Source organism: Comamonas endophytica (assembly GCF_023634805.2).
In the GTDB taxonomy this organism is placed as follows: Bacteria; Pseudomonadota; Gammaproteobacteria; order Burkholderiales; family Burkholderiaceae_C; genus Comamonas; species Comamonas endophytica.
The window spans coordinates 1,256,336-1,313,545 of record NZ_CP106881.1 but is presented as its reverse complement, the minus strand read 5'-3'; the positions used below and the strand labels follow the sequence as shown (position 1 = coordinate 1,313,545).

General features: G+C 66.2%; 49 protein-coding genes (2 of these 49 only partly in view). 30 read left to right on the top strand and 19 right to left on the bottom strand.

Going from position 1 to position 57,210, the window contains the following annotated elements; genetic code table 11:
* Positions 1–324 carry the 5' portion of a 2-polyprenyl-3-methyl-6-methoxy-1,4-benzoquinone monooxygenase gene (gene coq7, locus M9799_RS05835; protein WP_231043382.1) on the bottom strand. 294 nt of this gene lie to the left of the window's left edge, so only the first 324 of its 618 coding nucleotides appear in the window; its start codon is at positions 322–324; its stop codon lies off the left edge, out of view.
* Between the two features lie 302 nt (positions 325–626).
* On the opposite strand from coq7, the gene M9799_RS05830 reads away from it, so the two are divergent.
* Together M9799_RS05830 and M9799_RS05825 are read left to right on the top strand one after the other, a co-directional pair.
* Complete coding sequence (locus tag M9799_RS05830) at positions 627–1,697, top strand: porin (RefSeq protein WP_231043383.1); 1,071 nt, start codon at positions 627–629, stop codon at positions 1,695–1,697.
* 220 nt (positions 1,698–1,917) lie between these two features.
* Entirely contained in the window at positions 1,918–3,030 is a 1,113-nt protein-coding gene (locus M9799_RS05825; RefSeq protein ID WP_231043384.1) for a porin, read from the top strand.
* A gap of 118 nt (positions 3,031–3,148) precedes the next feature.
* Here M9799_RS05825 and M9799_RS05820 read toward each other — a convergent pair whose 3' ends face one another.
* Positions 3,149–3,994 (bottom strand): MurR/RpiR family transcriptional regulator, encoded by an 846-nt coding sequence (locus tag M9799_RS05820; protein WP_231043385.1) that lies wholly within the window; start codon positions 3,992–3,994, stop codon positions 3,149–3,151.
* Positions 3,995–4,231: 237 nt separating this feature from the next.
* Here M9799_RS05820 and tal point away from each other — a divergent pair, with 237 nt between their 5' ends.
* Positions 4,232–5,185, top strand: a complete 954-nt coding sequence (gene tal, locus M9799_RS05815; protein ID WP_231043386.1) for a transaldolase — start codon at positions 4,232–4,234, stop codon at positions 5,183–5,185.
* The gene (gene pgi, locus M9799_RS05810) at positions 5,185–6,795 is read left to right on the top strand and encodes a glucose-6-phosphate isomerase (protein WP_231043387.1); all 1,611 of its coding nucleotides are present in this window, start codon (positions 5,185–5,187) and stop codon (positions 6,793–6,795) included. Before tal ends, pgi begins: the two co-directional genes overlap by 1 nt.
* Before the next feature lie 105 nt (positions 6,796–6,900).
* On the opposite strand, the gene groL is transcribed toward pgi, so the two are convergent.
* The 4 genes from groL to M9799_RS05790 form a co-directional block, all read right to left on the bottom strand.
* Positions 6,901–8,556 (bottom strand): chaperonin GroEL, encoded by a 1,656-nt coding sequence (groL, locus tag M9799_RS05805; RefSeq protein WP_175505123.1) that lies wholly within the window; start codon positions 8,554–8,556, stop codon positions 6,901–6,903.
* Positions 8,557–8,603: 47 nt separating this feature from the next.
* Positions 8,604–8,894 carry a co-chaperone GroES gene (locus M9799_RS05800; protein WP_231043388.1) on the bottom strand — a complete coding sequence of 97 codons (291 nt, stop codon included), beginning with the start codon at positions 8,892–8,894 and terminating at the stop codon, positions 8,604–8,606.
* A gap of 212 nt (positions 8,895–9,106) precedes the next feature.
* Entirely contained in the window at positions 9,107–11,545 is a 2,439-nt protein-coding gene (locus M9799_RS05795; RefSeq protein WP_263725607.1) for a DUF3772 domain-containing protein, read from the bottom strand.
* Between the two features lie 70 nt (positions 11,546–11,615).
* Complete coding sequence (locus tag M9799_RS05790; protein WP_231043390.1) at positions 11,616–12,044, bottom strand: YbaN family protein; 429 nt, start codon at positions 12,042–12,044, stop codon at positions 11,616–11,618.
* A gap of 316 nt (positions 12,045–12,360) precedes the next feature.
* Here M9799_RS05790 and M9799_RS05785 point away from each other — a divergent pair, with 316 nt between their 5' ends.
* On the top strand, positions 12,361–14,544 hold the full coding sequence (locus M9799_RS05785) for a TonB-dependent receptor (protein ID WP_231043391.1): 2,184 nt from the start codon (positions 12,361–12,363) through the stop codon (positions 14,542–14,544).
* An 11-nt stretch (positions 14,545–14,555) separates the two neighbouring features.
* Positions 14,556–15,818: a PepSY-associated TM helix domain-containing protein gene (locus M9799_RS05780; RefSeq protein ID WP_231043392.1), complete on the top strand. Its 1,263-nt coding sequence runs from the start codon at positions 14,556–14,558 to the stop codon at positions 15,816–15,818.
* 118 nt (positions 15,819–15,936) lie between these two features.
* Here the strand turns inward: M9799_RS05780 and M9799_RS05775 are convergent, their stop codons facing one another.
* Positions 15,937–16,836, bottom strand: coding sequence for a LysR substrate-binding domain-containing protein (locus M9799_RS05775; protein WP_231043609.1), 900 nt, complete (start codon positions 16,834–16,836; stop codon positions 15,937–15,939).
* A 171-nt stretch (positions 16,837–17,007) separates the two neighbouring features.
* On the opposite strand from M9799_RS05775, the gene M9799_RS05770 reads away from it, so the two are divergent.
* Genes M9799_RS05770 through hglS form a run of 3 tightly spaced genes read left to right on the top strand, consistent with a single transcriptional unit; the run spans position 17,008 to position 20,827 of the window.
* On the top strand, positions 17,008–18,000 hold the full coding sequence (locus M9799_RS05770; RefSeq protein ID WP_231043393.1) for a Bug family tripartite tricarboxylate transporter substrate binding protein: 993 nt from the start codon (positions 17,008–17,010) through the stop codon (positions 17,998–18,000).
* Positions 17,997–19,421, top strand: coding sequence for an FAD-binding oxidoreductase (locus tag M9799_RS05765; protein ID WP_231043394.1), 1,425 nt, complete (start codon positions 17,997–17,999; stop codon positions 19,419–19,421). Before M9799_RS05770 ends, M9799_RS05765 begins: the two co-directional genes overlap by 4 nt.
* Positions 19,422–19,444: 23 nt before the next feature.
* A complete protein-coding gene (hglS, locus tag M9799_RS05760; protein WP_231043395.1) occupies positions 19,445–20,827 on the top strand; it encodes a 2-oxoadipate dioxygenase/decarboxylase HglS in 1,383 nt (460 codons plus the stop codon).
* A gap of 100 nt (positions 20,828–20,927) precedes the next feature.
* Here the strand turns inward: hglS and M9799_RS05755 are convergent, their stop codons facing one another.
* From M9799_RS05755 to metK, 8 genes are all read right to left on the bottom strand, one after another.
* Positions 20,928–21,119: a hypothetical protein gene (locus M9799_RS05755; protein WP_231043396.1), complete on the bottom strand. Its 192-nt coding sequence runs from the start codon at positions 21,117–21,119 to the stop codon at positions 20,928–20,930.
* 169 nt (positions 21,120–21,288) lie between these two features.
* The gene (locus tag M9799_RS05750) at positions 21,289–21,777 is read right to left on the bottom strand and encodes a GNAT family N-acetyltransferase (protein ID WP_231043397.1); all 489 of its coding nucleotides are present in this window, start codon (positions 21,775–21,777) and stop codon (positions 21,289–21,291) included.
* A gap of 57 nt (positions 21,778–21,834) precedes the next feature.
* A complete protein-coding gene (locus M9799_RS05745; RefSeq protein ID WP_231043398.1) occupies positions 21,835–22,908 on the bottom strand; it encodes a bifunctional nicotinamide-nucleotide adenylyltransferase/Nudix hydroxylase in 1,074 nt (357 codons plus the stop codon).
* Positions 22,909–22,974: 66 nt separating this feature from the next.
* Positions 22,975–24,675, bottom strand: a complete 1,701-nt coding sequence (locus M9799_RS05740) for an NAD+ synthase (protein WP_231043399.1) — start codon at positions 24,673–24,675, stop codon at positions 22,975–22,977.
* A gap of 13 nt (positions 24,676–24,688) precedes the next feature.
* Positions 24,689–25,894: a nicotinate phosphoribosyltransferase gene (gene pncB, locus M9799_RS05735; RefSeq protein WP_231043400.1), complete on the bottom strand. Its 1,206-nt coding sequence runs from the start codon at positions 25,892–25,894 to the stop codon at positions 24,689–24,691.
* Positions 25,895–25,901: 7 nt separating this feature from the next.
* Positions 25,902–26,735, bottom strand: a complete 834-nt coding sequence (locus M9799_RS05730) for a cysteine hydrolase family protein (protein ID WP_231043401.1) — start codon at positions 26,733–26,735, stop codon at positions 25,902–25,904.
* Between the two features lie 104 nt (positions 26,736–26,839).
* Positions 26,840–27,025, bottom strand: a complete 186-nt coding sequence (locus M9799_RS05725) for a DUF1328 domain-containing protein (protein ID WP_231043402.1) — start codon at positions 27,023–27,025, stop codon at positions 26,840–26,842.
* A 186-nt stretch (positions 27,026–27,211) separates the two neighbouring features.
* Complete coding sequence (metK, locus tag M9799_RS05720) at positions 27,212–28,396, bottom strand: methionine adenosyltransferase (RefSeq protein WP_231043403.1); 1,185 nt, start codon at positions 28,394–28,396, stop codon at positions 27,212–27,214.
* A gap of 127 nt (positions 28,397–28,523) precedes the next feature.
* Between metK and M9799_RS05715 the strand changes: the two genes are divergently transcribed.
* Both M9799_RS05715 and M9799_RS05710 read left to right on the top strand, forming a co-directional pair.
* The gene (locus M9799_RS05715; protein WP_231043404.1) at positions 28,524–29,378 is read left to right on the top strand and encodes a lysophospholipid acyltransferase family protein; all 855 of its coding nucleotides are present in this window, start codon (positions 28,524–28,526) and stop codon (positions 29,376–29,378) included.
* Positions 29,375–30,244, top strand: coding sequence for a lysophospholipid acyltransferase family protein (locus M9799_RS05710; protein WP_231043405.1), 870 nt, complete (start codon positions 29,375–29,377; stop codon positions 30,242–30,244). Before M9799_RS05715 ends, M9799_RS05710 begins: the two co-directional genes overlap by 4 nt.
* 241 nt (positions 30,245–30,485) lie before the next feature.
* Here M9799_RS05710 and M9799_RS05705 read toward each other — a convergent pair whose 3' ends face one another.
* Positions 30,486–31,418, bottom strand: coding sequence for an alpha/beta fold hydrolase (locus M9799_RS05705; protein WP_231043406.1), 933 nt, complete (start codon positions 31,416–31,418; stop codon positions 30,486–30,488).
* A gap of 52 nt (positions 31,419–31,470) precedes the next feature.
* Entirely contained in the window at positions 31,471–32,208 is a 738-nt protein-coding gene (gene yihA / locus M9799_RS05700; RefSeq protein ID WP_231043407.1) for a ribosome biogenesis GTP-binding protein YihA/YsxC, read from the bottom strand.
* A 72-nt stretch (positions 32,209–32,280) separates the two neighbouring features.
* Here yihA and M9799_RS05695 point away from each other — a divergent pair, with 72 nt between their 5' ends.
* The 5 genes from M9799_RS05695 to M9799_RS05675 all read left to right on the top strand — a co-directional run bounded on the left by M9799_RS05695 (position 32,281) and on the right by M9799_RS05675 (position 38,574).
* Positions 32,281–32,922 (top strand): c-type cytochrome, encoded by a 642-nt coding sequence (locus M9799_RS05695; protein WP_231043408.1) that lies wholly within the window; start codon positions 32,281–32,283, stop codon positions 32,920–32,922.
* A gap of 113 nt (positions 32,923–33,035) precedes the next feature.
* Positions 33,036–35,201: a cytochrome c biogenesis protein ResB gene (locus M9799_RS05690; protein WP_231043409.1), complete on the top strand. Its 2,166-nt coding sequence runs from the start codon at positions 33,036–33,038 to the stop codon at positions 35,199–35,201.
* A complete protein-coding gene (ccsB, locus tag M9799_RS05685) occupies positions 35,198–36,544 on the top strand; it encodes a c-type cytochrome biogenesis protein CcsB (protein WP_231043410.1) in 1,347 nt (448 codons plus the stop codon). The genes M9799_RS05690 and ccsB overlap by 4 nt, the downstream gene beginning before the upstream one ends.
* A gap of 393 nt (positions 36,545–36,937) precedes the next feature.
* Positions 36,938–37,933 (top strand): protein-methionine-sulfoxide reductase catalytic subunit MsrP, encoded by a 996-nt coding sequence (msrP, locus tag M9799_RS05680; protein WP_231043411.1) that lies wholly within the window; start codon positions 36,938–36,940, stop codon positions 37,931–37,933.
* Positions 37,934–37,944: 11 nt separating this feature from the next.
* The gene (locus tag M9799_RS05675; RefSeq protein ID WP_231043610.1) at positions 37,945–38,574 is read left to right on the top strand and encodes a protein-methionine-sulfoxide reductase heme-binding subunit MsrQ; all 630 of its coding nucleotides are present in this window, start codon (positions 37,945–37,947) and stop codon (positions 38,572–38,574) included.
* Between the two features lie 21 nt (positions 38,575–38,595).
* Here M9799_RS05675 and lptM read toward each other — a convergent pair whose 3' ends face one another.
* Positions 38,596–38,799: an LPS translocon maturation chaperone LptM gene (lptM, locus tag M9799_RS05670; protein WP_231043412.1), complete on the bottom strand. Its 204-nt coding sequence runs from the start codon at positions 38,797–38,799 to the stop codon at positions 38,596–38,598.
* A 12-nt stretch (positions 38,800–38,811) separates the two neighbouring features.
* On the opposite strand from lptM, the gene cyaY reads away from it, so the two are divergent.
* Positions 38,812–39,147, top strand: a complete 336-nt coding sequence (gene cyaY, locus M9799_RS05665; RefSeq protein WP_231043413.1) for an iron donor protein CyaY — start codon at positions 38,812–38,814, stop codon at positions 39,145–39,147.
* A 182-nt stretch (positions 39,148–39,329) separates the two neighbouring features.
* Here cyaY and M9799_RS05660 read toward each other — a convergent pair whose 3' ends face one another.
* Complete coding sequence (locus M9799_RS05660; RefSeq protein ID WP_231043414.1) at positions 39,330–41,735, bottom strand: penicillin-binding protein 1A; 2,406 nt, start codon at positions 41,733–41,735, stop codon at positions 39,330–39,332.
* Positions 41,736–42,010: 275 nt separating this feature from the next.
* Here M9799_RS05660 and M9799_RS05655 point away from each other — a divergent pair, with 275 nt between their 5' ends.
* The 13 genes from M9799_RS05655 to M9799_RS05595 all read left to right on the top strand — a co-directional run.
* Complete coding sequence (locus M9799_RS05655) at positions 42,011–43,090, top strand: pilus assembly protein PilM (RefSeq protein ID WP_231043415.1); 1,080 nt, start codon at positions 42,011–42,013, stop codon at positions 43,088–43,090.
* Complete coding sequence (locus M9799_RS05650) at positions 43,087–43,713, top strand: PilN domain-containing protein (RefSeq protein WP_231043416.1); 627 nt, start codon at positions 43,087–43,089, stop codon at positions 43,711–43,713. Before M9799_RS05655 ends, M9799_RS05650 begins: the two co-directional genes overlap by 4 nt.
* Positions 43,714–43,719: 6 nt before the next feature.
* Positions 43,720–44,394 (top strand): type IV pilus inner membrane component PilO, encoded by a 675-nt coding sequence (locus M9799_RS05645; protein ID WP_231043611.1) that lies wholly within the window; start codon positions 43,720–43,722, stop codon positions 44,392–44,394.
* A complete protein-coding gene (locus tag M9799_RS05640) occupies positions 44,391–44,939 on the top strand; it encodes a pilus assembly protein PilP (protein ID WP_231043417.1) in 549 nt (182 codons plus the stop codon). Before M9799_RS05645 ends, M9799_RS05640 begins: the two co-directional genes overlap by 4 nt.
* Positions 44,936–47,074: a type IV pilus secretin PilQ gene (locus M9799_RS05635; protein WP_231043418.1), complete on the top strand. Its 2,139-nt coding sequence runs from the start codon at positions 44,936–44,938 to the stop codon at positions 47,072–47,074. Before M9799_RS05640 ends, M9799_RS05635 begins: the two co-directional genes overlap by 4 nt.
* Positions 47,075–47,095: 21 nt before the next feature.
* Entirely contained in the window at positions 47,096–48,649 is a 1,554-nt protein-coding gene (locus M9799_RS05630) for an Ig-like domain-containing protein (RefSeq protein ID WP_231043419.1), read from the top strand.
* Between the two features lie 104 nt (positions 48,650–48,753).
* A complete protein-coding gene (locus M9799_RS05625; RefSeq protein ID WP_231043420.1) occupies positions 48,754–49,311 on the top strand; it encodes a shikimate kinase in 558 nt (185 codons plus the stop codon).
* Between the two features lie 113 nt (positions 49,312–49,424).
* Positions 49,425–50,543 (top strand): 3-dehydroquinate synthase, encoded by a 1,119-nt coding sequence (aroB, locus tag M9799_RS05620; RefSeq protein ID WP_231043421.1) that lies wholly within the window; start codon positions 49,425–49,427, stop codon positions 50,541–50,543.
* Between the two features lie 150 nt (positions 50,544–50,693).
* Positions 50,694–51,887, top strand: coding sequence for a deoxyguanosinetriphosphate triphosphohydrolase (locus M9799_RS05615; protein ID WP_422688970.1), 1,194 nt, complete (start codon positions 50,694–50,696; stop codon positions 51,885–51,887).
* 141 nt (positions 51,888–52,028) lie between these two features.
* Positions 52,029–52,646 (top strand): DUF1415 domain-containing protein, encoded by a 618-nt coding sequence (locus tag M9799_RS05610; protein ID WP_231043422.1) that lies wholly within the window; start codon positions 52,029–52,031, stop codon positions 52,644–52,646.
* Positions 52,646–53,533 (top strand): class I SAM-dependent methyltransferase, encoded by an 888-nt coding sequence (locus M9799_RS05605; RefSeq protein ID WP_231043423.1) that lies wholly within the window; start codon positions 52,646–52,648, stop codon positions 53,531–53,533. The genes M9799_RS05610 and M9799_RS05605 overlap by 1 nt, the downstream gene beginning before the upstream one ends.
* A 222-nt stretch (positions 53,534–53,755) precedes the next feature.
* Positions 53,756–54,457 (top strand): transposase, encoded by a 702-nt coding sequence (locus M9799_RS05600; protein ID WP_231043424.1) that lies wholly within the window; start codon positions 53,756–53,758, stop codon positions 54,455–54,457.
* A 193-nt stretch (positions 54,458–54,650) separates the two neighbouring features.
* Positions 54,651–57,210 carry the 5' portion of a glutamate synthase-related protein gene (locus tag M9799_RS05595; protein WP_231043425.1) on the top strand. It continues 2,171 nt past the right edge of the window, so the window shows 2,560 of its 4,731 coding nt (coding positions 1–2,560); its start codon is at positions 54,651–54,653; its stop codon lies off the right edge, out of view.

Here is a 57,210-nt window from a genome sequence, read left to right as displayed (position 1 = left end):
CAGCGGGTTGAGCAGGCTCGGCCGCTGGCCCAGCGCGTCGAGGCGCGCGCGCGACCAGGCCAGGTGATCGGTTTCCTCGCGCGCCGCGTCCAGCAGGTGCGCGCGCAGTTGCGCGTCGCGCGTGACCATGGCCTGGGCGCTGTACAGCGCCTGGGCACAGACCTCGCCCACATGGTTGACGCGCATCAGCGCGCCCGACAGGCGCTGCTCGGCTTCACTCAGCTCGGCCTCGCGCAACCCCTGCGCGGGCGAGGGCTGCGACGCCGCGGGGCGGGCAAACAGGGTGCGGAGCGCAGCGTCCGCTGCCGTCAGGATCTTGTCCATGGATATCAAGCTGCAAGGCGACAAAGCGCGGGCGGGTCCAGGGCGGGGCCCCCCGCATGAGGAGGACCGGCTGCCAGTCCTTGGGAACGATTGTGCCGCGCATTGAAGCTTTGTTGCAACCGAGCAACGAATTCCTGGATTCCAGCAGCTTATGGGTGAATTGCTTTGCGCATCGGGCGGTGGTCTGTTGCAATAGCAAAAGCTTCCCCACCAGGAGGTTGGCGCGGGTAACCGGCGAACCAGGGTTGAGACCCTGCTTTCTACGCACCGACGCCCTCTGTTAAACCTTGGAGTAATTCGCAATGAAAAAATCCCTGATTGCCCTGGCCGTGTTGGCTGCTTCCGGCGCCGCCATGGCCCAGTCGTCCGTGACCCTGTTCGGTATCGTTGACGTCGGCGTTGGCTACGTGAACAACGCTACGCCCGCTGGCGGCAACAAGTGGGGCCTCGGCACCAGCGGCAATGCAACCAGCCGCATCGGTTTCCGCGGCGTGGAAGACCTCGGCGGTGGCCTGAAGGCTGGTTTCTGGCTCGAAGGCGAAGTGTTCGGCGACGACGGCAATGCCGGCGGCCTGAACTTCAAGCGTCGTTCGACCGTGGGCCTGGAAGGCAACTTCGGTGAAGTGCGCCTGGGTCGTGACCAAGTTGCTGGCTACAACAAGACCAGCTCCTATGACCTGTTCGGCCAAACCGGTATCGGCCAGTTCTCCGCATGGCGCAACTGGGACGGCATTGGCTTCCCTGGCTCCGCTTCCGGCGACGAAAACGGCATCCGCGCCAACAACCTGATCAGCTACTACACCCCCAACTTCAGCGGCTTCAAGGCTGGCATCAGCTACGGCTTCGACGAAGTGAACGGTGAGTCCAACGCCGGCCGTTACGCTGGTGGTAACGTCTCCTATGACAACGGCCCCATCAGCGTGGCCCTGTCGTATGACCGCCTGGAAACCAACCACGCCGCTCGCGGCCTGGGCGACCGTGACAACGTGACCCTGGGTGCTTCGTACAACTTCGGCGTGGCCAAGATCATCGGTATCGCCCAGCGTACCGAGTACTCGTACGACAGCGGCGCTTTCGGCGATCGCCGTTACAACAACTACGCCCTGGGCGTGGCTGCTCCCGTCGGCGGCGCTGGCGAAGTCAAGCTGCAATACGCACGCTACGACCAGAAGGCTACTGGCGGCGAAGCCGACCAGCTGTCGCTGGGCTACGTGCACAACCTGTCGAAGCGCACTGCCGTGTACGGTACCGTTGCTTACCTGAAGAACAAGGACGGCTCGTCGCTGGGTCTGGCTTCCAAGGGCATCAACACCACCGGTGCTGTGAACCAAAAGCAAACCGGCGTGCAAGTCGGCGTGCGCCACTCCTTCTAATGACAGGCTGAGTCCGCTCAGCTTTTCTTAGAAAACGAAAAAGCCAGTCTTCGGACTGGCTTTTTTTATGGGTATTTTCCTGCTGCGGGATAGCACTATCTAGGGAAAATCCGGCAGGGAAAACCTGTGTTGTGATGCTGCACAAGTATCTTTTCGTAATAAAAGTGGCTGCCTAAAATGGATTTTCCCAGACACCTTTATTCATGAGAGAGACAGCAGCATGCAAAAATCATTTGTGAAAAATGCCCTCGCACTGGCTGTTATTGCGGCCACTGCCGGCGCAGCATTCGCCCAGGAAAACAGCAGCGTGCAGATGTATGGCATTGTCGATGCTGCAGTGCGCCACACGAATAATGAAGGCACAAGCGGAAATTCGTCGCAGACGAGAATGATCGGCGGCGGCATGTCGCAAAGCCGCTGGGGCATCAACGTGAATGAAGACCTGGGCGGCGGTCTCAAGGCCATTGCCAATCTGGAACACCGTTTCCTGGCCGATTCGGGCACGAGTGCTGCGACCAATTATTTCCAGCAGTCCTGGCTGGGTCTGCAGGGCGGACTGGGGCGCCTGACCATGGGCCGCCAGTACAACATCCTGTTCGATCTGGTGACCTCGACCTATTCCTCCTTCCCCTATTCGCCGTATATGGAAGCGTACAAGCCGGAAATCGGTCTGGCGCTGGGTGCGCGCACGAACAATATGCTCAAATACACGGCCGAGTTCGGCCCTGTACGTGGCGCATTGCAATATTCGTTCAGCGAGAAGGATGTGGTTCCCAATCCCACCAACGCCCGGACGGCGGGCGGTTATCTGCGTTACTCGCAAAATGGCTTCTCGGCCGGCCTGGGTTACCAGAACTACCAGCTGCCGCAGGGCGCGAAACTCGAGGCCTGGACCCTGGGAGGGTCCTATCGCCTGAATGCGCTGTATTTCAACCTGGGCTACGGCCAGAACCAGCTCAAGGGCACACCCGGCCCCATCGATGGGGCGGTCGTCGCCAGCTTCTGGAGCGGCGACACCAACGGCGGCTTCTCGCGCGGCGCGGCCGACAAGCGCCAGCTGGCAAAGGTCGGTTTCGGCTACCAGGTCACGCCGCAGATCAATGCCGGCCTGCATTACTTCCATGCCAAGCAATCCGGCAGCCCCGTGGGCGCCGACAACGGCAAGGCCCACTTCCTGGTCGGTGTGGTCGATTACGCCTTCTCCAAGCGCACCGATGCCTATTTCGGCGTGGATTACACCAAGATCAAGGGCGGCTCGGCAATTGTCCTTGACCCCGTCAGCCGCGCGCGTGACCGCACCGGTGTCACCGTGGGCCTGCGCCATCGGTTTTAATTGCTAATCCCCGTAAGGGGGTTGAGCAGATGTAACCTAAATAGGGATTCGCGCGGGAAATCGCTCCTGTTTCTTCTCAGGAACACGGAGCGGCCCGGGCGAAAGCCGCCTGCCGAACTCAGGTATAGCGCTTGGCGTGCAGGCTGTCCTTCATTTGCTGCAAGACCGGCTGCAGCGGGTCGCCGATGCGCAGCGCGACGCAGGTCGCCAGCACATCGATGATCAGCAGGTGCATCAGCCGCGACACCATGGGGCTGTAGCGGTCGTAGCCTTCCGGATGGTCGGCGGCCAGCAGGATGTCGCAGGCATGCGCCAGCGGCGAGCCGCTGGCGGTGATGGCGATGGTGGTGGCACCGCGCTGGCGCGCGATGCCCGCAGCATCCATCAGATCGCGCGTGCGGCCGGAATTCGAGATGATCAGCGCGCAGTCGCCCGGGCCCAGCAGGGTGGCGCTCATGACCTGGATATGCCCGTCGCTGCTGGCCAGGCTGGTCACGCCCAGGCGGAAGAACTTGTGCTGCGCATCCTGCGCGACGATGCCTGAATTGCCCGCACCCCAGAACTCGATGCGCCGGCCCTGCTGCCAGCTGCCGATGACCGCCAGCGCCGCGCGTTCGAGATCCGGAACGCGGGCGGCGTTGCGGTACTCCAGGAATGCGGCAACGGCGTTGTCGACCACCTTGACCAGCACATCGCCGGTCTTGTCGTCGCTGTCGACGCTGCGGTGGATGAACGGCACGCCCTCGTTGGCATTGCTTGCCAGTTTGACCTTGAAGTCGGCAAGCCCGTCATACCCCATGCTGCGGCAAAAGCGCACCACCGTGGGCTTGCTGACATGGGCGCGTTCCGCCAGCAGCCGCACGGGCAACTGGGCGAAGGCCTGGGGGTCGGCCAGAACGAGGCGCGCCACGCGCTGTTCGGCCGGGGCCAGCGAGGGCAGGGAAGCGGTGATGCGATCTAGCATGGAAATCCTGGGCGGTGGCAAGGAGCGCCGCAGCGCACCCGGCTGCGCAAGTGCAGGACGCCGGGTGCGTCAATGTAACCGCAGTGGCCGGCCGCGGCCGCACCAGCCGCGCCCCGGAGCGCGGCAATGTACTGCTTTGGCCTACAAGCGCAAGTGCGGGCGCGGCAACGCCTGCTTGTAAGATGACAAGCCCCCAGCATTTCGCGGGGCGAGTGCTTTTCAAGAATGGGATGGGTCATGAGTCAGCTTGACGCGCTTCGACAGTTCACCACCGTGGTGGCGGACACCGGCGATTTTCGCCAGATTGCACAGTATTTGCCGCAAGACGCGACAACCAACCCGTCATTGATCCTCAAGGCCGTGCAGATGCCTGAATATGCCCCGCTGCTCAGGGCCAGCGTGGCCCAGTACCGCGGCCGGCCGCTGGACGAGATCATGGACCGCCTGCTGGTGCGCTTCGGTTGCGAGATCCTCGCGCTGGTGCCGGGGCGGGTCTCCACCGAGGTCGACGCGCGCCTGTCGTTCGACACCGAGGCCACCGTGGCCCGGGCCGAGCGCATCATCGAGCTGTACCAGGCCGAAGGCGTGCATGTGGACCGGGTGCTGATCAAGATCGCCTCGACCTGGGAGGGCATCGAGGCCGCGCGCCGGCTCGAGCAGCGCGGCATCCATACCAACCTGACGCTGCTGTTCTCGCTGTGCCAGGCGGTGGTCTGCGGCCAGGCCAGGGTGCAGCTGGTCTCGCCCTTCGTGGGACGCATCTACGACTGGTACAAGAAACAGGCCGGCGCCTCCTGGGACGAGGCGGCCATGGCCGGCGCCAACGACCCCGGCGTGCGCTCGGTGCGCGCGATCTATGCGCATTACAAGCATTTCGGCATTGCCACCGAAGTCATGGGCGCGAGCTTTCGCAATCTGGGCCAGATCACGGCGCTGGCGGGCTGCGATCTGCTGACGATCGCTCCCGAGCTGCTGGCCCAGCTGGCGGCCAGCGACGCGCTGCTCGAGCGCGCGCTGACGCCCGAGGCCGCGCAGGCGCAGGAGCTGCCTGCGCTGCATTACGATGAGGCGGGCTTTCGCTTCGCGCTCAATGCCGATGCCATGGCCACGGAAAAGCTGGCCGAGGGCATCCGCGCCTTCGTTGCCGATGCATTGAAACTCGAGGCTCTGATGCAGCAGGCGGTAGCCTGATGAGCGATCTTTGCCATGAAACCGCAGCCTGGCGGACGCTGGAGCGCCATTACCGGGAGGAGATGGCGGACTTCGACATTGCCGAAAGCTTTGCCGTCGACCCGGGCCGCCTGGACGCGCTGAGCCAGCAGGCGCCGCATCTGTTTGCCGACCTGTCCAAGAACAGCATCACCCCCCGCACGGAAGAACTGCTGGCCGCGCTGGCGCAGGAATGCGACGTGACCGGGCGGCGCGACAAGATGTTTGCCGGCGAACCCATCAATACCTCCGAAAAGCGTGCCGTGATGCACTGGCTGCTGCGCATGCCGCGCGACGGCGGCCTGCTGCGCGAGCATGCCGTGTTCACCGCCATGACGCCGACGGTGCGCGCCGCGCTGGACGCGGTCCACAGCACGCTTGACACGATGCTGGAGCTGGCCGAGCAGGTACGTGCGCGTCCGGAGATCACCGACATCGTCAACATCGGCATCGGCGGCTCGCATCTGGGGCCCGAGGTCGTGGTCAATGCGCTCGCGGACTGGTGCACGCCGGACAAGTGCTTCCATTTCGTCTCGAACGTCGACGGCCACGAACTGGGCCATGTGCTGTCGCGCGTGCGCCCCGAGAGCACATTGTTCCTGGTGGCCTCGAAGTCGTTCACGACGGCCGAGACCATGCTCAATGCGCATTCGGCGCGCAGCTGGTTCCTGGAGCAGGGCGGCTCGCTGGACAAGGGCGCGGAGTGCACCATTGCCGACCATTTCGTGGCCCTGACCACCAACGTGGAAGCGGCGGCGGCGTTCGGCGTCGAGCGCACGCTGGATTTCTGGGATTGGGTCGGCGGGCGCTATTCGCTGTGGTCGGCCATCGGACTGCCCATTGCCATTGCCGTGGGCGCGCAGCATTTCCGCACGCTGCTGGCCGGCGCGCACGCGATGGACGCGCACTTCGTCACCGCGCCCATGGAGCGCAACCTGCCGGTGCGCCTGGGCCTGCTGGACATCTGGTACCGCAATTTCCATGGCTATGGCAGCCGCTGCATCGCGCCCTACAGCCACGGCCTGCGGCGGCTCACCGCCTACCTGCAGCAGCTGGAGATGGAAAGCAACGGCAAGCAGGTCGATTCCAACGGCCGCCCGTTGACATCGGCGACTTCGGCCGTGGTCTGGGGCGAGCCCGGCACCAACGGCCAGCATGCCTTCTTCCAGATGCTGCACCAGGGCCGGGACGTGATTCCCGTCGAGTTCATCGCCATGCGCAACGGCAGCAAATACCTGGGCGGGCACCAGCACAGCCTGCTGATCAACGCCGTGGCCCAGGCCCAGGCGCTGATGACCGGGCGGCGCGACGAATGCAGCGAGAAATTCTGCCCGGGCAACCGCCCCAGCACCTTCTTGCTGCTCAAGCAGCTCGATCCGGCCTCGCTGGGCGCGCTGATCGCGCTGTACGAGCACCGGGTGTTCGTCACCGGCGCGGTCTGGGGCATCAACAGCTTCGACCAGTGGGGCGTGGAGCTGGGCAAGCACCTGGCGCGCGACCTGGCCGAGCGCCAGGCGAGCGGTGACTGGAAGGATGTGGATGCGTCGACCGCAGGGCTGATGCGGCGGCTGATTGCTGCCGACCTGCCTTGACGGCGGCTTTCGCCAGCCAGTAAAAAACCCGCAGGTCTTTCGAACTGCGGGTTTTTTGTTGGCTGGAGCTGGCAGGCCCTGAGGCCTGCCGGACAGCGGGGCAAATTACATGCCCATGCCGCCCATGCCACCCATGCCGCCCATGCCACCGCCCATGCCGCCCATGTCGGGAGCTGCGTCGGCCTTGGGAGCGTCGGCGATCATGCACTCGGTCGTCAGCAGCAGGGCTGCGACGGAAGCCGCGTTCTGCAGGGCCGTGCGCGTGACCTTCGTGGGATCCAGGATACCCATTTCAATCATGTCGCCGTAGGTGTCGTTGGCGGCGTTGAAGCCGAAGTTGCCTTGGCCCTTGAGCACGGCATCGACCACGACCGAGGGTTCGCCACCGGCGTTGGACACGATCTCGCGCAGGGGCGCTTCGACAGCCTTCAGGATCAGCTTGATGCCGGCGTCCTGGTCGGCGTTGTCGCCGGTCAGTTGGCCCACGGCCTGCTTGGCGCGCAGCAGCGCCACGCCACCACCGGCCACGATGCCTTCTTCCACAGCTGCACGGGTGGCGTGCAGTGCGTCTTCCACGCGGGCCTTCTTTTCCTTCATTTCGACTTCGGTGGCAGCGCCGACCTTGATCACGGCCACGCCGCCGGCCAGCTTGGCCACGCGCTCTTGCAGCTTTTCGCGGTCGTAGTCGGAGGTGGCTTCCTCGATCTGGATGCGGATCTGCTTCACGCGGGCTTCGATTTCAGCAGCCTGGCCAGCACCGTCGATGATGATGGTGTTTTCCTTGCCGATCTCGACGCGCTGGGCCTGGCCCAGGTCTTCCAGCGTGACCTTGTCCAGCGTCAGGCCGACTTCCTCGGCGATGACCTTGCCGCCCGTCAGGATGGCGATGTCTTCCAGCATGGCCTTGCGGCGGTCGCCGAAGCCAGGCGCCTTGACGGCCACGACCTTCAGGATGCCGCGGATGGTGTTCACCACCAGCGTCGCCAGGGCTTCGCCTTCGACGTCTTCGGCAATGATCAGCAGCGGGCGGCCGGCCTTGGCGACTTGCTCCAGCGTGGGCAGCAGGTCACGGATGTTGCTGATCTTCTTGTCGAACAGCAGCACGAAGGGGTTGTCCAGGATGGCGGACTGCTTTTCCTGGTTGTTGATGAAGTAGGGCGACAGGTAGCCGCGGTCGAACTGCATGCCTTCGACGACTTCGAGTTCGTTGTCCAGGCTCTTGCCTTCTTCGACGGTGATGACGCCTTCCTTGCCGACCTTGTCCATCGCGTTGGCAATGATCTGGCCCACGGACTCGTCGGAGTTGGCCGAGATCGAACCGACCTGGGCGATTTCCTTGGAAGTGGTGGTGGCCTTGGACTGGCTCTTGAGCTGCTCGACCAGCACGGCCACAGCCTTGTCGATACCGCGCTTCAGGTCCATGGGGTTCAGGCCGGCGGCAACGTACTTCGAGCCTTCGCGCACGATGGCCTGGGCCAGCACGGTCGCGGTGGTCGTGCCGTCACCGGCGATGTCGTTGGTCTTGGAAGCCACTTCCTTCACGAGCTGGGCGCCCATGTTCTGCAGCTTGTCCTTGAGTTCGACTTCCTTGGCCACGGACACGCCGTCCTTGGTCACGGTGGGAGCGCCGAACGAGCGCTCGAGCACCACGTTGCGGCCCTTGGGGCCCAGGGTCACCTTGACCGCATTGGCCAGGATGTTCACGCCTTCAACCATGCGGGCGCGTGCTTCGCCACCGAAAACTACGTCTTTAGCTGCCATTTTGATTCTCCGAATTCAGTTAACTGGAATGCTGGGAAGGAGAAGATTCACTTCTCGACGACCGCGAACAGGTCGTCTTCCTTCATCACCAGCAGTTCGTCGCCATCGACCTTGACGGTCTGGCCGCTGTACTTGCCGAACAGAACGCGGTCGCCGACCTTGACGTTCAGGGAGATCAGCTCGCCCTTGTCGTTCTTCTTGCCCGGGCCGACGGCCAGGATCTCGCCCTGGTCGGGCTTTTCGGCAGCGTTGTCGGGGATATAGATGCCGGAAGCGGTCTTGGTTTCGTTTTCAAGGCGCTTGACGATCACGCGATCGTGCAGAGGACGAAGTTGCATAACATCTCCAAATACATCAACAGTTGAAACAACACTGCCAAGCCGAAGTGGCTTGGCATTCGAATTGCCTGGGGCAGGTGCTGTTAGCACTCTACTCCAATGAGTGCTAATCATAAGGCGTATTTTTGCCGTTTCAAGGGTTTTTGCTGCAAGCGCCTGTTGCGGAGTGTGGACAGATGGAGCGGCCGGGCACCCCGCCGGCCGCGGGGACTTCAGCCCTGCGCCGTCGGCGGGGTGGCCATCATCATGGTGGGCACGGCCAGCGGCAGGCCGGCGTTCTTGAAGTCGTCGAGGATCGTGAACAGCAGGTCGCTGCGCACGCCGCCGGCCAGGCGCGGGCTGGCAACGTAGCAGATGGCCTGGAAGATCAGGCTGCCGTTCTCTATGCCCTCCAGGCTCAGCGAGGGTGCCGGCGTTTCCAGCACGCCCGGGTGCGCGCTGCATGCTGCCAGCATCAGCTCGCGCACCCGCTTGGCATCGGTCGACAGCGGCATGGGCAGGCGGATCAGCACGCGGCCCTCGGCGCTGGTCAGCGTCATGTTGCGCACCGTCTTGGTGATGAATTCGGAGTTCGGCACGATGACGATGGAGCGGTCGCCCTGCTGGATCTCGGTGGCGCGCACGTTGATGCGCTTGATGTCGCCCTCGGTCGTGCCCAGCACCACCCAGTCGCCGACCTTCACCGGCCGCTCGGCCAGCAGGATCAATCCGGAGATGAAGTTCTGCACGATGGCCTGCAGGCCGAAGCCGATGCCCACCGACAGCGCGCTGGCGATCCAGGCGATGCGGTTGATGCCGATGCCCATGGCCGACAGCCCGGCCGCCACCACCAGCACCACGCCCACGTAGTTGAGCAGCGTGGACAGCGAGCTCTGCATGCCCGGCTCCATCGTGGTGGTGGGCAGGTAGCGCTCGCGCAGCCAGCGCTGGAAAATGCGCAGCGCCACGAAGCCGCCGACCAGCACCGCCAGCGCGCTGAAGATCGCCCCGGGCTTGATCTGGAATTCACCGATCGTGAGGCCGGCGCTGATGCGGTCGGTCTGCTGCAGCACCTCGTCCGGGCGCGTGCCCAGCTGCGCACCCAGCGCGATCAGCATGTACAGGAACAGCAGCACGCGCGCCAGCGCCGACAGCACCACCGCCGCCTGGTCGAGCGTGCTGGACGAGAAGTGGAAGCTCTTTTGCAGGCGCTGGCCGAATTCGCCGCGCGAGGACACGAGTGCCATGAACAGGTCGTCGGCAAACTTGAACAGCACGTAGAAGCTGATGGCCACCAGGCCGGTCCAGGCCAGCTGCGTGGCCACCAGGCTGGCCACGCTGATGTAGCCGACGCCCACCAGCAGCACCACGCCCACCAGCGCCAGCGTGACCAGGCCCAGCGCCAGCCCGACCCACAGTGGGCGCGGCTCGGGTGGCGTTGCCTTGTCGTCCTGCTCCTGCTGTGGCTGCGGCTGCGGCGTGCGCAGGCGCACCAGCGTGGCCGCGATCATCAGCACCAGCGCCATCGCGGTGATGCCCTGGCAGGCACGCAGCGCGGCGGTGCTGAGCTCGGAGATGCCGGCGACCTGCGTGGGGATCCACACCAGCACGCTGACCAGCGCCACCAGCCAGGGATAGAGGCGCAGCCGCAGCGCCAGTTCATTGGACAGCGCCGGCAGCCGCCACGACGGCCGGGCGTTGGCCAGCAGCGCGCGGCCCAGGCTGGTCACGTAGACGATGTACAGCACGGACTCGTCGACCAGTGCCACCAGCTTGCCCGACATCGGGCCGAAGTCGGCGCGCGCGCGCAGCGTCTGCAGGAAGCCCTGCAGCGCCAGCGCCACCACCGTCATGTTGACCACGACGATGGCGATGACCAGCAGCGAGCGCCGCAGCCGCCCGCCCGGCAGCACCTGCTGCGCCAGGCGCGCCAGGCCGCGTTCGGCCAGCACGTCGCCCACGGTGATGGCCAGCAGCGCCAGCACCAGCGCCAGCAGCACGGAGCCACGGTTTCCTGGAGCAGCCAGCCTTGCGCCGGCGGCCTGCAGCTCGTCCGCCAGCGGCGCCAGGCGCGCGCGGTCGTCCGGCCAGGCCTGCGCCAGCTCGCGCCAGAACGCGCCGCCCAGAGGGAAGGGGGCACGGTCGGTCAACTGCGCCTGGAACAGGTCGCGCTCGCGGGTGCGCAGCGCCTCGCTGCGCTGCTGCGCGTCCACCACGATCAGCCGCGCGAGCCGCAGGTCCGCGTCCATGGCGCTGCGGTCGCGGATCAGTGTCTGGCGCTGGCGCTTGATGTCGGCGTCCTCGCTGGTGCCGGGGGCCGGGGCCGCGCCCAGCTCACCCAGCCGCGCATTCAGGGCGTTGAGCTCGCCGGTGCGCGCGTCGATGATGCGCTTGGCGTCGGCGCTCAGCGCGGCGAAGCTGGCCTGCAGCTCGCGCACGGCGTCGGCGCCCTCGGCGGTGGCGGGCAGGCGGTCGAACTGGCGGCGCAGCGATTCGACATCGGGCAGCGGTTCCTCGGTCTCGGTCGCCGGCGTGGTGGCGCCAGGCAGGGCCGCAGCCGCGGAGGAAGCGTTTGCGGGGGGTGTCCCCGCGAGGGGCTGGGCCTGGACCGTGGGCAGCGCCAGGCAGGACAGGAAGGCAAGAGCAAGGGCGCAGCGGTGGATCCAGGTCATGTGCGGATCATAGGAGGCGCAGGACGCAAGCGGAGGTAAGCTCGGCCTGAATGCGTCACGGGCCCGCGGCTCATGCAGACGCTGCGGGTTCGGGGCGCAGCCACAGCCAGACCAGCACGCAGGCCATGCTCAACAGCGCCAGGCCGGCAGCCCAGGGCTTGGTGACGAAATAGACGATCAGCGCGCTGCTGGCCGACATGCTCAGCGTCGCCATCCACTTGACGCGTCGGCTCACGCGGCCGCCGTCATCCCAGCTGCGCAGCATGGGTCCGAAGGTGGCATGCGCATAGAGCCAGGCATGGAAGCGCGGCGAGCTGCGCATCGCGGCCCAGGCCGCCATGAGGATGAAGACGGTGGTCGGCATGCCCGGCACCACGGCGCCCACCATCCCCAGCACCACGCACAGCGCGGCAAAGGCCTGCAGCAGGCAGCGCACGGGCCAGGACGGCAGGCGATGGCCCGGACAGGCGGACGTGGAGGCGCAAAGGGGATCGTTCATGTTCATGGGCTGCATGCGGAACCGGCGAACCATGTCGCTGCCGCGGATTGCATGAGGTCAATATAGTCCGCAGGACCCGGCTTTGGTCGCAATTCCACTGGGGCCGGCGCCTTAAACCGCCAGCCGCCTACAAGATACGCACGCTGAAGTCGCACTACATGCGGAAGCATCTTTGTATCAAGTAGTTTTTGTCCTACAGCACAAGTTTCGGCCGCGTCAAGCGCCACGCAAACCCCTTGTGCACTTTGGTCCATTGGCACGAACTGCGCCAGCATCCAAAACTAAAATAATGCGAATCATTTTCAGTTCCCTCTCCATGAAAACATCCTTCGTGCTGCGCCCCACCGTGGGCGCCATTGCCTTGTGGGCGGCCGCTTCCGCCGTGCAGGCACAGACCGCAGCCTCCGCTCCCACGATGGAGACGGTGACCGTCGAGGCCAGTGCCGACGCATCGGCCGAAGGCCTGGCCAAGCCCTTCGCGGGCGGGCAGGTGGCAACCGGCGGGCGCGTGGGCTTGCTCGGGCAGCAGAGCAACATGGACACGCCATTCCATCTGACCAGCTATACCAACGCGCTGATCCAGGACCAGCAGGCCAAGAGCGTCGGCGAGGTGCTGCTCAATGATCCTTCCGTGCGCCTGGCGCGCGGTTTCGGCAATTTCCAGGAGATCTACATCCTGCGCGGCCAGCCGATGTACTCGGACGACATCGCCTACAACGGCCTGTACGGCCTGCTGCCGCGCCAATATGTGGCGTCGGAGCTGTTCGAGCGCGTCGAGGTGCTGCATGGCGCGAGCGCCTTCCTCAACGGCGCGGCGCCGGGCGGCAGCAACCTGGGCGGCTCGATCAACCTGGTGCCCAAGCGCGCCAGCAACGAAGCGCTGAACCGCGTCGATGTGGGCGTGCGTTCGGGCGGCCAGCTGTCGGGAGCGGTCGACCTGTCGCGCCGCTTTGGCCCGGACAACAGCACCGGGGTGCGCCTGAACGCGGTGCGGCGCACTGGCGACACGGCCATCGATCGCGAAAGCCGCGGCCTGACGGCCGTGGGCGTGGGCCTGGACTGGCGCAGCCGCGACGTGCGCCTGTCGGCCGACGTCGGCTACCAGAAGGACAAGCTCAAGGCCGGCCGTCCCAACGTGACGCCCGCAGCGGGCTTCATTCCCGACGTGCCGGACAACAAGACCAACTACGCCCAGCCCTGGACCTATTCCAACGCCGAGGACGTGTTTGGCAGCGCGCGCGCCGAGTGGGACCTCAACGACCAGGTCACGGCCTGGGCCGCGGGCGGCATCAAGCGCGGCAAGGAGCAGAACTCGCTGGCCAACCCGACCATGGTGAGCCCTTCCGGCACCGCCAACACCGGCCGCTTCGACAACCACCGGGAAGACGATGTGGAAACCGGCGAGATCGGCCTGCGCGGGCGTTTCGCCACCGGCGCCGTCAAGCACCAGGTGGTGGCTTCCGCCTCCTGGTTCCGGCATGAGGAACGCGGTGCCTGGGCCATGTTCTCCGGCGGCAATTTCCCCATCAATATCTACGACCCGGTGGCTTCTGCGCGTCCGGGCACCAACCTGGGCAGCGGCGACCTGTCCAATCCGCTGCGCTCGGGCGACACCCGGCTGCAAAGCTATGCGCTGGCCGATACCCTGGCGTTCTACGACGATCGCGTGCTGCTGACGCTGGGCTTGCGCCACCAGACCATCGAGCAGAACAGCTTCAGCAACGCCACCGGCGCGCAGACCGGCAGCTACAAGGAATCGGCGACCACGCCGGTCGCCGGCCTGGTGTTCAAGGCCACGCCGGCACTGTCGCTGTATGCCAACTATGTCGAAGGCCTGATCAAGGGCGAGGTCGCGCCGACCACGGCCAACAGCCTGCCGGTGGCCAATGCCGGCCAGGTGTTCTCGCCCTACAAGGCCAAGCAGAAGGAAATCGGCGTGAAGTGGCAGCAGGGCGGCCTGGGGGCCAGCGCCGCGCTCTACACCATGGACAAGCCGGTCAGCTATGTGCAGGACCAGGTCTTTGGCGCGTACGGCACGACACGCTACCGCGGCCTGGAGCTCAATGTGTTCGGCGAACCCGTCAAGGGCCTGCGCGTGCTCGGCGGCGTGACCTTCACCGACGCCAAGCTCAAGACCACCGCCGGTGGCGTGAACCAGGGCAACGACGCGATCGGCGTGCCGCGCCGCCAGCTGACGCTGGGTGGCGAGTGGGATGTGCCCGGCGTGCAGGGCCTGGCGTTGAATGCGCGCCTGATCCACACCTCGAGCCAGTATGCCAACGCGGCCAATACGCTGAAGGTGAAGGACTGGACGCGCACCGATCTGGGCGTGCGCTACCTGATGGACATCGGCAACGACCGCCTGCTGACGCTGCGTGCCCGCGTGGACAATGTGTTCGACAAGCAGTACTGGGCTTCGGTCGGCGGCTACCCGGGTTCGAACTACCTGGTGCAATCCGCGCCGCGTACCTTTGTCATCGGCGCCAGCGTCGACTTCTGAGGTAGCAGCGCATGCGTGAGTTCTGGACCGTGGTCCACCGCTGGCTGGGCCTGACCGCGGCGCTGTTCCTGATCGTTGCCGGCGCGACCGGCGCGGTGATCTCGTGGGACCACGAGATCGACGAATGGCTCAATGCCGACATCATGGAGACCCCGGGTCGGGGCCCGCTGCAGAACCCGCTGGCGCTGGCCGCTGCGGTCGAAGCCAGCGACCCGCGCGTCGAGGTGTCGTACATGACGCTGGGGCTGGAAGAGGGGCATGCGGCCTCCTTCCTGGTCCGGCCGAAGAAGGACCCGGCCACGGGCAAGCCCTATGTGCTGGGCTACAACAACGTGTTCGTGGACCCGGTGACTGCGCAGGTCACGGGCCAGCGCGATTCCAAGAGCATCGCGCTGAGCAAGCGCAACCTGATGCCCTGGTTGCGCCACCTGCATGAAAGCCTGCACATGCCAGCCTTCTGGGGCAGCGACCGCTGGGGCTTCTGGCTGATGGGCGGCATCGCGTTGATGTGGCTGATCGACAGCTTCGTCGCGCTGTATCTCACGCTGCCGCGGCGCCTGGCCGAGGGCCGTGCACAGGCCCTGTCGGGTGCGCCAAAGCGCAGCTGGTGGAAGAGGTGGCAGCCTTCTTGGATCGTGCGTTGGCGCGCGGGCGGCTACCGGCTGAACTTCGACCTGCACCGCGCGGGCGGGCTCTGGGTGTGGGCGATCATCATCGTGGTGTCTTTCACCTCGTTCTCGCTGAACCTGTACCGCGAGGTGTTCTATCCGGTGATGAGCAAGATCTCGACGACCACGCCCGGTCCGTATGAAACCATCACGCCTGCGCCCATGGGCAGCTTCATCGTGCCGAAGATCTCGTTCGAGGCCGCCATCGACATCGCGCGGGCCGAAGGCGAGCGCCTGGGCTTCGAGTTCCCGCCGGGCGGCATCTGGTATGGCGGCGACTTCCCGTTCTACAACATCTCGTTCTTCGATCCCACGGACGAGATGGGCGCCATGGGCATGGGCATGTCGAACATCTACGTGAGCGCCGACAACGGCGAGGTGCTGGGCACGCACCGGCCATGGCACGGCACGGCGGCCGATGTGTTCGTGCAGCTGCAGCTGCCGCTGCACTCGGGGCGCATCCTGGGCATGACGGGGCGCATCATGATGTCGATCATGGGCGTGTTCGTGGTGATGCTGTCGATCACCGGCATCGTGATCTGGGAGCGCAAAAGGCGCGCGCGCAAGGCGATGGCGCGGACGCTGGCGGTGGGGGCGGCGGGATAGGGAACTGTAGGGCAGGCCGTCCATCCTTCGACAGGCTCAGGACGAACCGGGAAAACCGTTCGTGGTGAGCCTGTCGAACCATGAAGGGCATGCCCTCGATTGATGCAGCTGTCCTTGTTCAGGAAATGCTGAACGCCGCCTGCTCCCTGATCCACCCCCTGAACGCCGTCAGCGGCGGATACCACGCCTTCGACGCCGCGCAGGCCAGGTAATAGCGCCCCTGGCTGCGGCTGCGCACGTCGAGCGCCGACACCAGCTCGCCGCGCTCGAGTTCGGCACGGAACAGGAACTCTGGCAGCAGCGCCACGCCGAGCCCGGCCGAGGCTGCCTGGGTCACGGTGGCGAACTGGTCGATGCTGATGCCGCCGGCCAGCGCGCCCTCGATGCCCTGCGCGGCAAACCACTGGGCCCAGGCCTGCGGGCGCGAGGCCAGGTGCAGCAGCGGCGCCTGCAGCAGGTCCTGCGCACTGGCAAATCCGAAATGCGTCTTCAGCCCCTGGGAACAGGCGGGAAAGATGGTTTCCTCGAACAGGAAGTCCAGCTCCGCGCGCGGCCACTCGGGCGCACCGTAGTGGATGGCGGCATGCACATCCTCGGCATCCATGTCGAAGGGCTCCAGCCGGGTCACCAGATTGAGCGTCACGCCCGGATGCCGGCGCACGAAATCCGGCAGCAGCGGCGCCAGCCAGCGCGTTCCCATGGTCGGCAGGATGGCCAGCTTCAGCGTGCCCGTGCCCGGGCTGGCCTTGATGCGCAGCGTCGAGTTCGAGATGTCGCGCAGCGCATGGCGGATCTCCTCGGCATAGATCTCGCCGGCCGGCGTCAGCCGCACGGCCTGGCGCTCGCGCACGAACAGCGCCACGCCGGCGATCTCCTCCAGCGCGCGGATCTGCCGGCTCACGGCGCTCTGCGTGAGGCTCAGCTCCTGCGCCGCGGCCGTGAACTTGCCCAGCCGGGCGCAGGCCTCGAAGGCCACCAGCAGGCCCATGGGCGGGAGGTATTTCCGTGAATTCATGATGCCGGGGAATGCATGTGCCGGAAGTTTATAGCTTCAGTCTCGTAGAGGCCTGCGGCCAGTGCGTATGCGGTCATTCCATTTGCGAATGCCTGGGTTCCAAAGCATTGATTGACGCCAATGCAGCGGCTGCCGATGATGGACCGCTGCAGTACAACTAGAGAGAGAGACACCGTGCCCCAGATCCTTTCGCGCAAACATTTCCTTCGCTCGGCCGCACTGCTGGGCGCCGCGCTGGCGCTGCCCACCCTGGCCATGGCCGACAACTTCCCCAGCCGCCCGATCAAGCTGGTGGTGCCCTTCGCCCCGGGCGGCAATACCGATGTGGTGGCGCGCCTGGCGGCGCAGGGCCTCACGGAATCCCTGGGCCAGCCGGTGGTGGTGGAGAACATTCCCGGCGCCAATGGCTCGATCGGCGCCAGCCGCGTGGCAACTTCCGCCAATGACGGCTACACGCTGCTGTTTGGCACCGCCGGCACGCAGGCCATCAATCCCAGCCTCTACAAGAACCAGAGCGAGAAGACGCTCGACGACTTCGAATACGTCGCGCTGATCACCTCCATTCCCAACGTGCTGGTGGTCAACGAAGCCAAGACCCCGGTCAAGTCGGTGGCCGAGCTGGTGGCCCATGCCAAGGAGCGCCGCACCGGCCTGAGCTATGGCTCGCCGGGCACGGGCTCGACGGTGCATCTGTCGGGCGAGCTGTTCAAGAGTGCGACCGGCGCCGAGCTGGTGCATGTGCCCTACAAGGGCAGCGCGCCGGCTTTGACCGACCTGATCGGCGGGCAGATCGACCTGATCTTCGAGAACATCACGCCGGCGCTGCCCTTCATCCAGGGCAACAAGCTCAAGCCGCTGGCCGTGACCTCGGCCGAGCGCCTGCCGCTGCTGCCCAACGTGCCGACCATGAAGGAAAGCGGTTTCCCCACGTTCGTCACCGCCACCTGGAACGGCGTGCTGGCGCCCAAGGGCACGCCGCGCGCCGTGGTCCAGAAGGTGGAGGCGGCCCTGCTCAAGGTCGCCGGCAGCACCGACTTCAAGGCGCGCGTCGCGGCGCTGGGCGGCGAGCCGCGCCAGATGGGCTCGGCGGCGTTCCGCGATTACACGCGCACCGAATTCAAGCACTGGGCCGGCATCGTGCAGGCCGCGAAACTGGAGAAGCAATGAGCGTCCTGGATTCCGAGATCGTCGCCACGCTGGCCGCCATCGTCGGCGCCGGCAATGTGCTGACCGGCGATGACCTGCAGGGCTACGAGCAGGACTGGCGCCGGCGCGCGCAGGGCAAGGCGCTGTGCGTGGTGCGCCCGGGCTCGACCGAGGAGGTGGCACGCGTGGTGCAGGCCTGCGCGGCAGCGCGCGTGTCCCTGGTGCCCCAGGGCGGCAACACCGGCCTGGTCGCGGGCTCGGTGCCCGATGCCTCGGGCACGCAGGTGGTGCTGAGCCTGCGCCGCATGGCGGCGGTGCGCGCCATCGATCCGCAGAACATGACCATCACCGTCGAGGCGGGTTTCATCCTGCAGAGACTGCAGGAGACCGCCGACCAGGCCGGTTTCCTGTTCCCGCTGAGCCTGGGCGCCGAGGGCAGCTGCACCATCGGCGGCAATCTCGCGACCAATGCCGGCGGCACCCAGGTGGTGCGCTACGGCAACGCGCGCGACCTGTGCCTGGGCCTGGAGGTGGTGACGGCGCAGGGCGAGGTCTGGGACGGGCTCTCGGGCCTGCGCAAGGACAACACCGGCTACGACCTGCGCGACCTCTACGTGGGCAGCGAAGGCACGCTGGGCGTGATCACCGCCGCCACGCTGCGCCTGTACCCCAAGCCCGCGGCCATGCTCACGGCCTGGGCCGCCGTGCCTTCGCTCGAGGACGCCTGCAGCCTGCTGGGCATGGCGCACAAGCACCTGGGCGCGAGCCTCACGGGCTTCGAGGTAATGAACCAGTTCGCGCTCGGATTGGTAGACAAGCACTACCCGCATCTGCGCGTGCCGATGTGGCAGGAAACGGCCTGGTGCGTGCTGATCGAGCTGTCGGACGCCGAATCCGAGGCCCATGCGCGCGGCCTGTTCGAGGGCATGCTCGAACAGGCGTTCGAGCAGGGCCTGGTGGCCGACGCGATCATCGCCGAGAACCTGCGCCAGGCGCATGACCTCTGGCACATCCGCGAGAGCATCACGCTGGCGCAGGTCGAGGAGGGCTTCAACGTCAAGCACGACGTCTCGATTCCGATCTCGCTGATCCCCGAGTTCGTGCGCGAGGCCGACGCCGCGCTGGCCGCGGCCTTCGAGGGCATCCGCTTCGTCAACTTCGGCCATCTGGGCGACGGCAACCTGCACTACAACATCCAGGCGCCGGCCGGCATCGATGCCAAGGCTTTCGTCGCGCAGCACGAGGAGCGCATCAGCGCCATCGTCTATGACACCGTGAGCAAGTACCGCGGCTCGATCTCGGCCGAGCATGGCATCGGCGAGCTCAAGCTGCACAAGCTGCCGCAGCACAAGTCGCCGACGGCGCTGGCGCTGATGCGCACCATCAAGGGTGCGCTCGATCCCCACAACCTCCTGAACCCGGGCCGCGTGCTGAGCGCCTGACCCGCTGTGAACCTTTGATTCCCATGCCTTCCTTCATGCACTCCGACCAGATCCGCGATCTGTTTTCCCAATCCATGTCGGCCATGTACCGCCAGGAAGTGCCGCAATACGGCACGCTGCTCGATCTGGTGGCCGACATCAACCGTGCCACGCTCGAGCAGAACCCCGAGATGCGGCGCGAGCTGCAGGCCGCAGGCGAGCTCGAGCGCATCGACCTCGAGCGCCATGGCGCCATCCGCCTGGGCACTGCCGAGGAACTGTCCACCATGCGCCGCGTCTTCCGCGTCATGGGCATGCACCCCGTGGGCTACTACGACCTGTCTGTAGCCGGCGTGCCGGTGCATTCCACGGCCTTCCGCCCCATCGACGACGAAGCGCTGCGCACCAACCCCTTCCGCGTCTTCACCTCGCTCTTGCGCCTGGAGCTGATCGCCGATCCCGCGCTGCGTGCCCAGGCCGCCGAAATCCTCGCGCGCCGGCGCATCTTCACGCCGCGCGCGCTGGAGCTGCTGCAGCAGTGCGAGGCCGCGGGCGGGCTCGATGCGCAACAGGCCGCCGAATTCGTGCGCGAGGTCACGCAGACCTTCCGCTGGCATGGCGAAGCCACCGTGGACCATGCCACCCACCAGCAGCTGAGCGCGGCGCACCGGCTGGTCGCCGACGTGGTGTCGTTCAAGGGCCCGCACATCAACCACCTGACGCCGCGCACGCTGGACATCGACGCGGCCCAGGCCGAGATGCCGCGCCGCGGCGTGGCCGCCAAGGACGTGGTCGAGGGCCCGCCACGCCGGCGCCACCCGATCCTGCTGCGCCAGACCAGCTTCAAGGCGCTCGAAGAAGCCATCGTGTTTGCCGGCGACGGCATGCCCGGCGCGCACACCGCGCGCTTTGGCGAGATCGAGCAGCGCGGCGCGGCATTGACCAGCGCCGGACGCGCGCTCTACGACCGCCTGCTGGCCCGGGTGCGCTCGATGGAAAACGCCGGCAGCACGGCCGGCGACTACGGGTCGCGGCTGGCGGCGGCGTTTGCCGAGTTTCCCGACGATCTCGATGCCATGCGCGAGCAGCAGCTGGCGTTCTTCCGCTATGCGGTGCGCGACCAGGCGGCATTCGACCAGGCCGCGGGCAGCGGCGCCACATTCGACCTGGAGGCGTTCTTGCGCCAGGGCATCGTCGAGGCGCGCCCCATCGTCTATGAAGACTTCCTGCCGGTGAGCGCGGCCGGCATCTTCCAGTCCAACCTGGGCGGCACCGAACAAAAGAGCTATGCGGCCAATGCCGCCCAGGAGCTGTTCGAGGCAGCGCTGCAGGCGCCCGTAGCCGACGAGATCGCGCTGTATGCGCAGAGCCAGCAGGCTTCGATCGAGGCGCTGCGCCAGGCTTACGGGGCACTGCAGCCCGCCTGAGGCGCGAAATGTGCTGGCAGCCGCTGCTGCCAGATAGGAAAAAGGGCCCTGCAGGGCCCTTTTTGTCGAGGACTTCGCAGTCCCCAGTCCAGATCAAGAATCAACGCTGCTGGCGGTTGTTCTGATTGTTCTGGTTGTTGTTGGCCTGGTTGTTGTTGGACTGCTGTTGCTGTCCGGTGGACGAGCTCTTGCCGCCTTGCTGCTGGCCCATGCCGCCTTGCTGCTCCTGCTGCTTCTGCGACTTGTTGTTCTGGTTGTTTTGGTTGTTGCCCTGGTTTGTTTGCTGAACCATAGTCATATCTCCAAAAGGTTGAATCGCTGACTGGAAATCAATCAACGCAAGTGCATGGTGCGCTCCTGGAAAACCCTGGAATGTAGGACTTTGCCGACCACAGCCGGTTTTTGGTTAACGAGTGCAAGCCATGTGTCAGGTGGTTGAAAGTCCTGCAGGAGTCAGTGCTTCACTTCGCCTGCAGGGCAAGCCGGTGCAGGGCTTCGCCCGTCAGGCGGTAGCGTACCCACTCGTCTTGAGGGACCGCTCCCAGGCTTTCATAGAAGGCAATTGAGGGCGCATTCCAGTCCAGCACGCTCCATTCGAAACGGCCGCAGTCGGCTTCGACGGCAATGCGCGCCAGGTGCGCCAGCAGCGCCTTGCCCGCGCCACGGCCGCGCTGCTCGGGTGCGACATAGAGATCTTCGAGGTACAGGCCATGCCGGCCCTGCCAGGTGGAATAGTTGAAGAAATAGACGGCAAATCCCAGCGGCTGGTCGCCGTCCATGCACACCAGGCCATGCACCTTGGGATCGGCACAAAACAGCGTGCGCCGGATGTGCTCCGGCGTGGCCAGCACCTCGTGCTCGGCTTTTTCATATAGGGCCAGATCGCGGATGAAGCGCAGGATCTGGCTGGTGTCTTCGATGGTGGCGGGGCGGATGAGCAGTTCGGGCATGGAAGGCGCTGGCAGGCAGCCGGGCAAAGACGCCGCGGCTTGCGGATGGAGGAAAGGTCAGACCGGCAGGCGAATGGCGCAAAAGCCTTCGAGACAGCTCTGGACCACATGGAAATGGTCCTCGAAGAACCGCGTCTCGAGTGCCGGCACCTGCGCCAGTGGCACCCAGCGCGCCAGCGCCGCGTCATCGCCACCCTGCACGGCGGGCAGCTGCGCGCGGTTGCCGAGGTCGAACACATGCACATGGGTGATGGCGCGGCCGCGCAGGCTGCGGTCGGGGTGGTCGAATACCCGCACGCCCTGCAGCGCGGCCGCAAGCATCGCGGCATCGACGGCGCAGGCGGTTTCCTCCTCCAGCTCGCGCAGGCAGGCTTGCCACAGGGTGTCGCGCGGCTCCACGAAGCCGCCGGGCAGCGCCCACAGGCCCTTGCCCGGCGCATGGCCGCGTTCGATCAGCAGCAGATGGCCGTTGCACAGCATGACGGCATCGACCGTCACCAGCACCGGCGGGTAGGGCGCGCTGGCCCAGGAGGCATGGTAGCTGCGCAGCATCGCGGCTTCCTCCCGCATGGCGTCGTAGTCCGGCGTGTCCATCCAGGACTGCAGGAAATCCAGCACCGGCGCGGGTACCTGCGGCGCCAGCGCGGCCAGCACCTCGCTGCGGGGCGCATCGTCGAAGTTCCAGTAGCTCTCGCGCAGCGGCGTGCCGTCGAACGCACCCAGCCGCGGCAGGCTCAGCAGCGTCCAGCCGGGGAAGCGCTGCAGGTAGCTGCTGCTGTGGTCCTTGAAATGGCCCACCAGCGCGACGGCCGCACCCGCCGGCACCAGCGCCTGCACGCCCTGGCGCACCGCCGCGACCCAGCGCTCCTCGTCGTAATGGTCGCGCACCGGAATGCAGTGCACGCGCACGCGCTCGGCCGGCGCCAGTGCGCTCTGCACCATGGCCGCGCGTTCCTGCCAGGTGAAGGGGTTCTTGGGATTGCGCGCCTGGTGCGCGCTGCCCAGCACCACGATCACTTCCCGGGCCTGCGCCAGCGCTGCCTGCAGCAGCGCCATATGGCCGTTGTGCCAGGGCTGGAAGCGGCCGATCAGGACGGCGGTATGGGGGGAGGGATCAGCGGATGGGATCATGGTGCTTTCTCTGAATGCGGATGCGCGGCGCAATCCGCCATTCTGGGCCAAAAATCCCCGCCCTCGTCAAGGGTAGCGAGCAGCAATGGGCATCTGGCGGCCCGTGCCAAAAGCCCGTGGCCGAACGCGCAGGATCGGCGGCGACTGGCGGCGCTTGTATTCGCTGCGGTGGATCATGCGCTGCACCTTCTCCACCAGTGCCCGCCCTTCGGGCTGCTGCAGCAGCTGGTCGACGAACTGGCGCACCCTGGCGTACTCGTCGCGGTGCAGGTGCGGGCCCTCGATCAGCAGCTTGAGGATCTCGTCCAGCACGTCATAGGGCGGCAGGCTGTCTTCATCCTTCTGCCCCGGCGCAAGCTCCGCCGACGGCGGCTTGTCGATGACCGCCTGCGGGATCAGCTCGCGCCCCGCCGTGGCATTGATGTGGCGCGACAGCGCGAACACCTCCGTCTTGTACAGGTCGCCCAGCAGGCCCAGGCCGCCGTTGGTGTCGCCGTACAGCGTGCAGTAGCCTACCGAGACCTCCGACTTGTTGCCCGTCGTCAGCAGCAGGTGGCCGAAGGCGTTGGAATATTCCATCAGCGCCGTGCCGCGGATGCGCGCCTGCACGTTCTCCAGCGGCAGGCCCTGCAGCGGCTGGCCGAAGCTGCGCTCGAATTCCTCGGCATAGCGGTCCACGATCTCGCCGATCGGGTGCCGGTGCAGCGTGATGCCCAGGTTCCTGGCCAGATCCACCGAATCATCGACCGAGCCCGCCGAGGAAAAGACCGAGGGCATGGTGATGCCGACGACATTCTCCGGGCCCAGCGCCTCGGCCGCCAGCGCCAGCGTCAGCGCGCTGTCGATACCGCCCGAGCTGCCGACCACTGCCTGGGTGAAGCCGCAGCGGCGCGCGTAGTCGCGCAGGCCCAGCACGATCTGCTGGCGATAGAACTCCATGGTCGGCAGGCCCTCGGCGGGCACGGGCCCCAGCGGCTGGCCATCGGCGCGGCCGAAGCGCCCTTCCTCGAACACCAGCGTCGTCACGCACTCCTCGAAGCGCGGCGTCTCCAGCACCACGCCATGCTCGGGCTCGCTGGCAAACGAGGCGCCATCGAAGATGATCTGGTCGTGGCCGCCGACCTGGTTGACGTAGAGCAGCGACAGCCCATGGCGGCTGGCGACCGCGCTGAAGACCTCGTGGCGCAGCTCGCGCTTGCCGAGGTGGCTCGGGCTGGCGTTGATGCTGATCAGCAGGTCTGGCGAGGCATCGGCCATGCGCTGCAGCGGGTTGATCGCGTAGTCGTCGCCACTGTCATTCCAGCCGTCTTCGCAGATCATGAAGCCGACCTGCATGTGGCCGATGCGCAGCACCTTGGCGACGTCCGGACCAGGCTCGAAATGCCGGCGTTCGGCAAAGATGTTGTGGCTGGGCAGCAGCTGCTTGTCGTACTGCAGGCGCAACTTGCCGCCCTGCAGCACCAGCAGGCTGTTGTGCAGCGGCCGGCCCGGGGTCTTGGCCCGCGTCGGCGCGCCCACCACCCAGTGGAGCTCTGGATATTCGGCCGAGGCGCTGCGCAGCTGCTCCAGCCCCTCCTGCACCCGCTCCATGAACCAGGGCTCGTCCAGCAGGTCGCCGGGGTAGTAGCCGCACAGCGAGAGTTCGCTGAAGACCACGATATGGGCCCGGTCCTCGTGCGCCTGGCGCGCGGCGTCGCGCATGCGCTGCACGTTGCCTTCGATGTCGCCCACGGTGTAGTTGAGTTGGGCCAGGGTGATGCGCAGCATGGGAGCTCCTTGTTCAGTGGGACACCGGCCCGGGGTCGGGGATGTCGAACACCTGGCGCAGATAGGCCAGGTAGGTTTCATCGGTGCACAGGGTCTTGCCCGGGCTGTCCGAGATCTTGGCCACGGGCTGGCCGTTGGCATGGGTCAGCTTCATGACGATGTTCAGCGGCGTCAGGCCCATGTCGTTGGTCAGCTGCGTGCCGATGCCGAAGCCCAGCTGGACGCGGTCGGCAAAGCGCTCGTAGAGCTGCAGCGCGCGGTCGAGGTTCAGGCCGTCGGAAAACACCAGCCGCTTGCCGTGCGTGTCGATACGCAGCCGCCGGTAGTGCGCCAGGGCCTTCTCGCCCCATTCGAAGGGGTCGCCCGAGTCATGGCGCAGGCCGTCGAACAGCTTGGCGAAATACAGGTCGAAGTCCTTGAGGAAGGCGTTCATGCCGACGGTGTCCGTGAGCGCGATGCCCAGGTCGCCGCGGTATTCCTGCACCCAGTCCTCGAGCGCGGCGTTCTGGAAGTCGCGCAGCCGCACGCCCAGCGCCTGGTAGCTCTGCAGGTATTCATGCGCCATGGTGCCGATGGGCACCAGCCGCAGGTCGCGCGCCAGCAGCACGTTGGAGGTGCCCTTGAACCATTGCGGCGCCTCGCTGGCAAAGCGCTGCACCACCTCGCGTTGCCAGGGTCCGGAAAAGCGCCGGCGCACGCCGAAGTCGAACATCTCGAAGGGGTGGCGGCGCTGCGTGCCCGCGGCCAGCGCCTTGAGCCGCCCGACCTTCTGCTCCAGCCGCGCGCGCCCCTCGCGCAGCGCGGCCTGGGCATCGAAGCGGCGGAAATACAGCTCGTTGACGATGGCCAGCACATAGATCTCGAAGCCCATCACATGCACCTGCGGGCCGTTCGCTACGATCGTCAAGTTATCGCCCTCGGCGCGCGCCTCGATGAAGGCGCGCTGGAAGCGGAAGATGCGCAGGAAGTCGATGAAGTCGCTCTTGATGAAGCGCAGCGAGGACAGATAGGCCAGCTCGTCCCTGGCGAAGGACAGCCGGCACAGCGCATCGAGCTCGGCCTCGACCTCGGGCAGCAGCTCGGCCAGCGGGTATTCGGGCGTGCTGCGGCAGACGAATTCGTAATGCGCCTGGGTCTGCGGATGGCGATGCAGCATCGCCTGCCACATCGTGAACTTGTAGAGGTCGGTGTCGAGCAGGCTGGTGATGATGGGTGGCATGGGCGGTTCAGTCGGCAAGCTTCAGGGCGCCGCTGGTGGCGAATTGCACGCCGCGGGCCAGCATGTCGCCGAAGAAGGCCTGTTCGGCGGATTCGAAACCGGCAACGGGCCCCATGCAGTCGGTCAGCAGCACCAGGCGCCGGGCATGGCCGGCCGGCAGGTGCTCCACCAGGTGCTCGACGCTGGCGCGCACACAGTGGCTGCTGGCCTCGCCGGCAACGACCAGCAGTTCGGCCTGCGCCAGCTGCTCCAGCAGGGCGGTATCGAGCGCAGTGGAGGGATCGGCAGCGTCTTCGACCTCGGCCTTCAGCGCGCTGTAATGTTCGGTGAAAGGGTTCATCCCTTTGAGCACATGGCGCACGGCGCGCTGGCGTTCGAGCTGCCAGGCGCCGCAGGCGGCAAGCAGGTCGGCATGGATGCCATGGCCCCAGCTGCCGAGCTCGCAATGCACGGGCCAGACCATGTGCGTGTAGCGGCCCAGGCGTTCCAGCGCATCGAGATAGCCAAGGACCCGGGGCAGGGAGCCGGCTTCGCGCGGCAGATACCGCGCGGCGCGCACCTGGGCGGCGGTGATGTTCGTGAAGGGCAGCACTTCGCCGCCATCGGCATCGATCCAGAAACCCGGGTGGCCGATGTCGAAGCGCTGATGCGAGTCCAGCGTGACGGTGATGGCATCGATATGCGCACCTTGCTGGCGCAGCCAGCGCGCCAGCCGCTGCATCTGCGCATGCGCTCCCGTGACCGCGAGGCTGGGGTGCGTTCCGGGAGGGCAGTACTCGGGAGGGAGATCGCAGAAATCGTTCTGCGGGTCGATGACCAGAAGCTGGATGGATGAAGGCATGGGCAACGGACGCAAGCAGCAAAAGGCCAGTGTAGACCTGCCCTCGGCCGCCGCGTCGCGATTCCAGGCCTCCCGGCGCAGTCACGCGCCGGGAGGGTGGATGACTACTTCAGGGCCTTGCGCGCGGCGCCGATGCCCAGGACGGCCATCACGACGAAGATGACGGCCAGGATCAGGAACACGATGAACAGTACCTTGGCGATACCGGCCGCACCGGCGGCGACGCCGGTGAAGCCCAGGGCGCCGGCCAGCAGCGAGATGACGGCAAAGATGATGGCGTATTTGAGCATGGTGTTTTCCTAGGTTTTCCGCCGGTCAAAGTGCCGGCGTTGCAGGTGCTACGTTATCGCTCGCGCCAGGGGACGAATGTGGGCCGGGCAGCGCTGCTGGCGTAGGACAAGCCTTCCTGCGCGCCCATGAAAAAAGCCTGCGCATGGCAGGCCTTGTCGAAGCGGCGGCGCTTGCACGCCCTGCGTTCAGCGCAGTCCGGCGGCGTCGCGCAGCAGCGCTGCCTTGTCGGTCTTTTCCCAGGTGAACTCGGGCTCCTCGCGGCCGAAGTGGCCGTAGGCCGCGGTCTTGCCGTAGATCGGGCGCAGCAGGTCGAGCATCTGGATGATGCCCTTGGGGCGCAGGTCGAAATGCTCGGCCACGAGCTTGGCGATCTGCTCGTCGGGAATGACGCCCGTGCCTTCGGTATACACGGTGATGTTCATCGGGCGCGCCACGCCGATGGCATAGGCCACCTGGATCTGGCACTGGCGTGCCAGGCCCGCGGCAACGATGTTCTTGGCGACGTAGCGCGCGGCATACGCGGCCGAGCGGTCGACCTTGGTCGGGTCCTTGCCGGAGAAGGCGCCGCCGCCATGGGGGCAGGCGCCGCCGTAGGTGTCGACGATGATCTTGCGGCCGGTCAGGCCGCAGTCGCCCTGCGGGCCGCCCACCACAAAGCGGCCCGTGGGGTTGATCAGGAAGCGCGTGTCGTTCAGCCAGGCGTTGGGCAGCACCGGCTTGATGATCTCCTCGATGATGGCCTCGGTGAAGCTGGCCTTCATGCGGGTGGCGGACTCCGACTGGTCGGGGCTGTGCTGGGTGGACAGCACCACGGTGTCGATGCTGTGCGGCTTGCCGTCCACATAGCGCATCGTCACCTGGCTCTTGGCGTCGGGGCGCAGGAAGGGCAGGCGGCCGTCCTTGCGCAGCTGCGCCTGGCGCTCGACCAGGCGGTGCGCGTAGTAGATCGGCGCGGGCATCAGCTCGGGCGTCTCGTCGCAGGCGTAGCCGAACATCAGGCCCTGGTCGCCAGCGCCGGTGTCGAGCTCGTCGTCGCTGGCGTGGTCCACGCCCTGGGCGATGTCCTGGCTCTGCTTGTCATAGGCCACGAGCACCGCGCAGCCCTTGTAGTCGATGCCGTAATCGGTGTTGTCGTAGCCGATGCGCTTGATGGTGTCGCGCGCCACCTGGATGTAGTCGACATTGGCGCCGGTCGTGATCTCGCCGGCGAGAACCACCAAGCCGGTGTTGGTCAGCGTCTCTGCCGCCACACGCGAATGGGGGTCTTGGGTGAAAATGGCATCCAGGATCGCATCGGAGATCTGGTCGGCCACCTTGTCGGGGTGCCCTTCAGAAACAGATTCCGAAGTGAAAAGAAAATCGTTCGCCATTGAATAAACTCCTGTGTTCAGCTTGTGAGGCGTTGCCCAAGCTGACGGAGCCCGGCGAACGCTTTAGCAGAATTGTTTTACGTCGCCCTGCAAGTTGCTCATTTAACTCAGCGACCCGTCTATTTTAATGCCAAGCCTGTTTCGTTTGTTCTCGCTGCTGCCTTTGGGGCTTTTGCATGGTCTGGGTGCCGCCATGGGGTGGCTGGTCTTTGCCCTGTCGGGCACCTACCGCCAGCGTTTCCTGGACAATGCGCGCCAGGCCGGCTACCGGTTTGGCGAGATCGCCGCCGCCGTGGGCCATGCCGGGCGCCTGGTGGCCGAGCTGCCGCGCCTGTGGCTGCGTCCCGAGCTGCCGCACTGCGAGATGATCGAGCCCGAGCGCGTCGAGCGCGCCTGGGCCCAGGGACGCGGCATCGTGTTCCTCACGCCGCATCTGGGCTGCTTCGAGCTCTCGGTGCAGGCGGCCGCGCAGCGCTGGGGACCGAAGTACGGCCCGATCACCATCCTGTACCGGCCCGCGCGCCAGGCGTGGCTGGCCCGGGTGATGGAGACCGTGCGCAACCGCCCCGGCGTCCAGGCCGTTCCGACCACGCTGTCGGGCGTGCGCCAGATGATCAAGGCGCTGCGCCGCGGCGAGGCCGTGGGCCTGCTGCCCGACCAGGTTCCGCCGGAAGGGCAGGGCCTGTGGTCGCCCTTCTTCGGCCGCGATGCCTACACCATGACGCTGGCAGCGCGGCTGGTGCAGCAGACCGGCGCGATCGTCATCGTCGCCCGCTGCGAGCGCCGCTCCTGGGGGCGCGGCTATGTGATGCATTTCGAGGAGTTGCCCTTGCCTTTGTCAGATTCGTTGGAGACCGCTGTGCTGCAGCTCAACCAGGCCATGGAGCAGGTGATACGCCAGAGCCCTTCGCAGTACCTCTGGGGCTATGCGCGCTACAAGCAGCCGCGCGCCGAGCAACCCGCCGCGCAGGTGGCGCCATGAGCGCGCGCTTCGGTGTCTGGCTGATGGGCCTGCTCGGGCGCCTGCCGCTGCGCTGGCTGCGCGCGCTGGGCTGGCTGCTCGGGCAACTGCTGTTCGTGGCGGCGGTGCCGCGGCGCCGGATCGCGCTGCGCAACCTCGAGCTGTGCTTTCCGCAGCTGACCGCTGCACAGCGCAAGGCGCTGGCGCGGCGCAACTTCGTCGTGTTCTGCCAGACCTGGCTGGACCGGGGCTGGCTCTGGTCGGCGCCCGAATCCGTGGTGCGCGCGCGCGTGAAGCTCGAAGGCGCACTGCATGAGCTCGAAGGCGACACGCCGACCATCGTTTTCGCGCCGCACTTCTACAGCATGGACGCGGGCGGGCTGACGCTGCCGCTCAACACCACCCGCGCCTTCACCTCGATCTTCTCGACCCACCCCAACCCGGACATCGACGACTGGTTCATGGGCGGGCGCCAGCGCTTCGGCGACGTGCGCATGCTCAACCGCGCCGACGGCGTCAAGCCGATCATCTCCAGCCTGCGCCAGGGCGGGCTGCTGTACCTGCTGCCCGACATGGACTTCGGCCGCAACGACTCGGTGTTCGTGCCGTTCTTCGGCGTGCCGGCGGCCACCATCCCCTCGCTGTCGCGCTTCGCGCGCCTGGGCCGGGCCAAGGTCATCGGCATGTACACGCGGCTCACGCCCGAGGGTTACGTCGCGCAGATCACCCCGGCCTGGAAGGACTTCCCCACGGCCGACGCGGTGGCCGACACGGCGCGCATGAACCGCGAGCTGGAATACTGGATCAATACGATGCCGGAGCAGTATTACTGGGTGCACAAGAGGTTCAAGACCAGGCCGGAGGGGGAAGAGTCGGTTTATCGGTGAGGCGGGGCATTTGAGAGGGCGGCCGTTCATCCTTCGACAGGCTCAGGACGAACAGTTTTTTGGTCCGCGCGCTCGGAGCTTGCCTGGGCAGCTCCGTCGAAGGGTAGCGGGCCCCCCGCTGAGGATTCAGCGTGAACATGTGAGCCGTTCGCCCTGAGCCTGTCGAAGGGTAACGGGCCCGCGCTCAAGATCCAGCATGAACGCTATCCAAAGCGCATCACGACCAGCCCAACCTCGCTTATCAAACCGCCACCCCCTCATCACTGACCTGCCGCTGCACAAACCGCTCCAGCTCGTCGATCACCCGCGCCGGCCGCTCGTGCACCACCCAGTGCGAGGTATTGCGCAGATGCTGGATCTGCAGCCGCGGCACCCAGTCCTCGAGGCCCTCGAGCAGGCCCGGGCGCAGTGCCGGGTCGTTCATGCCCCAGAGCACCAGCGTCGGCACCGCCACATGCAGCGCGGCCTCGGGCAGCCGCACCTGCGCCAGGTGGTCGGGCGCGCCCGGTGCGGGCGGATACAAGGGGCTGGCGCCGTAGTAGTGGCAGGGCCCCTGCAGTCCCCGGGACCAATGGGCCCGGTATTCATCCTGCAGCGCAGGAGTGAGCCAGGCCGGCAACCTGCCATCGGGCTGCGCGAAGAAACGGAAAGTGCGTTGCCAGTCGTTCTCGGCCAGCAGCTGCGGCGCATCCGCGCGGCGCAGGAAACGCATGTATTCGCTGGCCTGGCGCTGCTCCGCCTGTTCGCGCAGCTCGCGCAAAAACGCCCCCGCGTGGGGGGCGTTGAGGATCATGAGCCGGTCCATGCAGTCCGGGTGCTGGGCCGCCACGCTCCAGGCCACCGCGCCGCCCCAGTCATGCGCCACCAGCGCCGCCAGCGGCACCCGCGGGCTCTCGGCCGCGATCAGCGCGCGGATGTCCTGCACCAGATGCCGTGGCTGGTAGGCCTCGACCCCGAGCGGGCTGCTCGAGCCGCCATAACCGCGCAGATCGGGCGCCACGCAGCGGAAGCCACCGTTCTCGGGCGCGGAAAAATGCGCCAGCAGCGCGTCCCAGATGAACGCGCCTTCGGGAAATCCATGGAGCAACATCAGCACGGGCCGGCCGGGCATGCCCGCGGTGCGGCAGCGCAGGGTGATGCCGTGGGGCAGGACATGGTCGCAGGTCTGGATCATCAAGCTACGTCCTCTCGGTAGCTGTCAGCGCCTGGCGGACCGGTGCTGGAAGCTAGTGGGCCTGGGTTTCGCCAGCGCTGTCGGCTGCGGGCAGCGCTGCGGGCGTGGCCGCCGCAGTCTCTGCGGGATGCGACCACCTCCATAGTAGCCGAGCCACATCGTCCACGCCCTGTTTCTTGAGCGCGGAAAACAGCATTGCCTCGCCGCCGCCGGCCTGCAGGCGCGCGATGGACAGCGCCTTGGCCTGCTCGGCGCGCGTGAGCTTGTCGGCCTTCGTGAGCAGGATCAGGAACTTCAGGCCCTCCTCGACGCGCGGGCGCACGGCTTCGAGCAGCGCTTCATCGAGCTCGGTCAGGCCCAGGCGCGGATCGCACAGCAGCACGATGCCGGAGAGGCTGCTGCGGCTGATCAGGTAGTTGACCATGACCTGCTGCCAGCGCAGCTTGTCCGAGCGCGACACCGCGGCATAGCCATAGCCCGGCAGGTCGGCCAGCACCGCGTCGGTGATGCCCTGGCGGCCCAGCGAGAACAGGTTGATGTGCTGGGTGCGGCCGGGCTTCTTGGAGGCGAAAGCCAGCTGCTTCTGCTGCGTCAGCGTGTTGATGCAGGTGGACTTGCCGGCGTTCGAGCGTCCGACGAAAGCGATTTCGGGAACTTCAATGGCGGGCAGATGGTGCAGCTGCGCCGCCGTCGTGAGAAAACGCGCGGTGTGCATCCAGCCCATGGCGAGCTTGCCATCGGTGGCGGGAGAGGGCGTGCCCGCAACCGGTGCGGGGGAGGAGTTCGTCATGGGGGGTATCAATGCTTGGGAGCCTCATTGTAGAATTGTGCGGTTCAGTGCACCTAACAACAGGCCCTCGATATGAAGTTGCTTGCCTCTATGCTGATGGCTGCCTTCCTGGCAGCACCCGCCCTCCCGGCCTTTGCGGCAGGCGAGACAACCGCGGCGCCGCAGGCGAATGCCAAGCTTGATTTGGCAAAAGGTGGGGCAGGGTTTTCCGCAGTGTGCGCAGCATGCCACGGAGCAGATGGCAATTCAACCATTGTGGCTAATCCCTCCCTGGCGCAGCAGCATCCCGAGTATCTGGTCAAGCAGCTCAAGGAATTCAAGAGCGGCGTGCGCAAGGACCCGGTGATGCAGGGCTTCGCCTCCATGCTCTCCGATCAGGATATGAGGAACATCTCCGGCTGGCTCGCCACGCAGAAGGCCAAGGGCGGCTTTGCCAAGGACAAGGAACTGGTGGTGCTGGGCGAGCGCATCTTCCGCGGCGGCCTGCAAGACCGCAACATCGCGGCCTGCGCCAGCTGCCACAGCCCCAACGGCGCCGGCCTGCCGGTGCAGTATCCGCGCCTGGCCGGCCAGCATGCCGACTACACTAGCAAGCAGCTGATGGAGTTCCGCGACGGCAAGCGTGGCAACAGCCTGCCGATGACCCAGGTGGCGGCCAAGCTCAACGACCGCGAGATCAGGGCGGTGGCTGACTACATCGCCGGCCTGCGTTGATCCACTGATTCGTTGTTGCCTGCGGCGCAGGGAACCAAACGCCGGCAACCAACCCCAATCCGGGCGGGTCCATCCTGTGATGGCCCCGCCTTTTTGCTTCCGCGCCATTTTCCATGCCAGATACCTCGCGCCGCGCGCCTTCCTCCCATCGATCCCGCACCTGGCGCGCGGGCGTCGAGCTGCTGTCGTCCATGCGCTTCGCCATCGCGCTGCTCACCGTCATCTGCATTGCCTCGGTGATCGGCACGGTGCTCAAGCAGCACGAGCCCGCGGTCAATTACGTGAACCAGTTCGGGCCGTTCTGGGCCCAACTGTTCCTGGCGCTCAAGCTCAACGCGGTCTACAGCGCCTGGTGGTTCCTGCTGATCCTGGCCTTTCTCGTCGCCAGCACCAGCCTGTGCGTGGCGCGCCATGCGCCCAAGTACCTGGCCGACCTGCGCAGCTACAAGGAGCACATCCGCGAGAAAAGCCTGGAGGCCTTCCGCCACCGTGCCGAGGCCGAAGTGCGCGGCAACCCGCAGGACGCCGCCCAGCGCCTGGGCAGGCTGCTGGCGACGGGAGGCTGGAAAGTGCGGCTGCAGCAGCGCGGCAGCGGCTGGATGGTGGCGGCGAAGGCCGGCGCGGCGCACAAGCTGGGTTACATCGCGGCGCACAGCGCCATCGTGCTGATCTGCCTGGGCGGGCTGTTCGACGGCGACCTGATCGTGCGCGCGCAGATGCTGTTTGGCGACAAGACGCCCTACACCGGCGGCGGCCGCGTGGCCGACGTCGCGGCCGAGCACCGCCTGTCCGAGCGCAACCCGACCTTCCGCGGCAACCTCATGGTCGCCGAGGGCACGCAGTCGAGCACCGCCATCCTGAACCAATCGGATGGCGTGCTGCTGCAGGAGCTGCCCTTTGCCATCGAGCTGAAGAAATTCATCGTCGAGTACTACTCCACCGGCATGCCCAAGCTGTTTGCCAGCGAGGTCATCATCCACGACAGGCACACCGGCGAGCAGACCGCCGAGCGCATCGAGGTCAACCATCCGGCGCACTACAAGGGCGTGGAGATCTACCAGTCGAGCTTCGACGACGGTGGTTCCTCGGTGAAGATGCGCGCCGTGCCGCTCGATGGCACGGCCACGCCCTTCAATGTCGAGGGCACGATCGGCGGCACCAGCGAGTTCACGCGCGCCGGCGCCGGGCGGGGCGACCCGCAGGAGACGCTGACGCTCGAATACACGGCGCTGCGCACCATCAACGTCGAGAACTTCGGCGCCTCCAGGGGGGCGGATGCCGGCTCGGCCACCGACGTGCGCAAGGTCGACCTGAAGGCGGCTATCGACGCGCGCCTGGGCGCGGGCCACAAGACCACGACCGAGAAGGAGCTGCGCAACATCGGCCCGAGCATCGGCTACAAGCTGCGCGATGCCTCGGGCCAGGCGCGCGAATACCAGAACTACATGCTGCCCGTGGACACCGGCGACGGCAACCCGGTGTTCCTGCTGGGCGTGCGCGAGAACCAGGCCGATGCCTTTCGCTACCTGCGCGTGCCGGCCGACATGGAAGGCACGATGGACACCTTCGTGCGCCTGCGCGCGGCGCTGGCCGATCCGGCGCTGCGCGAGCAGGGTGCGCGCCGCTATGTGGCGCAGGCGGTCGATGCCGCGCGCCCCGACCTGCGCGAGCCGCTGATGCAGTCGGCGCTGCGTGCGCTGCAGATCTATGCCGGCACGACGGACGATGCGGGTGAGAGGATCGGCGGCCTGCAGGCCATCGCGCGCTTCATGGAACTCAACGTGCCCGAAGCCGAGCGCACGCGCGCCAGCGAGGTGCTGGTGCGCATCCTCAACGGCGCGCTGTTCGAGATGGCGCAGGCGCTGCGCGAGCAGGCCGGCCTGCCGCCCATGGCCAACGATGCCCAGACGCTGGCGTTCATGACGCAGACGGTGTTCTCGCTCAGCGATGCGCAGTTCTATCCCGCGCCCATGGCCTTCATGCTCGACGACTTCACCCATGTGCAGGCAAGTGTTTTCCAGGTCACGCGCGGCCCCGGCAAGAACGTAGTCTATCTGGGCTGCCTGTTCCTGATCCTCGGGATCTTTGCCATGCTCTACGTGCGCGACCGGCGCCTGTGGATCTGGCTGACGCCGGCCAGCGAAGGCCGCAGCCATGCGCGCATGGCGCTTTCGACCAACCGCCAGACCATGGAAGGCGACAAGGACTTTGCCGTGCTGACCGAAAAACTCATTGGGGCCCAGCCGATCGCGCGCCGCCCTGGAGCTGCTGCCAAATGAATACCGCCACCAACGATTCCTCCGAGACCATCACCCTGCACTCGGGGTATTTCTCGCGCCGCAACGGGTATGACTGGCTGTTTGCCGCGATCGTGCTGGCGGGCGGGCTGTTTGCGCTGCAGCGCTATGCGGCTTACATGGATGTCTACGAGAAGGCCATCCTGGTGGGCACGATCCCGTCGCTGATCTGGCTCGGCTGGTTCTGGCGCCCGCTGCGCACGCTGCTGCTGGCGGTCGCGGGCTGCTCGCTGCTGGCGCTGTTTCTATACCAGGCCGATGGGGCAGGGAATCTTGAGCGGGCCGACAGCGTGTTCTGGCTCAAATATTTCCTGTCGAGCCAGTCGGCCATTCTCTGGATGAGCATGCTGTTCTTCATGAGCACCATCTTCTACTGGATCGGCATGTTCTCGAAGGGCGAGGGCCAGGCCCTGTCGCTGCTGGGCTCGCGCATCGCCTGGGTGGCGATCGCGATGGCACTGATCGGCACCATGGTGCGCTGGTACGAAAGCTACCTGCTGGGCCCGGACATCGGCCACATCCCGGTCAGCAACCTCTATGAAGTGTTCGTGATGTTCTGCTGGATGACGGCGGCCTTCTATCTCTATTACGAGCAGAACTACGACACCCGCGCGCTGGGCGCCTTCGTCATGCTGGTGGTGAGCGCGGCCGTCGGATTCCTGCTGTGGTACACGCTGGTGCGCGAGGCGCACGAGATCCAGCCGCTGGTGCCGGCGCTCAAGAGCTGGTGGATGAAGCTGCATGTGCCGGCCAACTTCATCGGCTACGGCACCTTCGCGCTGGCGGCCATGGTGGCCTTTGCCTATCTGATCAAGCAGCAGGCCGGCGAGACCCGCTGGTGGAAGCTCGCGCCGCTGTGGCTGCTGGGCATCGTGCTGTGCTTCGAGCCCATCGTCTTCCGCCAGGGCGCGGCAGAGGGCGGCAGCAGCTACTGGACGGTCTACTTCGGCATCTCGGCGCTGATCGTGGCCGGCATCCTGCTGGCACGCAAACATATCGCCGCGCGCCTGCCGTCCTTCGAGATCCTCGACGACGTCATGTACAAGTCGATTGCCGTGGGCTTTGCCTTCTTCACCATCGCCACCGTGCTCGGCGCGCTCTGGGCCGCCGAGGCCTGGGGCGGCTACTGGAGCTGGGACCCGAAGGAGACCTGGGCGCTGATCGTCTGGCTCAATTACGCCGCCTGGCTGCACATGCGCCTGGTCAAGGGCCTGCGCGGGACGATTTCCGCCTGGTGGGCGCTGGCCGGGCTGGGGGTGACGACCTTTGCGTTCCTGGGGGTGAACATGTTCCTCAGCGGGCTGCACAGCTATGGCGAGCTGTGATCCTGATGGGATGGCACTGCGTGTCAGCCATGACAAAAACCGTTTGTCCTGAGCCTGGCGAAGGATGAAGGGCGATTTCTCGAGGACAGGCCCTTCATGGTTCGACAGGCTCACCACGAACGGTTTTCGACAGGCTCAACACGAACGGTTTTGCAGGGGCATTGCCCCGAATTCTTTCCGTTCGTCCTGAGCCTGTCGAAGGATGACGGTCCTGCGCTCAAGTGTTGAGGCCAGCCTTCCATGCTTCGACCAGGCTGCCAAGGCAAGCACACCACGAGCAGTTTTTCCTACAACACGCGCCTGTTTTTGTTTCCAAGCAGGTTGAACCATCCACCGGCACAATGCATCTGACAGGTCGGGCCAAGCGCTGCGCGGCCATATCAAGGAGCTGCAATGCTGATACGTACCGGTGACAACGGCTTTGTCCACCCCCAGGCCAGCGAGATCACGCCGCAGGCCGTCTACGAGGAGCGCCGCCAGTGGCTGCGCACCGTGGCTGCAGGCGCGGCCGGGGCGACGCTGGCGGGATGGGCGGCACGCGATGCGCGCGCGGCCATGGAGCGCCCGGGCAAGCTGGCGGCGCTGCCGGGTGCGCCCAGCCAGGTGGCAGGGGCCAACACCATGGAGGCGCCCACGGCCTACAAGGATGCGACGCAGTACAACAACTACTACGAGTTCGGCCTCGACAAGGCCGACCCCGCGCGCAACGCGCACACGCTCAAGACCACGCCCTGGAGCGTCAAGGTCGAGGGCCTGGTGGCCAAGCCCAGGACCTTTGGCCTGGAAGAGCTGCTCAAGCTCAGTGCGCAGGAAGAACGCATCTACCGCCTGCGCTGCGTCGAGGGCTGGTCGATGGTCATTCCCTGGGTCGGCTATTCGCTGGCGCAGCTGCTGCGCGAGGTGCAGCCGCTGGGCAGTGCCAAGTACGTGGAGTTCGTGACGCTGGCCGATCCAAAGGTGATGCCGGGCCTGCGCAGCCGGGTGCTGGACTGGCCCTATACCGAGGCGCTGCGGCTCGACGAGGCCATGCACCCGCTGACGCTGCTGTCCTTCGGCATGTATGGCGAAGTGCTGCCCGCGCAGAACGGCGCGCCGGTACGGCTGGTCGTGCCCTGGAAGTACGGGTTCAAGAGCGCCAAGAGCCTCGTCGCCATCCGCCTGACCGACAAGCAGCCGGGCACGGCGTGGAACAAGGCCGCGCGCAACGAGTACGGCTTCTATTCCAATGTCAATCCCGAGGTGCCGCATCCGCGCTGGAGCCAGGCCACCGAGCGGCGCATCGGCGAGGGCGGGCTGTTTGCCAAGAAGCGCCCTACGCTGCTGTTCAATGGCTATGGCGAGCAGGTGGCGCAGATGTACGCCGGCATGGATCTGAAGCAGCAGTTTTGAACGCTCCGCAGATGCGCGCCGCGGCACCGCGCTGGAAAGCCGCCTTCATGCACCCGGCCGCCAAGCCGCTGGTGTTCGCACTGTGCCTGCTGCCCTTTGCGCAGCTGCTGTACGGCGCGGTGTTCGACACGCTGGGCGCCAACCCGGCCGAGGCCCTGCTGCGCGCCACCGGCGACTGGACGCTGCGCTTCCTCTGCGTGGCGCTGGCGGTGACGCCGGCGCGCGTGCTGCTGGGCCTGCCGGCGCTGGCGCGCTTTCGGCGCATGCTGGGGCTGTTTGTGTATTTCTATGCCGTCACGCACCTGCTGTGCTATGCGCTGTTCGACCAGGGGATGGACCTGGCCGAGATCTGGCGCGACACGCTGGAACGGCCCTTCATCCTGGTCGGCATGCTGGCCTTCGTGCTGCTGACGGCACTGGCAGCCACTTCACCGCAGCGCATGCTGCGGCTGCTGGGCGGGCGCCGCTGGCAGTGGCTGCATCGCAGCATCTACGCCGTGGCGGGGCTCGCGCTGCTGCACTTCTTCTGGATGCGCGCGGGCAAGAACGACTTTGCCGAAGTCGCGGTCTACGCCGCGGTCATCGCGCTGCTGCTGGGCTGGCGCCTGCAGCGCTGGCTGCGCAAGCGCCGGGCCGCTTAGTACCTCGCCTGGCGCCGCGCCTCAGCGCGGAGGAAGCTGCGGCGCCGGCGGGGACGCGTCATCGTTCAGGAGCTGCGGGGTCAGCGTCTGGGGCAGCGTGGCGCGCTGCGCCGCCTCGGGCGCGGTGGGCAGGTACAGCGGGCCGCGCTGGCCGCAGGCCACGAGTGACGCCGCACTCAGCGCAAGGGCAAAAGACCTGACTAGAATTTGGGAAGCTCTCAACATAAGCAAATTGTAATGAACGACCTTGAATTCCTGGATTGCGCTGAAAAGCTGCTGCTGGCGGTGGAGCAGGGCTGCGACCGCATCAACGACGACACCGATGCCGACCTGGATGCCCAGCGCGTGGGTGGCATGGTCACGCTGTCGTTCCCGAACCGCAGCCAGATTGTCATCAATCTGCAAAAGCCTTTGCATGAAGTATGGCTGGCGGCCAAGGCCGGCGGCTTCCATTTCCGTTATGACGCCGGGCAGGGCTGCTGGATCGATACCAAGGGCGAAGGCGAATTCTTTGCCTGCCTGAGCCGCTATGCGTCGGAGCAATCGGGCCTGCCGCTGACCTTCAGCGCCTGAGCCAGCTGCGCCGGCCCAATGAAAAAGCCCCTTGCGAGGGGCTTTTTCCATGGCGCCTAGCCGGCCGCGCCTAGCCGGCCGCGCCTAGCCGGCCGCACCTAGCCGGCCGCGCCTAGCCGGCCGCGCCTAGCCGGCCGCACCTAGCCGGCCGCGCCTAGCCGGCCGCACCTGGCCGGCCACCATCAATTCCTGAACAGGTCCATGATTCGGCTGCGCTCCTCGGAGGGAGGCGGGGGAGTGTCTTCGGTCGATGCCTCGTAACCACCGCCGCCGCCGCCATAGCCGCCGCCATCGGACATGCCCAGGCTGGGAGCGCGCGCGAATTCCTCGTAGAACCATTCGCCGCCGATGTTGACCACGCCGGGCGGCACGGGCAGCTCGGCCACGGGCACGCCCTTGAGCGCGTGCTGCATGAAGTCGATCCAGATCGGCAGGCTCAGGCCACCGCCGGTCTCGCGCGAGCCCAGGTTGCGCGGCGTGTCGTAGCCGATCCAGGTGACGGCGGCCAGCGTCGGCTGGAAGCCGCCGAACCAGGCATCGACCGAGTCGTTGGTGGTGCCGGTCTTGCCGTACAGGTCGGGGCGCTTGAGCGTGGCCTGGGCGCGCGCCGCGGTGCCCACACGGGCCACGTCCTGCAGCATGCTGTTCATGATGAACGCGTTGCGCGGCGGAATGGCCTCGGGCAGCTGCTCCAGCGGCGTGGGCCGGAACTCGGACAGCACGCGGTTCTTGTGGTCGGTGATGCGTGTGATCAGCCAGGGGTTGACGCGCCGCCCGCCATTGGCGAACACCGAATAGGCCGAGGCCATCTGCATCGGCGTGACCGAGCCTGCGCCCAGCGCCATCGTCAGGTAGGCCGGGTGCTTGTCGGCTTCGAAGCCGAAATGCGTGACCCACTCCTGGCCGTATTGCGGGCCGATGGCCTGCAGCAGGCGGATCGAGATCATGTTCTTCGACTTGTTCAGGCCGGTGCGCATGCTCATCGGGCCGTCATAGCGCGAGTCGTAGTTCTTCGGCTCCCAGGGCTGGCCGCCGGTGGTGCCGGCGCTGAAGAAGATCGGCGCGTCGTTGATCATCGTCGCCGGGCCGAAACCCTTTTCCAGCGCCGCCGAGTAGATGAAGGGCTTGAAGCTCGAGCCCGGCTGGCGCCAGGCCTGCGTCACGTGGTTGAACTTGTTCTTGCCGAAATCGAAGCCGCCGACCAGCGCGCGGATCGCGCCGGAGCGCGGATCGAGCGCCACGAACGCGCCCTCGACCTCGGGCAGCTGGGTGATCTCCCAGGTGTTCTTCGGCGTCTTGACCACGCGGATCACGGCGCCGGCGCGCAGCCGGGTGTTGGGCGGCGCCTTGTCGCTCAGGCCGGACTGGGCGGGCTTGAGGCCGTCGCCGGTGATCTCGAACTTCTCGCCGTCGGCGCGCGTGGCGACGATCTTGCGCGGCGAGGCATCGAGCACCACGGCGGACATCACGTTGCCGTTGTCGGGGTGGTTGGCCAGTACGTCGTCGATGGCGTTCTCGCGTTCCTCCGGATCCTGGGGCAGGGTGATGAAGCGTTCCGGGCCGCGGTAGTGCTGGCGGCGCTCGTAGTCCATGATGCCCTTGCGCAGCGCGGTATAGGCTGCTTCCTGTTCGCCAGCATTGAGAGTGGTGTAGACGTTGATGCCGCGCGTATAGGCTTCGGCGCCGTACTGCGCATAGATCAGCTGGCGCGCCATTTCCGCCACGTATTCCGCGTGCACGCGGGTGTTGTTGCTGCCGGTGTTGAGCTTGAGTTCTTCCTGCTTCGCCTGCGCGGCTTGGGCGGCCGTGATGAAGCCGTTCTCCTCCATGCGCTCGATGATGTAGAGCTGGCGGATGCGCGCGCGCTTGGGGTTGCTGATCGGGTTGTAGGCCGATGGCGCCTTGGGCAGGCCGGCGAGCATCGCGGCCTCGGCAATGGAGATGTCCTTGAGCGGCTTGCCGTAATAGGCTTCGGACGCGGCGGCGAAACCATAGGAGCGGTTGCCCAGGAAGATCTGGTTCATGTAGATCTCGAGGATCTGGTTCTTGGTCAGCAGGTGCTCGAGCTTGAAGGTCAGCAGCACTTCGTAGATCTTGCGCGTGAAGGTCTTCTCGGACGAGAGATACACGTTGCGTGCGACCTGCATGGTGATCGTGGAGGCACCCTGGGTCTTGCCGCCTGCGCCCAGGTTGGCCAGCACCGCGCGCGCGATGCCCTTGTAGTCGACGCCGCCGTGCTCGAAGAAGCGCGTGTCCTCGATGGCCAGCACCGCATCCGTCATCACCTTGGGGATTTCCTGGATCGGGGTCAGGGTGCGGCGTTCCTCGCCGAATTCGCCCAGCAGCGCGCCTTCGGCCGAATACACGCGCAGCGGCAGCTTGGGACGGTAGTCCGCGAGTTCCGAGACATCCGGCAAATTGGGATACGCCATGGCCAGCGCCACCGCCACCGTCAGCAGCACGCCCGCGGCAATGGCCACCGCCAAGCCGACCAGTCCCAGCAGGAGCTTGGTCAGCCAGTGTGCAGTGGAGCGGGGCGATGCCGAGCGAGGCGAGGGGGATTTGTCGGTTTTTTCAGGAGTCGGCATGGCGCATGCATGAGGGAAAGAACCGGCATTATAAAAATCACCCGTGGCGGGCGTTCCAGGGACCAAGAATGCCACGCGAAGGGATGTCCGGGCCGGGGCCGGCGTGCGCCAAGTGTCGGCGAAGTCCGCATTCCTTCGCCGGCAAACGTCTTATTTAGGCCACGTAATGCGGATACAGTTGCTACAACGAAGTTGGTTTCCCCAAGGTCTTGCTGATAGCATCAAAGAGAAACGAGGGACCTTGTTGCATTTATTTACAGGCTCTGGAGGGCGCGTTGATCACTGTAGGTTCCCTTTTCAGTCGCCAGCCTGCTTCGTTGCTGGGCATTGACATCAGTTCCTCGAGCATCAAGTTGGTGGAGCTCGGCCGTGAAGCTTCCGGCACGCTGGTGCTCGAACGCTGCTGCATCGAGCCATTGGAGCGGGGCTGGATTGCAGACGGCAACATCGAGAAATTCGACGAGGTGGCCGAGGCCCTGCGCCGCCTGGTGAAGAAAAGCGGCACGCGCAGCAAGAACGTGGCGATGGCCTTGCCGTCCTCGGCCGTCATCACCAAGAGGATTTCCCTGCCTGGCGAGATGAGTGAACAGGAGCTCGAGGTCCAGGTCGAGTCAGAGGCCAACCAGTACATCCCCTTTTCGCTCGATGAAGTGAGCCTGGACTTCTGCGTGATCGGCCCGACGGCCAACGCGCCCGGCGACGTGGACGTGCTGATCGCCGCCTCGCGCCGCGAGAAGGTGCAGGACCGCCAGGGCCTGGCCGAGGCGGCGGGGCTGATCCCGGTCATCGTCGACATCGAATCCCACTGCGCGCGCCTGGCCGCGCGGCGGCTGATCGACAAGCTGCCCGGTCAGGGCCAGGACGCGCTGGTCGCGCTGTTCGAGGTCGGCGCGCTCACCACCAGCATGCAGGTGCTGCGCAACGAGGAGGTGCTGTACGAGCGCGACCAGGCCTTCGGCGGTGCCCAGCTGACGCAGCTGATCGCGCGCCAGTACGGCTTTTCCCAGGAGGAAGCCGAAGCCAAGAAGCGCGCCGCCGAACTGCCCGAGGACTATCCCGCCGTCGTGCTCAAGCCCTTCGTCGAGAGCATGACGCAGGAGGTGGCACGGGCGCTGCAGTTCTTCTTCACCAGCACGCCCTACAACCGGGTCGACCATATCCTGCTGGCCGGCGGCTCGGCGCCGCTGCCCGGGCTGGTCGAGGCCGTCACCCAGCACACCGGCTTCGCCTGCAACCTGGTGAATCCCTTCGACGGCATGCAGATCGGCAGCCAGGTGCGGCTCAAGAAGATGGTGCGCGAGGCACCCTCGTACCTGACCGCCTGCGGCCTGGCCCTGAGAAGGTTCCTGCAGTGATACTGATCAACCTACTTCCCCACCGCGAGGCCGCGCGCCGGCGCCGCAAGCAGCTGTTCCAGACGACGATGGCGCTGTCGTTCATGGCCGGCCTGGTTATTGCCGGGCTGATCTATTCGCTGCTGCAGAACCTGATTGCCGCGCAGCAGGAAAAGAACGGCGTGCTGAAGGCCGAGATCCAGGTGCTGGAAAAGCAGATCCGCGAGATCGCCGGGCTGGAGGGCGAGATCACCGCCCTGCGCGCGCGCCAGAAGGCCGTCGAGGACCTGCAGTCGGACCGCAACCTGCCGGTGCATCTGCTGCACGAGCTCGTGGCCCAGCTGCCCGACGGCGTCTATGTCACCAGCCTGAAGCAGGAAGACCAGATGATCAGCATGCAGGGCATGGCGCAGTCCAACGAGCGGGTCTCGGAGATGCTGCGCAACCTTGCCGAGAACACTCCCTGGTTCTCCAAGCCCGAGCTCACCGAGATCGTCGCCACCACGCTGGCGCTGACCCCGCGCGACCAGCGGCGCGTGGCCTCCTTCAACCTGCGCTTCAGGCTGATGCGCACGAGCGAGCTGCAGCAGGCCGCGGCCGGTGCCCCGGCTCCGGCGGGGGCCCCGGCGGCGGGCGGGAGATAAGCCATGATGCTCAGGAAACCGCGCAACGGCCCCGATTTCGCCCAGCTGCAGGCCGAACTGCGGCGCCAGTTCACCAACCTGCATCCCAACGACCCCTCGCAGTGGCCGATCGTGCCGCGCACGCTGCTGTGCGTGGCCATCGCCGTCGGCGTGGCCGTGCTGCTGTGGTTCGTGCTGCTCAGCGATTACCGCGACGAGCTGGAGAACGAGCAGGCGCAGGAAGTCGCGCTGCGCCAGGACTTCCAGGGCAAGCTGGCCAAGGCCGTGAGCCTGGAGGCGCTCAAGCAGCAGCGCGAGCAGGTGCAGCAGTATGTGATCCAGCTGGAAAAGCAGCTGCCCAGCAAGGCCGAGATGGCGGCGCTGCTGTCCGACATCAACCAGGCCGGGCTGGGGCGCAGCCTGCAGTTCGAGCTGTTCCGCCCGGGCCAGATGGTGGTGCGCGATTACTATGCCGAGCTGCCGATCGCGCTCAAGGTGACGGGCGCCTACCATGACATCGGCGCCTTCGCCTCGGACATCGCCCACCTGTCGCGCATCGTGACGCTCAACAACATCGCCATCGCGCCCGTGGGCAAGGACGGCAACGGCACGCTGGCCATGGATGCCACCGCGCGCACCTTCCGCTATCTCGATGGCGAAGAGATCGAGGCGCAAAAGCGCGCGGCCGCCGGAAAGAAATGATGCATCAACGACCACTGATCCTGGCGCTGGGGCTGTGCACGGTGCTGCTGGGCGCCTGTGGCGACACCGGGCAGCAAGAACTGCAGCAGTGGATGGCCGAGCAGCGCGCGCAGGCCCGCCCCCGGGTCACGCCGATCGCTGAGCCCAAGCAATTCCAGCCCCAGACCTACACCGTGGATGGCGGCGTCGATCCCTTCGACCCGGGCAAGCTCACGCAGGCGCTGCGCCGCGACTCCGCGCAGGCGGGCGCCAACACCGGCCTCATCCAGTCCGAACTCAACCGCCGCAAGGAGCCGCTCGAAGCCATGCCGCTCGATGCCATGGCCATGGTGGGCAGCCTGCAGAAACAGGGCCAGCCCACGGCGCTGATCAAGGTCGATCAGTTGCTCTACCAGGTGCGGGTCGGCAATTACCTCGGCCAGAATTACGGAAAAGTGCTGCGCATCACGGAAAACTCGGTCCAGCTGCGTGAAATCATCCAGGACGTGACGGGGGAGTGGATAGAGCGCAATACCGAGCTGACGCTGCAGGAGACACAGAAATGACGAAACACCATCGCGCCATATGGGCGCAGTGCCGGTACGCCGCGGCTTCGGCAGCGCTGCTGCTGTCGGCCGGCGCCTTTGCCCAGGGCGCGATCCAATCGGTCACGGGCTCCCTTCAGGACGGCAGCGAGGTGCTGCGCATCGAGCTGTCGCAGCCGCTGGCGGCCCCGCCCGCGGGCTTTGCCATCCAGTCGCCGGCGCGCATCGCGCTGGACTTCCCGGACACGCAGAACGCTTCCGGCCAGGCGCAGTTCGAGCTCAACCAGGGCAACCTGCGCTCGGTCAGCGTGGTGGAAGCCGGCGGGCGCTCGCGCGTCGTGCTGAACCTCAAGGCCGCGACCTCCTACCAGACCGATGTGCAGGGCAACAGCCTGTTCGTGATCCTGGCGCCGGTGCCTTCGGCGGCGACCGCGCAGGCCGTGGCCGAGCCGCGGGTGTCCGTCGGCCGCAGCGTGGCCAGCGACGTGCAGCCGATCCGCGACGTCGATTTCCGCCGCGGCGCCGACAGCGCCGGGCGCGTCGTGGTCGGGCTGGGCAACAACCAGGTGTCGGTGGACCTGCGCCAGGAGGGCAAGGTGCTGATCGCCGATTTCATGCGCTCCTCGCTGCCCGAGGGCCTGCGCCGCAGGCTGGACGTGACCGATTTCGGCACGCCGGTGCAGACCATCACCACCACCGAGGCCGGCGGGCGCGTGCGCATGCGCATCGAGCCCACGGGCGACTGGGAGCACAGCGCCTACCAGAGCGACAACCAGTTCGTCATCGAGGTGCGCCAGAAGAAGGTTGATCCGACCCGGCTGAGCCAGGGTCCGGGCTTCACCGGCGAGAAGCTGTCGCTGAATTTCCAGAGCATCGAGGTGCGCTCGCTGCTGCAGGTCATTGCCGACTTCACCAATTTCAACATCGTCACCTCGGACACCGTCACGGGTTCGCTCACGCTGCGCCTGAAGGACGTGCCCTGGGACCAGGCACTGCAGATCATCATGGACGCCAAGGGCCTGGGCATGCGCAAGTCGGGCTCGGTGCTGTGGATCGCGCCCAAGGACGAAATCGACGCGCGCACCAAGAAGGACTACGAAGCGGCGCTGGCCATCGAGAAGCTCGAGCCGCTGCGCACGCAGGGCTTCCAGCTCAATTACGCCAAGGCCACCGACATGATCGCGCAGATCGCGAGCAATTCCGGCGGCGGCAGCGGCTCGACCACGCGCTTCCTGTCCGAGCGGGGATCGGCCATTGCCGAGCCGCGCACCAACCAGCTGTTCGTGACCGATACCGCCACCAAGCTCGAAGAGGTCAAGACGCTGCTGGCGACGCTGGACATTCCCGTGCGCCAGGTGCTGATCGAGGCGCGCATCGTCGAGGCCCGCGACACCTTCGGCCGCTCGCTGGGCGTGAAGCTCGGCGGCGGCGACCTGCGCGCGCAGAACGGCGGCAACGGCGGCTATTCGCTCGGCGGCGGCAACCGCGTGGGCATCGGCACCAATTACGGCAATGCCACGGCCACCGGCGGCGCGGGCGGCACGGTCGACACCTCGGGCACCTTCGTGAACCTGCCGGCCTCGCTGTCCTCGGTGAGCTCCGCAGGCAGCTTCGCGCTGTCGATCTTCAACTCGGCCGCCAACCGCTTCCTGACGCTGGAGCTGTCGGCCATGGAAGCCGACGGCAAGGGCAAGGTGGTCTCCAGCCCGCGGCTGATCACCGCCGACCAGACCAAGGCGCTGATCGAGCAGGGCACGGAGTACCCGTACTCGGTCACCGCGCCCAACGGCGCGACCACCATCGCCTTCAAGAAGGCGGTGCTCAAGCTCGAGGTCACACCGCAGATCACGCCCGAAGGCAACATCATCCTGGACCTCGACGTCAACAAGGACAGCCGTGGCGAGACCACGACCCAGGGCGTGGCCATCGACACCAAGCACATCCAGACCCAGGTGCTGGTCGAGAACGGCGGCACGGTGGTCATTGGCGGCATCTTCGAGATGGAAGAGACCAACAATGAAACCAAGGTGCCGCTGCTCGGCGACGTGCCGGTGGTCGGCAACCTGTTCAAGAGCCGCACGCGCGAGACCTCCAAGCGCGAGATGCTGGTCTTCATCACGCCGAAGATGCTGATGCAGGACCGGGCCGCGCGCTGATTTTTCCATCCAGAGACAAGCATGAAATTCCATAACTATCTGATGGCGCTCGCGATGAGCGCAGCCCTGGCGGCCTGCGGCGGGGGAGGGGGCAGCGCCGGCACGCCGGGGTTCGGCAACGGCACGGGCGGCGGGAGCACGGGAACGGGCACGGGCGGGGGCACCGTCACGCCGGCCAGCTATGTGATGCAGCTGCAGCTGCAGAGCAACGCCGGCGCCGATATCGCGAGCAATTCCTTTGCGGCTTCCGATACCGTGAAGCTGCTGGCCACGCTCAAGACCGCGGCTGGCGCGCCGGCGGCCAATGAGGTCGTGACCTTTGCCGAGGCGGGAGGCAGTTTGCTGCAGTTCACGCCGAGCGCCGCCACGGCACTGACCAATGCCAGCGGGCAGGCGATGATCGAGGTCAATGCCAAGGCGTTGGATTCGCTGGGAGCGACCACTGTGAGCGCCACAGCCACATTGGGCGGCACGGCCTATTCCGCATCTCGTAACTTTGCGGTTTCTGCTGGTGTAACAGAGGTCATTGACCCGCAGACCCTGGCAACCAGCATTGGATTTGTTTCAGCCGTTCCAGCCGATCGGTCCATCGTAATCGCTGGATCAGGTGGAGTTGGCCGTACTGAAACCGCAATCCTGCAATTCCAAGTGTTGAACAGTCAGAACGTTGGCGTTCCCAGCGTGCGGGTGGAATTCACGGCACCGGCCGATGTATTGACACTGGCAAGTGCAACTGGCTATACGGATGCCAATGGGTTTGTCTCGGCAACTGTGTCGTCAAAAAGAATTGCACAGACTGTGGAAGTCACTGCTAAGGTGCCTGGAGCATCACAGCCACTGTCTACGCCCTCCGGTTTAGTAACAGTGACCAATGGCTTGCCCGCAGTGGGAGCCCTTGATCTGTCGGCTTCCCAATATCTGCTCAACAATGATCTCTCAGGCGACTCGAGCACGATCAGTGTGCGGTTGGTGGATGCCAATGGCAACCGGGTTTCTGATGGCTTTGCTGTGGTCGCAGGCGTAGACTACGGCGGCATCGGCACCTCTGGACGCGGTGGTTGCACGCTCGTCGAAGGGCAGTGCTCTGTCGATTACACCGTGCAAAATCCTCGGTCGCCGACAGGCCTGATCAACATACTCGTCAGTGGCCACAGAGGCGATGGCGAGGCTTTTTCCGGCAATATCCGTCTTTATGCCAGCAGTGTGGACAACACCAGCCTGTTCGATGCAGGCTCTACAACACCAAAAACAGATTTTTCTGGTTTGGCGTTTGATCGCACCAACTGCAAGGCGGTTTGGATGGGTGATCTGGGCACTGCGATTGGCATGGGTGCTCCAGCCGGAACAACCATTTCGGTGGAGTCTTTCAGTGGTGTAGTGAGTGCAGCCGTGTCGAATGGGTCACCCTCGCCGGACAGCCGAAATGGCAGCCGCACTTTCGCCAGCGTGACTTTCACGCTGACAGGTGCTACAGCTCCGGGTCAGGCAAATCTGCTGTTTACCCTGAACGCAGATAGCCTTATTCGGCAATATGCAGCAACTCTTTCCTACCCTGCCTGCACGCCGGCCACCTGAAGCCGGGCGCATCGGCCCTGATCGCCCGCACATGCGCTAAGCTCCATGCCGGCAATTTCAGGCATCAACTGACAAATCCGCCTCCGGGCGGATTTTTCCATCCCATGTATACATTGATCGGCCTTCCAGGCAGCGGAAAAACCACCATTGGCAGGCAGCTGGCGCAGCTCTGGGGCATGGGCTTCGTCGATTCCGACCAGGTGATGGAGCAGCGCCTGGGCTGCACCATCGCGGCCTATTTCGCCGAGCATGGCGAGGCGGCGTTCCGCGATGTGGAGCAGCAGGTCATCGACGAGATCACGGCCGCGCCGCAGCCGCTGCTGCTGTCCACCGGCGGCGGTGTGGTGCTGCGCGAGGCCAACCGCCAGCACCTGCATGAGCGCACGACGGTGTTCTACCTGCAGGCCGCGCCCGAGGACATCGCGCGGCGCCTGCGCAACGACGGCACGCGGCCGCTGCTCAAGGGCCAGGACCCGGGGGTGCGCCTGCGCGAGCTGATGCAGCAGCGCCACGCGCTGTACCTGGCCACCGCGCATTACACGATCAAGACCGCGCGGCTGTCGGTGACGCAGGTGGTGCGCAAGCTGGCGATGCAGGCCGAGCTGGGCGAATACGACCTGCCCGCGCCCCATGGCGGCGCGATGGCCACGCCGCCGCGGTAGATGTTGCGCGCCGCGCCCCGCTTGCGGCTACGATAGAAGGCTTGGGCGGAAAGGCCGCCGGCTTTGACCCTGTGCATGCGCCTCGCGCTGCTTTTGAGAACGGACGGAACACAATGGATCTGCGCGCATTGGCAGCTTGCCGGCACCAGGTGGATATCGATTTGGGCGAGCGCTCCTACCCGATCGTGATTGGCAGCGGCCTGCTGTCCGACCCCGCGGTCTTCGCCGGCCTGCCCAAGGCGCGCGCCGCGCTGATCGTGACCAACACCACCGTGGCGCCGCTCTATGCCGCGCAGCTGCAGGCGGCGCTGGCGCCGCATTACGCCCAGGTCCACACCGTGGCGCTGCCCGACGGCGAGGCGCACAAGGATTGGCAGACGCTGAACCAGATCTTCGACACCCTGCTGGGCCAGGGCTGCGACCGCAAGACGGTGCTGTTCGCGCTCGGCGGCGGTGTGGTCGGCGACATGACCGGGTTCGCCGCGGCCTGCTACATGCGCGGCGTGCCCTTCGTGCAGGTGCCGACCACCCTGCTGTCGCAGGTCGACTCCTCGGTGGGCGGCAAGACCGCCATCAACCACCCGCTGGGCAAGAACATGATCGGCGCGTTCTACCAGCCGCAGCTCGTGGTCTGCGACCTCGACACGCTGGCCACGCTGCCGGCGCGCGAGCTGGCGGCGGGCCTGGCCGAGGTCATCAAGTACGGCCCGATCGCCGACATGGAGTTCATGGGCTGGCTCGAGGACAACCTCGATGCGCTGCTCGCCGGGGACCGCGACGCGCTGGCGCATGCCGTCAAGCGCAGCGTGGAGATCAAGGCCTGGGTCGTGAGCCAGGACGAACGCGAGGGCGGCCTGCGCGCCGTGCTCAACTTCGGCCACACCTTCGGCCACGCGATGGAAGCCGGCATGGGCTACGGCGTGTGGCTGCATGGCGAGGGCGTGGCCGCGGGCATGGTCATGGCCGCGCGCCTGTCGCGCCGCCTGGGGCTGGTGGACGAGGAATTCGTGCAGCGCCTGGTGACGCTGATCGCGCGCGCCGGCCTGCCCACGCGCGGCGCGGTCATTGCCAGCCGCGACAACGCCGGCCACTACCTGCAGCACATGCGCGTGGACAAGAAGGCCGAGGGCGGCGAGATCCGCTTCGTGCTGATCGATGGGCCGGGCAAGGCGCTGGTGCGCTCGGCGCCGGATTCGCTGGTGCGCGAGATCATCGATACCTGCTGCCATTAAGGCTCCTGCTTTCAAATGTCGTGCCTTGAAACGCCCTTCGACAGGCTCAGGGCGAACGGAGGAAAAACCGTTCGCCCTGAGCCTGTCGAAGGGTAAACGGCCTGCTAGAAATGAACACCTTGGCCTAAGTACAAGGATGAGCCGATAGTCATGAAGCAAATGAATTTGCCCAAGGATGCAAGCCTCGCCCGCTGGGCCAGCAAACCTGCGGACACGCGCGGCCGCCTGCATGCCGAGGCACCCGCACCCACGCGCTCCGACCACCAGCGCGACCGCGACCGCATCGTGCACTCTTCGGCCTTCCGCCGGCTGGTCTACAAGACCCAGGTGTTCCTGAACCATGAAGGCGACCTGTTCCGCACGCGGCTCACGCATTCGCTGGAGGTCGCGCAGCTCGGCCGCTCGATCGCGCGCTCGCTGCGGCTGAACGAGGATCTGGTCGAGGCCATCTGCCTGGCGCACGACCTGGGCCACACGCCCTTCGGCCACGCGGGCCAGGACGCGCTCAACGAATGCATGCGTGACTGGGGCGGCTTCGAGCACAACCTGCAGAGCCTGCGCGTGGTCGACCGGCTGGAGGAGCGCTACCCCGGCTTCGACGGCCTGAACCTGACTTTCGAGACACGCGAGGGCATTCTCAAGCATTGCTCGCAGGCCAACGCCAGGCGCATCGAGCAGCGCGAGCCCGGCGGCATCGCCCAGCGCTTCCTGCGCGGGGAGCAGCCTTCGCTCGAGGCCCAGCTGTGCAACCTGGCCGACGAGATCGCCTACAACGCCCACGATGTCGACGACGGCGTGCGCTCCGGCCTGATCAGCATGGAGCAACTGCAGGCCGTGCCGCTGTTCGCGCGCTACCACGCGCTGACGCTGGCCCAGCACCCCGGCCTGGCGGCACGGCCGCATGGGGCGCGCCGGCTGCTCTACGACACCATCCGCCGCATGCTCAGCGACCAGGTCTATGACGTGGTGGCGGCCACCGAAACGCGTCTGGCCGAGGTCGATCCCGCCGATGCGCAAGCGGTGCGCACGGCCGGCCCGCTGGTGGGCTTCAGCGCCCAGATGCGCGCCGAGTCCACCGCGCTCAAGCGCTTCCTGTTCCAGAACCTGTACCGCCACCCGCAGGTGGTGCAGACCACCGAGCTGGCGCAGACCGTGGTGCGCGAGCTGTTTGCGATCTACCTAGAGCGGCCCCAGGAAATGAAGCCGCGCTTTGCCGAGCGCGCGCAGGAGGCGGCGGATGCCACGGCGCTGGCGCGCGTGGCCTGCGACTTCGTGGCCGGCATGACCGACCGCTATGCGGCACGCGAGCATGCGCGCCTCACGGGCCGCCAGCTGCTGGCTTGAAGCCCGGCGCCGATTGCCCATGGCGCAGCGCTGGCGCGCCGGGATCGCTACAATCCTGCTCCCCCACCAACGCTTTCGCCTGGCCGCGCCGCCCACCTGTGCGCGCAGCCGGGGCGGGTGCGTGCACGACAAGGCTTTCCAATGACCGAATTCTCCTCCGCGCCCAACCTGCAGGCCTATCCCCCCGAGCTGGTGATCGAAGACACGCAGCGCTGGCTGGAAAAGGCGGTCATCGGGCTGAACCTGTGCCCCTTTGCCAAGGCGGTGCATGTCAAGCAGCAGATCCACTACGCGGTCAGCGAGGCCACCGATGCGCGCGGCGTGGCCGAGCAACTGCAGCAGGAGCTCGAGGACCTGGCCGAGATCTCGCCGGAAAAGCGCGACACCACCTTGCTGATCGTGCCGCACGCGCTGCAGGACTTCCTCGATTTCAACGACTTCCTGGAGCTGGCCGACGAGCTGGTCGAGGCCATGGACCTGGGCGGCATCCTGCAGGTCGCGTCGTTCCATCCGCAGTTCCAGTTCGAGGGCACGGAGGTCGACGACGTGACCAACTGCACCAACCGCTCGCCCTATCCGATCCTGCACCTGCTGCGCGAGGACAGCATCGACAAGGCCGTCGAGGCCTTCCCCGAGGCCGAGGCGATCTACGAGCACAACATGCAGACGCTGGAGAAGCTGGGCATCGAAGGCTGGCTGGACCTGGGCGTGGGCGCGCGCTGCCCGGTCACCGGCCAGGCGGCCAGGGACGCCAAGTAATGGCGCGGCCGGACAAGCAGGGCGCGAAGAAGGCGCCGCAGGACCCGGCGCAGCAGCTCGAGCTGCGGCCCGGCCAGTCGATAGAGCTGCTCAAGGCGCTGCATATCCTCACGCGCGAGGGAAAGATCAACCAGGACTCGCGCCGCAAGCTCAAGCAGGTCTACCACCTCTATCAGTTCATCGAGCCGCTGCTCAAGGAACTGTCCGCCGATGGGCATGCCGTCACGCTGGCGGACCATGGCGCGGGCAAGTCCTATCTGGGCTTCATCCTCTACGACCTGTTCTTCAAGGCACTGGGCCGCGGCGAGATCTACGGCATCGAGACCCGCGCGCCACTGGTCGAGGCTTCGCAGGCGCTGGCCGGGCAGCTGGGTTTCGAGCGCATGCGCTTTCTCAACATGTCGGTGGCCGAATCGACGCGCGTCGAATCCATGCCCGAGCGCTTCGATGTCGTGACCGCGCTGCATGCCTGCGATACGGCGACCGACGATGCGATTGCCTTCGGTCTGGAGAAGAAGGCCCGCGCCATGGTGATCGTGCCGTGCTGCCAGGCCGAGGTCGCCGCCTGCCTGCGCGAGACCAAGGCGCTGAGCCTCACGCGCACGCCGCTGGCCGAGCTCTGGCGCCACCCGATCCATACGCGCGAGATGGGCAGCCAGATCACCAACGTGCTGCGCTGCCTGTTCCTCGAGGCCTCGGGCTATCAGGTCACGGTGACCGAGCTGGTGGGCTGGGAGCACAGCATGAAGAACGAGCTGATCGTGGCGCGCTACACGGGTAACAAGAAGCGCAGTGCGGCCGAGCGGCTGCAACAGTTGCTGCAGGAGTTCGGGTTGGACAAGCTGGCCGAGACGCGGTTCAGGCTGCCGGCGGCCAAGCAGGACTGATTGGAAGCTGGGTCGTTCACCCTTCGACGGGGTGGACGGGCGCAGTTGGTTTCGAGACACCCTTCGACAGGCTCAGGGCGAACGGTTTTGCGTCTTGAGCCCCGAGCCTACTAGGTGAAGATGAGCGAGGTTTAGAATCCGTTCGTCCTGAGCTTGTCGAAGGATGGACGGCCGGATCTCAAGATCAGCGCGTTCATCTCCATCACCGCCGGAGCTCTCCCCATGGCCCGTCTCCCCCGCCTGACTCTCGCCTCCCTGCCGCACCACATCATCCAGCGCGGCAACAACGGCGCGGAGATCTTTGCCGATGCCGCCGATTGCACGCAGATGCTGGACCTGCTGCGCGAGATGGCAAGGCGCTTTGGCGTCGATATCCACGCCTACGTCCTGCTGCCCAGCGAATTCCAGCTGCTGGCGACCCCCGAGACCGACACCGCGCTGCCGCAGTTCATGCAGTCGGTGGGGCGCAGCTACGTGCGCTACTTCAACAACCGCCACGGCCGCAGCGGCACGCTGTGGAACGGGCGCTACCGGGCCACGGTGATCGACCCGGGCTATCTGCTGACGAGCATGGTGGCGCTGGACTGGAGCCCGGTGCGCGCCGGGCTGGTGCGTGAGCCGGCGGACTATGCCTGGTCCAGCTACGCGCACAACGCCGGTCTGCGCTACACGACTTTGGTCCATGCGCATGCGTCCTTCTGGGCCCTGGGCAACACGCCCTTTGCGCGCGAGGCGGGGTACAAGGCAGCCGTCGAGGCGGGCATTTCCAGCGAGCAGCTGGAGAGCATCGAGCAGGCGGCGTTGCGCGGCTGGGCGCTGGGCTCGCCGCAGTTCGTCGCGGAACTGCAAAACCGCACCCAGCGCCGGGTGGTGCGCCAACGTGCGGGGCGCCCTCCAAAGGTGGTTTCCAACCCTTCTGCTTGAATGGAAAGCGGCAATGGCTTGGCCACCGCGCCGTTCGTGCATTGAATGCTCTTGAATTTGATGTGTCCCCAATTTAATTTCCGAACGATTTCCTTGGTTAATAATTGAATCTGACCCCAATTATATTTTCTTGCATAGGCTGATGCATTGCCGTAATCTCCGGTTCCCTGCGAAAATAACTGAGGATTCCGCCATGACGACGGCTGCCGAGATCTCCCATCTCCAAGAACACGGTCTGTATTCCAAGAGCAATGAGCACGACGCGTGCGGCCTGGGATTCGTTGCCCACATCAAGGGCGTGAAACGCCACGACATCGTCACGGGTGCGCTGAAGATCCTCGAGAACATCGACCACCGCGGCGCCGTGGGCGCCGACAAGCTGATGGGCGACGGCGCAGGCATCCTGATCCAGATTCCGGACCAGCTCTACCGCGAAGAGATGGCGCTGCAGGGCGTCGCGCTGCCGCCCGCGGGCGAGTATGGCGTGGGCATGATCTTCCTGCCCAAGGAACACGCTTCGCGCCTGGCCTGCGAGCAGGAGATGGAACGCGCGATCAAGGCGGAAGGCCAGGTGCTGCTAGGCTGGCGCGATGTGCCGGTGAACCTCGACATGCCGATGTCGCCCACCGTGCGCGCCAAGGAGCCCGTGCTGCGCCAGGTGTTCATCGGCCGCGGCAACGACGTGATCGTGCAGGACGCGCTCGAGCGCAAGCTGTATGTGATCCGCAAGACCGCCTCCGCCGCGATCCAGGGCCTGAAGCTAAAGCACAGCAAGGAATACTACGTTCCCAGCATGAGCAGCCGCACCGTGGTCTACAAGGGCCTGCTGCTGGCCGACCAGGTGGGCGTGTATTACAACGACCTGCAGGACGAGCGCTGCGTCTCGGCCATCGGCCTGGTGCACCAGCGCTTCTCGACCAACACCTTCCCCGAGTGGCCGCTGGCCCACCCCTACCGCTACGTCGCGCACAACGGCGAGATCAACACCGTCAAGGGCAACTACAACTGGATGCGCGCGCGCGAAGGCGTCATGGCCTCGCCGGTGCTGGCAGAAGACCTGAAGAAGCTCTATCCCATCAGCTTCGCGGACCAGTCCGATACCGCCACCTTCGACAACTGCCTGGAACTGCTGACCATGGCCGGCTACCCGATCAGCCAGGCCGTCATGATGATGATTCCCGAACCCTGGGAACAGCACGAGTCCATGGACGAGCGCCGCCGCGCGTTCTATGAATACCACGCCGCGATGATGGAGCCCTGGGACGGCCCGGCCTCGATCGTGTTCACCGACGGCCGCCAGATCGGCGCCACGCTGGACCGCAACGGCCTGCGCCCCTCGCGCTACGTCATCACCGACGACGACCTCGTCATCCTGGGCTCCGAAGTCGGCGTGCTGCCCGTGCCCGACAGCAAGATCATCCGCAAGTGGCGCCTGCAGCCCGGCAAGATGCTGCTGATCGACCTGGAGCAGGGCCGCCTGATCGAGGACGAAGAGCTCAAGGCGAACATCGTCAACACCAAGCCCTACAAGCAGTGGATCGAGAACCTGCGCATCAAGCTCGACAGCGTCGGCAGCCAGGGTCCGGTGCAGCCGCCCGTGGCCGCGCTGCCGCTGCTCGAGCGCCAGCAGGCCTTCGGCTTCACGCAGGAAGACATCAAGTTCCTGCTCGCGCCCATGGCCGCCAAGGGCGAGGAGGGCGTGGGCTCGATGGGCAACGACAGCCCGCTGGCCGTGCTCTCGGACCGCAACAAGCCCCTGTACAACTACTTCCGCCAGATGTTCGCGCAGGTCACGAACCCGCCGATCGACCCGATCCGCGAAGCCATCGTGATGTCGCTGGTGTCCTTCATCGGCCCGAAGCCGAACCTGCTGGACATCAACCAGGTCAACCCGCCGATGCGCCTCGAAGTCAACCAGCCGGTGCTGGACTTCGAAGCCATGGACAAGCTGCGCAACATCGCCGAGCATACGCAGGGCAAGTTCAAGAGCGAGACCATCGACATCACCTACCCGCTGGCCTGGGGCAAGCAGGGCGTCGAAGCCAAGCTGGCTTCGCTGTGCGCGCAGGCCGTCGATGCCATCCGCGGCGGAGCCAACATCCTGATCATCAGCGACCGTGGCATGTCGGCCACCCAGGTCGCGATTCCCGCGCTGCTGGCGCTGTCGGCCATCCACCAGCACCTGGTGCGTGAAGGCCTGCGCACCACCGCCGGCCTGGTCGTCGAGACCGGCACGGCGCGCGAGATCCACCACTTCGCCGTGCTCGCGGGCTATGGCGCCGAAGCCGTCCACCCCTACCTGGCGATGGAAACGCTGCTGGCCATGGGCCGCGACCTGCCGGCCGAGCTGTCGGGCGAGAAAGCTGTCTACAACTACGTCAAGGCGATCGGCAAGGGCCTGGCGAAGATCATGTCCAAGATGGGCGTGAGCACCTACATGAGCTACTGCGGCGCGCAGCTGTTCGAGGTCATCGGCCTGAACACCGACACCGTCGAGAAGTACTTCACCGGCACCGCCACCCGCATCGAGGGCATCGGTGTGTTCGAGATCGCCGAGGAAACCATCCGCAGCCACCTGGCGGCGTTCGGCGACGACCCGATGCTGGAAACCATGCTCGAAGCCGGCGGCGAGTACGCCTGGCGCGCGCAGGGCGAGGAGCACATGTGGACGCCCGACGTGATTGCCAAGCTGCAGCACGCCACGCGCTCGAACAACTTCAGCACCTTCAAGGAATACGCGCAGCTGGTCAACG

What these genes read in the sequence shown, in the direction of transcription:
- M9799_RS05830 (WP_231043383.1), top strand. Translation starts at nt 627, where the DNA reads ATGAAAAAATCCCTGATTGCCCTGGCCGTGTTGGCTGCTTCCGGCGCC.
- M9799_RS05825 (WP_231043384.1), top strand. Translation starts at nt 1,918, where the DNA reads ATGCAAAAATCATTTGTGAAAAATGCCCTCGCACTGGCTGTTATTGCG.
- M9799_RS05820 (WP_231043385.1), bottom strand. Translation starts at nt 3,994, where the DNA reads ATGCTAGATCGCATCACCGCTTCCCTGCCCTCGCTGGCCCCGGCCGAA.
- tal (WP_231043386.1), top strand. Translation starts at nt 4,232, where the DNA reads ATGAGTCAGCTTGACGCGCTTCGACAGTTCACCACCGTGGTGGCGGAC.
- pgi (WP_231043387.1), top strand. Translation starts at nt 5,185, where the DNA reads ATGAGCGATCTTTGCCATGAAACCGCAGCCTGGCGGACGCTGGAGCGC.
- groL (WP_175505123.1), bottom strand. Translation starts at nt 8,556, where the DNA reads ATGGCAGCTAAAGACGTAGTTTTCGGTGGCGAAGCACGCGCCCGCATG.
- M9799_RS05800 (WP_231043388.1), bottom strand. Translation starts at nt 8,894, where the DNA reads ATGCAACTTCGTCCTCTGCACGATCGCGTGATCGTCAAGCGCCTTGAA.
- M9799_RS05795 (WP_263725607.1), bottom strand. Translation starts at nt 11,545, where the DNA reads ATGACCTGGATCCACCGCTGCGCCCTTGCTCTTGCCTTCCTGTCCTGC.
- M9799_RS05790 (WP_231043390.1), bottom strand. Translation starts at nt 12,044, where the DNA reads ATGAACGATCCCCTTTGCGCCTCCACGTCCGCCTGTCCGGGCCATCGC.
- M9799_RS05785 (WP_231043391.1), top strand. Translation starts at nt 12,361, where the DNA reads ATGAAAACATCCTTCGTGCTGCGCCCCACCGTGGGCGCCATTGCCTTG.
- M9799_RS05780 (WP_231043392.1), top strand. Translation starts at nt 14,556, where the DNA reads ATGCGTGAGTTCTGGACCGTGGTCCACCGCTGGCTGGGCCTGACCGCG.
- M9799_RS05765 (WP_231043394.1), top strand. Translation starts at nt 17,997, where the DNA reads ATGAGCGTCCTGGATTCCGAGATCGTCGCCACGCTGGCCGCCATCGTC.
- hglS (WP_231043395.1), top strand. Translation starts at nt 19,445, where the DNA reads ATGCCTTCCTTCATGCACTCCGACCAGATCCGCGATCTGTTTTCCCAA.
- M9799_RS05755 (WP_231043396.1), bottom strand. Translation starts at nt 21,119, where the DNA reads ATGGTTCAGCAAACAAACCAGGGCAACAACCAAAACAACCAGAACAAC.
- M9799_RS05750 (WP_231043397.1), bottom strand. Translation starts at nt 21,777, where the DNA reads ATGCCCGAACTGCTCATCCGCCCCGCCACCATCGAAGACACCAGCCAG.
- M9799_RS05745 (WP_231043398.1), bottom strand. Translation starts at nt 22,908, where the DNA reads ATGATCCCATCCGCTGATCCCTCCCCCCATACCGCCGTCCTGATCGGC.
- M9799_RS05740 (WP_231043399.1), bottom strand. Translation starts at nt 24,675, where the DNA reads ATGCTGCGCATCACCCTGGCCCAACTCAACTACACCGTGGGCGACATC.
- pncB (WP_231043400.1), bottom strand. Translation starts at nt 25,894, where the DNA reads ATGCCACCCATCATCACCAGCCTGCTCGACACCGACCTCTACAAGTTC.
- M9799_RS05730 (WP_231043401.1), bottom strand. Translation starts at nt 26,735, where the DNA reads ATGCCTTCATCCATCCAGCTTCTGGTCATCGACCCGCAGAACGATTTC.
- M9799_RS05725 (WP_231043402.1), bottom strand. Translation starts at nt 27,025, where the DNA reads ATGCTCAAATACGCCATCATCTTTGCCGTCATCTCGCTGCTGGCCGGC.
- metK (WP_231043403.1), bottom strand. Translation starts at nt 28,396, where the DNA reads ATGGCGAACGATTTTCTTTTCACTTCGGAATCTGTTTCTGAAGGGCAC.
- M9799_RS05715 (WP_231043404.1), top strand. Translation starts at nt 28,524, where the DNA reads ATGCCAAGCCTGTTTCGTTTGTTCTCGCTGCTGCCTTTGGGGCTTTTG.
- M9799_RS05710 (WP_231043405.1), top strand. Translation starts at nt 29,375, where the DNA reads ATGAGCGCGCGCTTCGGTGTCTGGCTGATGGGCCTGCTCGGGCGCCTG.
- M9799_RS05705 (WP_231043406.1), bottom strand. Translation starts at nt 31,418, where the DNA reads ATGATCCAGACCTGCGACCATGTCCTGCCCCACGGCATCACCCTGCGC.
- yihA (WP_231043407.1), bottom strand. Translation starts at nt 32,208, where the DNA reads ATGACGAACTCCTCCCCCGCACCGGTTGCGGGCACGCCCTCTCCCGCC.
- M9799_RS05695 (WP_231043408.1), top strand. Translation starts at nt 32,281, where the DNA reads ATGAAGTTGCTTGCCTCTATGCTGATGGCTGCCTTCCTGGCAGCACCC.
- M9799_RS05690 (WP_231043409.1), top strand. Translation starts at nt 33,036, where the DNA reads ATGCCAGATACCTCGCGCCGCGCGCCTTCCTCCCATCGATCCCGCACC.
- ccsB (WP_231043410.1), top strand. Translation starts at nt 35,198, where the DNA reads ATGAATACCGCCACCAACGATTCCTCCGAGACCATCACCCTGCACTCG.
- msrP (WP_231043411.1), top strand. Translation starts at nt 36,938, where the DNA reads ATGCTGATACGTACCGGTGACAACGGCTTTGTCCACCCCCAGGCCAGC.
- M9799_RS05675 (WP_231043610.1), top strand. Translation starts at nt 37,945, where the DNA reads ATGCGCGCCGCGGCACCGCGCTGGAAAGCCGCCTTCATGCACCCGGCC.
- lptM (WP_231043412.1), bottom strand. Translation starts at nt 38,799, where the DNA reads ATGTTGAGAGCTTCCCAAATTCTAGTCAGGTCTTTTGCCCTTGCGCTG.
- cyaY (WP_231043413.1), top strand. Translation starts at nt 38,812, where the DNA reads ATGAACGACCTTGAATTCCTGGATTGCGCTGAAAAGCTGCTGCTGGCG.
- M9799_RS05660 (WP_231043414.1), bottom strand. Translation starts at nt 41,735, where the DNA reads ATGCCGACTCCTGAAAAAACCGACAAATCCCCCTCGCCTCGCTCGGCA.
- M9799_RS05645 (WP_231043611.1), top strand. Translation starts at nt 43,720, where the DNA reads ATGCTCAGGAAACCGCGCAACGGCCCCGATTTCGCCCAGCTGCAGGCC.
- M9799_RS05640 (WP_231043417.1), top strand. Translation starts at nt 44,391, where the DNA reads ATGATGCATCAACGACCACTGATCCTGGCGCTGGGGCTGTGCACGGTG.
- M9799_RS05635 (WP_231043418.1), top strand. Translation starts at nt 44,936, where the DNA reads ATGACGAAACACCATCGCGCCATATGGGCGCAGTGCCGGTACGCCGCG.
- M9799_RS05630 (WP_231043419.1), top strand. Translation starts at nt 47,096, where the DNA reads ATGAAATTCCATAACTATCTGATGGCGCTCGCGATGAGCGCAGCCCTG.
- M9799_RS05625 (WP_231043420.1), top strand. Translation starts at nt 48,754, where the DNA reads ATGTATACATTGATCGGCCTTCCAGGCAGCGGAAAAACCACCATTGGC.
- aroB (WP_231043421.1), top strand. Translation starts at nt 49,425, where the DNA reads ATGGATCTGCGCGCATTGGCAGCTTGCCGGCACCAGGTGGATATCGAT.
- M9799_RS05615 (WP_422688970.1), top strand. Translation starts at nt 50,694, where the DNA reads ATGAAGCAAATGAATTTGCCCAAGGATGCAAGCCTCGCCCGCTGGGCC.
- M9799_RS05610 (WP_231043422.1), top strand. Translation starts at nt 52,029, where the DNA reads ATGACCGAATTCTCCTCCGCGCCCAACCTGCAGGCCTATCCCCCCGAG.
- M9799_RS05605 (WP_231043423.1), top strand. Translation starts at nt 52,646, where the DNA reads ATGGCGCGGCCGGACAAGCAGGGCGCGAAGAAGGCGCCGCAGGACCCG.
- M9799_RS05600 (WP_231043424.1), top strand. Translation starts at nt 53,756, where the DNA reads ATGGCCCGTCTCCCCCGCCTGACTCTCGCCTCCCTGCCGCACCACATC.